The following is a 57,671-nucleotide window of genomic DNA, read 5'->3' on the forward strand; positions in this document are numbered from 1 at the left end:
GCGGTTTAAAGCGGTGAAGGGCTGTTGTCTGCGTGTTTTTTTATTTAGGTTTTTGTTGCTCTTTACGGTAACGTCAATGGTATAATTAATTTACTGATTATTCTGTTAAAAAGAGGTTTTCTTATGTTTACGATTTCTGAATTGGCTGAGGAGTTTGGGGTTACGACACGGACGATTCGATACTATGAAGAGCTTGGTCTGCTGAACCCTCGACGTTCTGAGGGTGGCCGCCGCATATACACTGGGAGGGAATATACCCAATTAAAACTCGTGCTGCGAGGGAAGCGCTTTGGTTTTTCGCTGGATGAAATCAAGGAGATGGTGCTTTTATTTGATGAGGACCGGACTGGAGAGAAACAGTTGAAACGTACGATTGAATACGGGAATGAGAAGCTGGCAGAGGTGAATGAAAGAATTGCAGAATTGGTTGAGATCAAGGTTGAAATAGAAAAACTGCTGTCAGATTTCAATGGGAAACTCGAAGGAATTCAAAGGGAGGTCAAGTAAATGAACTTTTACCAGGATGAACCGCAGTTTCGCGAGCTATTGCAGGAATTGCTGGATGAAGACTTTTTTCAGTATGCGGACAGGGCACTTCAAAGTTTTGGTGAGAAGTGTGCCAATGAAATTGACCAGCGTGCAAGGTTTACCGATCGTGAAGGCCAACCGAAGCTGAATAAATTCGATGCCTACGGTGAAGACATTTCCGAAGTGTGGGTGAATGATGGATACCGCCGAACCGTCAAGGAATCGTACAACACCGGTATTGTAGGCTATGTCCATAAAGAGATTCCTGAGCTCGGACGAAAGGGTAACTATATTTATTCCTACGCTCAGGGCTATCTGCTGTCGCAAACCGAGCCAGGCTTTTACTGCCCGGTGACACTGACAATGGCCACTGCTTATTTACTCGACCAGTATGCTTCTCCAGAACTCAAAGAAAAATTCCTGCCACACGTGCTATCTACTGGAGAGACCACACTATATGAAGGCGCAACCTTCCTCACTGAGCGGCAGGGCGGATCCGATGTCGGAGCCAATGACACAAAGGCAGTCCAGACAAAGAACGGTTACAAGCTTTACGGTGAAAAATACTTTGCCTCCAATGCCGGCATGTGCGGAGTCGCAATGGTTTTAGCAAGAAAAGAGGGAGCTCCATCCGGAACAAAAGGACTGACGCTGTTCGCAGTACCCTGGCGCAATGAAGACGGTTCGTTGAACGGCATCAAAATTCGCAGGCTCAAGGATAAGCTCGGCGTGAAGGCAGTTCCTTCTGCCGAGGTCGAATTCGATGGTGCGGACGCCTATGTTGTAGGCGATCCATCCAAAGGTTTTTATTACATGATGGAAGCCCTGAATCTCTCAAGGGTGTGCAACACAGTCGCATCTCTCGGAATCATGAGGCGCGCCTATAGTGAGGCAAGGCAGTATGCTTTAAAGAGAGATGCATTCGGCAAAAAGCTGGCAGACTTTCCTATGGTTAAAGACTCGCTGGTAAAAATGGCCGTGAAACTCGAGGTAGAAACTCGCACCGTGTTTAAATATCTGCCGCTTTTTGAAAAAGTAATGAGGAACGAAGAAGCAGTTTCAGAAAACGATGTCGTCCTAAACAGGCTGTACATCGCCCTTTTGAAAAAAGAAACCGCAGAGCAAGCCGTTCATTTTGCGCATGAAGCCATCGAAATGCATGGAGGTAACGGCTATATCGAAGACTTTGTCACACCGAGGTTATTGAGGGATGCACAGGTGCTTACTGTTTGGGAGGGGACCGCAAACATTCTTGGCCTGGAAGTATTGCGCTTGTTGGAGAAGTTCAATGCCGGAGAGCTTTTTTTACAGGAAATGAAAACGCGAATATCGAACATTCAAGGTGAATTTGCGGAACAAGTCCACACAGGAATGGAGCAGCTGGAAAAGCTATTAACTGCGCTTCACCAGGCCTCACCAGACCATAAGACCTTCCATTCCAAAAGAGTTGCCGAGCTGATGGTAAAAGTCTTCGAAAGTATTGCTGCACTTGAATATGAGGCTAGTGGGGATGAGCGGGCACGTAAGGTGATGGAAGTTTATATCGAGCATACTTGGGAGACACCATATCGGTTTAAACAAAATATGAAATCAGTAGACTATTTTACTGATATTGTTCAAGTCACCATCTTAGAAAAAATAGGACTTTCATAATAGTAAAAGGTTACATTTAGCAGGATCATTTTTATGATCCTGCTTATTTTAATTATCGACAAGTTTTGTATAGTTATTCTTAGAATCTCACGTGAACTTTGCTGAAATTGATAGAAAAAGAGATTTTGTTAATATACTGTGAAAAGTACCCCTGCTAAATTCCCTAAAAAATGATTTTGCCTGTCGGTAAATGAAATACGAATCTCCTTGTACCACTATTATTTTCCGAATAGTATGTAATTACGGCCGTAAATAAGAGAGTCAGGGAGTGGATAAATTGAAAAAAGTATTAAAAACAAGTCTATCATCTGTAGTACTTGCTGGTACATTGTTTGCTGGTTTTCCTGGTGCTTATGTACCGAAGGAGCTTGAAGTAGTACATAAGGCGGAAGCCCAAAAAAGTCACTCTCATGCTTCATTGGATTTAGCAATCATGAATGATGAAAAGTTAATTGAATCATTTATTAAAAGAGGACTTCTATCAAAAGATGCCTCAGATGCCGAAAAGCAAAAATTCCTAAAAAACTATTTAGCCTTAAAGGGAAAAACCACTGATAGCAAAGAGTCAGATCCTCTTGCTGCAAAGGTTAAGGCTTCCCAGGCTGAAAAACAAAAGAATTTTAAAGACTTCAACAATGGCTTGCTGAATGGCAAAGGGGAAAAGAAAGGCCATTTGAAAGGCAATCCTGATCCTGTTAGTGAAACCGCTTACAATGGTGATAAAAGAGAAGACAAAGTATTAGTCCTGGCTGTTGAATATTCAGATTTTGCTCATAATAACATTAAAGCGGGTGAATCAGACAATTACTATAAGGACTATCCTCTTTCACACTATGAAGATATGATTTTTGGAGAAAATGGAGTTAAAGGACCTAATGGTGAGAACCTCGTGTCCATGAAGCAATTTTATGAACAGCAATCAGGCGGAACCTATTCTGTAGATGGAAAAGCATATGGCTGGCTGAAAGTGCCGGGAACGGCTAAATTTTATGGTGCTGATAGGGCTACTGGGGGACATGACAATGTTACACCAGGTGGATCCAAGCAGTTGGTAGTTGACGCCTATAAAGCAGCGCTTGCTGCAGGAGTACCTGTAGAAGATTATGACTTAGAAGATCCGCATGACTTGGATGGAGACGGAAACTTGCTTGAAAAAGACGGCCTGGTCGATCACTTGATGATTATCCATGCAGGTATGGGGCAAGAAGCAGGTGGAGGATCACTTAGTGACGATGCAATCTGGTCTCATAGATCAGCAAAGTTTGTTGATTTAGACGGACTAGGATTAGGTAAACCTGGATTCTATGATTACACAATGATGCCTGAAGATGGAGCAACCGGTGTATTTGCCCATGAATACGGTCATGACCTAGGGTATCCAGATGAATATGATACAATTTATTCCGGAACTGGAGAAGCAGTAGCTTACTGGTCCATCATGGCAAGCGGATCCTGGGCTGGCAAGATTCCGGGAACAGAACCAACAGGTTTCTCACCAATGGCGAAATCTTATTTCCAATCACAATTAAAAGGAAACTGGACGAATGATACAGTTGAAATTGATTGGGAAGATGTATCTGCGAAGGGTACACAAGTATTGCTTGACCAAGCGAATTCGCCTAATGGGAAGAATGCAATTACAGCTAAAATAAATCTTCCACAAAAGAAAACATTCATCAATACACCTGCAACAGGCACCTATGAATACTGGGGAGGCCAGCAGGATGAAATTGATAGTAATATGGTCACAACAGTAGATCTGACAGGCAAATCATCAGCAACCTTAACATTCGATGCATGGTATGATATCGAAGAACAATGGGATTTTGCCTTTGTTCAGGTATCAGAAGATAATGGTGCTACATGGAAGTCTATAGGAAACGCTAATACACGTTCAGACGTTGTTCCTGAAGGGTATCCAACGATTCTAAATTCAATGCCAGGATTCACAGGGAAATCAGATGGCTGGAAAGCACAATCCTTTGATTTATCCGCTTATGCAGGCAAAAAAGTTCAGCTTCGTTTACGCTATGCAACAGACTGGGGAACATCAGAAAAAGGATTCTACGCTGATAATATTAAAGTCGTAGCGGATGGTAAAACGATTGTGGAAGATGGTGCAGAGGGTACAACATCTCCATTTACTTTAAAGGGATTTGAAAAGTCAGATGGTAACAAGTACTCTGACCATTACTACCTATTGGAATGGCGTAACCATAAGGGAGTCGACACAGGTCTTGCAAATATCAAACGTGGAAACTCTATTATGAGCTACGATGGCGGATTAGTAGTATGGTATGTTGATCCAACTTATACAGATAACTGGACAGGAATACATCCTGGTGAAGGATTCCTTGGAGTAGTTGATGCTCATCCGCAAACTGACCTGAATTGGAGCACAGGAGTGGCCGCTTCCACGCGCTACCATATTGCGGATGCTGCATTTGGCTTGAACCCAACTTCAGGTTTAGATTTAGTTTATCCGACTCAAACCTTAAACTTGGATTCACAAGAAAGAGTCACCCTATTCGACGACAGCAATAACTTCCTTAACACATTCATGCCAGACGCAGGCCGCAAGATCGGTAACTATGGCTTGAAAGTCCGTGTTAATGGCCAGGCTACAGACAAGTCTGTAGGATCGATAGTCATCTATAAATAATAAGCCGAACCTCCTGTTGTAACTGTGACGGAAACAGTTGCAAAGGAGGTTTTTTTGTTTGCGGTGGAACAGGAAAAAACGGGAGAAGGAACAAATGAACTGAATGTGTCCTCTCACGTGAATAATAGAGTATAAGCTCTTTGACTGTTAAAGTAACCGGATGGTATTGATCGTGTCTGTACCAGGCGGAGCAACCTCTAACGTCATGGAGTATGACTTGGATAATTGTCGTAAACAAGGCAACTGCTTTAACAGGCTCGGCTGTAATCAAAGTTAATTAAAAACTCCTACGTAGCCAACGTGGGAAATTTTTTTGTCGAGATTTAAGGAATCTTGTTTAATGAAATATTTTGAAAAATAATTCTTTAGAAGATGTTGACACCCTTTATAAGAGATGGTATTTTTATCATATGTTCTATATAAAGAACATAAAAATTCTTTATTAAGACTATAAACAGATACATAGAATTAGGCACTTAAAGCATGGCAGGAGGAAAAAATGAGCGCAATTGCAGGAATCATTCATTTAACAAAAGAGCCGGTTCCATTTGAGCATGGAAGAAACATAATGAAAGAACTAGAAAAGTTCCCGGCCGATGATATCCAAGTATGGCATAAACACAACGCCTTCATTGGAAACCATGCACAGTGGATCACCCCAGAATCAGTCGGCGAACAACAGCCATTCTACGATTCCGAAAGACAATGTGTCATCACAGCCGATGCCATCATCGATAATCGCGAAGAACTATTCGAAAAGCTGCAAGTCGAGCGTTCTAAGCAAAAAATCATGCCAGACAGCCAGCTCATTTTGCTAGCTTACTATAAATGGGGAGAAGAGTCTCCAAAACACTTAGTGGGCGACTTCGCCTATATGATTTGGGACGAACAAAACCAGAAACTATTTGGAGCTAGAGATTTCTCTGGATCACGAACTTTGTATTATTACAAAGATCATGAGAGGTTTGCGTTTTGTACTACTATTATGCCGCTGTTTACACTGCCGGGGATTAAGAAGGAATTGAATGAGCAGTGGATGGCGGAGTTTTTGGCGATACCTGTAAACTTCGAATCAGTTGACCCATCTTCTACTACATATAAACAAGTAGAACAATTGGCGCCATCTCATTCAATATCAGTTAACGAAGGAAGAGTTAGGTTATCAAGATATTGTTATCTATTGGAAGATAACAAGAAATTAAAGCTTAAATCCGACGAGGAATATGAAGAAGCTTTTCGAGATGTTTTCCAAAAGGCAGTCAAAGCAAGAATTAGAACCCATCTTAATGTAGGGGCACATTTAAGTGGAGGATTGGATTCTGGATCAGTAGTTAGCTTTGCATCGAAAGCCTTGAAACAAGAAAATAAAATGCTAAATACTTTTAGTTACGTTCCTGTTGATGGATTTGAAGATTGGACTCATAAAAGCAGAATAGCCGATGAAAGCCCGTATATAAAAGCTACTGTAAATCATGTTGGAAATATTAATGATCAATATTTAAGTTTTGCAGATAGAAGTCCATTTACTGAAATTGATGATTGGCTGGAAACAATGGAGACGCCTTATAAATTCTTTGAAAATACCTTTTGGCTAAGGGGAATGTATGAACAAGCTCAACAACAAAAAATAGGTGTTTTGCTAAATGGTCAGCGAGGCAATTGGACTATTTCGTGGGGGCCGATATTAGATTTTTATGGGACACTTATTAAAAATTTTAAATGGTTAATGTTGTTTCATGAAGTAAATCAATTAAGCAAAAACCTTGGTAGTAATAAATCAAGAATAATTTCAGCGGCCAGTAAAAAAGCATTTCCTTTACTCTTTCAAAAAAATAATCCAGATAATTCCTTTCATTTTCCTATTATTATCAACCAAGATTTAGCTAATAAGACGGGTGTTTTCTCTAAATTACAAAGCCATGGAATAGATATCTCTTTATCAAAAGATATAAGTGCTTATGAAGCAAGGAATAACCAATTCAATAACCTATACTATTGGAGTATAACTGGTACTTATGGTGCGAAATTTTCCTTAAAGCATTCTGTATGGGATAGGGACCCCACTAATGATTTGCGCCTGATTAAATTTTGTTTGTCGGTACCAGAGGAACAATTTGTACGTCAAGGTTTAGATCGATCACTGGTAAGAAGAGCTACAAAAGAATATTTGCCAGATGAAGTCAGACTAAATATGCGTTCAAGAGGAGTCCAAGGAGCTGATGGAGTACATCGAATGTCCAATTACTGGGGTGCGTTTATCGAGGAGTTGGAAAAAATGAGTGATGATTCTATAGTGGGATACTTCCTTAATCAGTCTGTAATTAAAGAAACAATTATAAAAATAAAGAATGAACCTCATCCAGAACTAGCTTTCGATTTCGATTTTAGAATTTTAATGCGAAGTTTGATAGCTTCTCGCTTTTTAAACAAATTTTCTTGAGAGGAGGTGAATAGTATGAAAAAGCAGTGGCAAGAACCAAAGTTAGAAGTTCTTAATATTAGCATGACAATGGCTGGACCAGGGATAAAAACTCCTGATGCTGTACAACCTGATCCAGATGCTCCTTTAAAAGACCAGGTTCACTATAGTTAATTTTTGATCTTGGAGTATTATTGCAAACCGCCCTTATACCTATATTTCAGTATGAGGGCTTTTTTAAAAATCTCTATAGAATCAATTGGAGTGAATCAAATGGTTATTACAGAAACAAGTTATGTCTACAATGCCTTCGGCCTGAAAATTAAAAGTAATATTGAATTACCAGAGTTATCTTTAATAAATAAACCTATAGAAAGTCCCGATATTTTTATCGAGGTAACTGAGTTAGAAGAGTATTGGGTGAGAAATGTTAGAAAGCAACAAGGGATGGTGATATTTGAAAATAATAATGTCGCATTTCATATAAAGGCCACTGCAACGTTTCTTATAAAAGATGGAAAGAAAATAATTGCATCTCTAATGCAAGGCTGTGACAAAAATAAGATTCGCCTTTATCTCCTCGGAACATGCATGGGTGTTATCTTAATGCAAAGAAAAGTATTGGCTTTACATGGTAGTGCCATAGCTGTTAATGGAAAGGCATATGCTTTTGTAGGGGACTCCGGTGCAGGCAAGTCTACACTCGCATCAGCATTTATGAATAGTGGCTACAAACTTTTAAGCGATGATTTAATTCCTGTAGCAATTATAAATGAGATTCCTTATATTATTCCTTCCTACCCACAGCAGAAGTTATGGGGGAAAAGCTTACAGTTATTAAAAATAGATTCCTCAAAATACAGTCCTCTATTTGATAGAGAGGACAAATTCGCTATTCCAGTTCATTCTAATTACTGTGATCAATCATTAGAGCTAGCAGGAATATTTGTGATTGAAAAAAATGATAGAAGCTTTATCAATATAGAAACTATTCAAAATCTAGAACGTTTTCGTTCACTTTTTAACCAGACTTTTAGATCTTTCTTAATTTCTCGTTTTCAGTTAATGGATTGGCATTTTTATGAATCTTCAAGAATCATAAATAAAACTAAAATGTATCGGGTACAACGCCCATCAGTAGGTTTTACTGCCCCGGAATTAGTCGAAAGAATATTAGAAATCATAAAAAAGGAGATGATCTAGATGTTAACAAAAGAAAATATTTTATTAGAAAGCAAGATTGTACAGATGCCAGGGAATATTGTTAGTGATATGGACGGAGAAAAAGTAATGCTAAATATTGAAAATGGAAATTACTATAATCTAGGTAAATTGGGTGGAGATATTTGGGAAATGGTGAAAAAACCTATTGAAGTTAGGTCCATTATTATTAAAATTTTATCTGAGTATGACGTGGACGAATCGGAATGTGAAAAGCAGGTGATTTCATTTGCTAACAAGTTATTTTCAGAAGGTTTAATAACAGTAGTAAATGGGTGAAAGCATTGATATCTCATAAATTGAGAACAGTTATAAAATTAAACAAACACCAAAAATTGCTTCTATTAGAAGCATTTATTTTCCTGGCATGGGCACGACTTATGAAAGTTATTCCATTTAAAAGATTGGCACCTATGTTAGGCAATCATATGAACGAATCTACTTATGAAGATACCCCTTCCATGACAGGTATCCTTCGTTATGTTTCCAGTGCATTACATATTATGAGCAAATATACATTCTGGGAAAGTGAATGTTTAGTTAAAGCAATTGCAGGCATGAAAATGCTACAAAGGCGGGGAATTGAAAGTACACTGTATCTAGGAACTGCAAAAGATGAACATGGGAAAATGATTGCCCATGCATGGCTGCGAAGTGGATCCTATTACGTTAGCGGCGCTGAAGAAATGAAACGGTTTACCGTAGTAAGCAAGTTTGCAAATAAATAAGTTATAGAATAAGAGGAAATTATCATGGAAATGATGGGCGAAAAAAAGCACTTTTCAAAAGAATTACAGCTACTGCTTTTTTTCTTGGATTCTAAATTTGAAGATAAGAATCTCTCAAAAGAGAAAGAGAGATTTAAAGATATTGATTGGAATCATTTTTTACAACTAACACTTCATCACCGTGTTTATCCAATTCTTTATAAAAGGATAAAGGAAATAAATGGTGACCTTGTCCCAGAAACGATAATAGGAAAGCTGCAGCAATATTATCAAAAAAACATTTTTCAAATGCTGATGCTAACGGGAGAATCTGAAAGCATATCCAGAATTTTTATTGACCAAAAAATTCGAACATTATTTTTAAAAGGTTCTATTCTTGGCGCGCATTTGTATGGAGATCTTTCTTTAAGGACCTCTTCTGATATTGATATTTTAATTCCAATTGAAGATTTAGAACGAGCTGAGTCGACGCTCTTAAACCTTGGTTATGTAAAAGATGATTATATACTGACTGTCTTGAATGATTGGAAATGGAGACATCACCATATCACTTTCATGCATCCGCAAAAGAAAATAAAGCTGGAAATACATTGGAGATTAAATCCAGGTCCATCATGGAATCAGTCATTTGAAGACTTATGGGAACGAAAGAAGGAAAGTTCGATCGCAGATTTTCCTTTGTATATGTTAGGCGAGGAAGATTTATTTTTATTTTTGGTTTCACATGGAGCACGCCATGGTTGGTCGCGTCTTCGCTGGCTAGTAGATATCGACAGGTTGGTTAGTCGAGATTTGGACTGGAGCTGTATTAAAAGGCTGCTAAAAAAATATCATCTTACTCAAGTAGGTGGGCAGGCTCTTTACCTTTCTTCAGAATTGTTGAATTCTTATAGTCCACCCGAACTAAAGGAAATATCTAATTCGAAAAAATCAAAAAGACTGGCTGAAGGTGCCTTATTTTACATTAAGCAATTGGTTAACCTTCATGTCAAACCTTTACCAGAAGAGATCGCAAACTACCATAAAAGCCATTTGTTTTTCTTAATGTCGTTTAAGCAAAAAGTATTATTTATTCTTAGTTTCTTATTTCCATATCCTGAAGATGCTCTAGCTTTACCATTGCCAAAGGTACTTCATTTTTTATATTTTCCTTTGAGGCCGTTTCTTTGGGCGATAAGAAGAAAAAAGAAGCAGGCAATGTTACAGGAGGATGTTACATGAACACCTTTTTGTATTATATAAAACAATTATTTAAATACTCAGGTAGCATTCTCTATTGGAATATCGTTGGAATGGCTTTGATCGGTTTTATAGAAGGTTTCAGTATACTGTTACTAGTCCCCTTACTTAGCTTAAGCGGGATAATGAATTTAGATTCCGGAGGCCATACACTAGCGAATTACCTCGGATTCTGGAATTTGATACCTGAAGCGTTAAGGTTACCATTCATCCTTCTTGCCTACGTATTATTAATCAGTGGCCAAAACTTAGTTGACAGAAACTTAAATATAAGAAATGTCAAAATTACGCATGGATTTATAGGTAAATTAAGAGTAGACACATATGAGGCATTATTAAGTTCTAATTGGGGTTTTTATACAAAGAAAAGAAAGTCCGATTTGATCAATATTATGACTATTGAATTGGCAAGAGTTTCGGGAGGAGTTTACCAATTTATTCAGCTATTAACCTCTATTATATTTAGTATAATCCAAATCGGGTTTGCACTTTGGTTATCTGCAAAAATGACGTTATGCGTTCTTTTGAGTGGTGTCATATTATCATTTTTTTCTCGGAAATTTATTAAACATTCAAAAGTACTTGGTAAAAAAACATCGATATTGTCGCAAGAGTACTTAGCAGGGATAACAGATCAATTGAATGGAATCAAGGATATAAAAAGCAACACGTTAGAAGAGTCTCAAATAAAGTGGCTTCAATCCATTGTTAATGGAATGAATTTTGAGCAAGTCGAGTATATAAAACTTAAGATTTCTTCTCAGCTATTTTATAAAATCTCCTCAGCTATTCTTATAGCCACTTTTATTTTTTTCTCTGTAAAAATGTTCAATTCACAGCCATCCCAGTTCCTATTAATTCTAGTGATTTTCTCTCGTCTCTGGCCTAGGATTACAGGAATCCAATCCACTCTAGAGCAATTAGCAGCAACAATGCCAGCATTTAAAGTATTAAACGATCTGCAAATAGAATGTAACACAGCAAGAGAAGTGTTATCGGATTTAAAAAAGACGAAAGTACTGCCAATCGTTTTGCATAAGGAGATCCAATGCAATGGTGTTTATTTTAGATACGATCATTCAATATCAACCTATGCTTTGCAAAATATTAATATAAGAATACCAGCAAATCAAATGACTGCAATTGTTGGTCGGTCAGGTGCTGGGAAAAGTACATTGGTTGATATATTAATGGGTCTTCATATGCCTGAACAGGGTAGGGTACTAATTGATAATAAGACTCTTACAGATGAATCGTTAATTTCATTAAGAAAAGCAATTAGTTATGTTCCACAGGAGCCCTTTTTGTTTAATACTAGTATAAAAGAGAACTTTAAAATGATTAACCCAGAAGTAACATCGCAACAAATATGGGAGTCATTAGAATTCTCAGCTGCAGCTGATTTTGTCAGAAAGTTGCCTAATGGGCTTGATACAGAAATAGGAGATAGAGGGATTAAGCTTTCTGGTGGAGAAAGGCAGCGGCTTGTACTTGCGCGAGCTATATTAAAAAAGCCCGCTATACTAATACTCGATGAAGCTACCAGTGCATTAGATACGGAAAATGAATCAAAAATTCAAAAAGCTTTAGAACAACTAAAAGGAAAGATGACAATAATAGTTATTGCCCACCGTTTGTCGACAATCCGGAATGCGGATCAAGTAATCGTACTGGAAGATGGAGAAGTCATCCAGAGCGGGAAGTTTGGTCAGCTTGCGAATGATTCCTCCGGAGTTTTTAGCGGACTATTAAAAAAACAGGCTGCAGTGATGTCTTCCTAAAAAGGAAAATAAAAACAAAAAACTTATTGACATGTTCTTTATACAGAACTAAAATAGGTATATATTATTAGTAATTGAGAACACATATTTTTTTTGCACCAAACGTTCTTTATCTAGAACAGATTAAAGTATAAGGTGGGTTTAATGAGCAATGAGTAATGCGAAAAAAGGGATTGCGAAAGAAATTAATCTTAAGGAAATCATTTCTGTCATAAAAAAGCGTCTTTGGATCATTGCCATTATTACTGCCTTGGCTTCAATTGCTGGATATGTTTATGGGGAGAAAAACACGACTCTCTTATACCAATCTTCTGCCCGGATTATTATAGGTGAAAATGCAGACATGAATACTCTACAGGTAATTTTGAAGGATCCTGTCGTGCTAGAAAAGGTTGTTAAAAAGCTGGATCTGAATCGAAGTCCTGAATCATTGGCTAACCAGATCAGTGTGGGAATTCTGGATAGTTCAAAGGTAGTAAACATTAATGTTATTGACATCAATGCCGTCAGAGCGGCTGATATTGCAAATACAACAGCTAAAGAGTTCAAAAATGAAATAAGTACACTGCTAAACTATAGTGATTTGAGAATCTATTCCCCGGCGAAAGTTAATCCCTATCCTATTAATGACAACGGAAATAAAACAGGTATTGTGGGGTTAGTGTTCGGTTTATTTGCAGGTATTGGATTGGTTTTCTTCCTGGATTCCTTAGATGACACTGTTCGATCCCAAAAGGATGTAGAGGATTATTTAGATCTTCCGGTATTAGGAAGAATCGCTAAGATGAATAAAAAGAATATTAAAAAGCAAAGTATCCATCAAATAGAATTCCCAGGAGGTGGTACCGGTGTTCCAAAGTAAACGTAGAGCTGCAAGGAATTCGCAAAAAAGGAATTTAATTGTATATTCCAATCCAGACTCCATCATATCTGAACAATTTAGAACCCTTCGAACCAATGTTCACTTTTTAACCGGAGGGAAGAAAAGCACTTTACTTTTGACATCTCCCAGTTCAGGTGAAGGGAAATCTACAGCGGCTGCAAATCTTGCTGTATCAATGGCACAGCAAAAGGAAAAAGTGCTTTTAATCGATGCGAATTTAAGGGATCCGGATGTTCATTTTATTTTTAAGATATCTAACAATACAGGGTTGGCCGATGTCCTAGCAGGACGTGTGGATTTGGAAGACACAGTATACCATACCGAGATAGGAAATTTAGACATTTTAACAAGTGGTCAGCTTGATTCTAATCCCGCTGAATTACTCGGTTCAGAGTCAATGCAGACTTTATTTCAAAAAGCCTTACAAGAATACGATTTGATTATTATTGATTCACCCCCTGTTCTGGAAGTAACAGATACGAAGTTACTGGCGAATAAGAGTGATGGTGTGATTCTAGTGATAAGTGAAGGAAGAACTGGATTAGAAAAGGCTACTGAAGCTAAAAAAGCACTTGAGTTTGCTAGAGCAAAGATTTTTGGGGTTATTTTAAATGAAATGTAGAAGCAGGGATTTTTTTTAACATGAATGTTCGTTATAAAGAATAATGTGTGCGTTGTAAAGTGGTGATGTCTCCTAGCCGTTATCCAAGGAGGCACTCGGTCATGCTGTGGGTTGAACCAACCTTAGACGCTCTGGTCGTCGATAGTGTGATGTGAGGAGGGGTTAAATGCCCCATTTTTTAATAAAGTTATTACTTATCTGTTTTTTAAAAAGAACAAATAAGTAAAAACTTTATTTTTAAGGAGTTGTTTAGGATGAAGGACATAGACAAATTTCCAAAATCAATAAAAAAAGCAGTCAGATATATCAAACAGGATGCAAGCAAGGAGCAGCTGGAAGAAATAAGGAAGCTTGTTGATTCTGCCATTAGATTACGAAGTGTGAGGCTTGACTAAAAAGAGAAAGGAGGAAAAGTATGACCTACAGGCAAAGGCTTTCATTATTCATCATTATTGATTCAGCTATCGTTTTAACGGCAATTATATTAAGTCATTTACTTGTTCGAGGCAGTATGGATCTTTCTTCATTGATATTCATGGTGAATTCACTCGCCATTTTATTAAGCCATCATTTATTTTCTTTTAAATTCAAACTTTATAAGAAGGCCTGGGAGTATGCGAGTGTTGGAGAGCTGATCATTATTTTAAAGACAGCTGCAGCCACAATTCTCACTGCGGCTTTATTTCAGGGAATCTTACTGAATGAATTGTTCTTTAGAAGGCTCTCAGTAACATGGCTTCTATTAGTCTTGTTAATAGGAGGCTCTCGATTTTGCTGGAGAATATATAGAGATTTGTATTTAACACGATACAGTCAAAACAAAAGAACTCTTATCATAGGTGCGGGTTCTGCCGGAACAATGGTTGCAAGGCAATTAATGAAAAGCAATGAGTCGGAACTTCAACCCGTTGGTTTTATCGATGATGATGTAAAAAAGCATCACCTTGATATTTTGGGCATACCAGTCATTGGTGGTGTCAATAAAATTGAAAGTATTGTACATGATCTTCAGATTGAAAACATAGTGATTGCTATTCCTTCTTTGAGCATGAGAGAGCTGAAAATCATTTTTCAGGAATGTGCAAAAACGAATGCGAAAACCCAAATTATTCCGATGCTTGAGGATTTAATGACGGGCAAGGTATCTGTGAATCAATTTCGCGATGTCCAGGTTGAAGATTTATTGGGAAGAGATCCGGTAGTCTTAAATAACGACATTATTTCAGAGGATATCACAAATAAAGTGGTGCTAGTTACTGGCGCTGGGGGTTCGATCGGTTCTGAAATCTGCCGTCAAATAGCCCAATTTAATCCTGGAAAATTAGTTTTATTGGGGCACGGCGAAAACAGCATCTACTCGATTGAGATGGAACTAAAGGAAAGATTCTGTAACTCAAATATAGAAATTATTCCTGTTATAGCGGAAATACAGGATGCCAAGAAAATGATGTCAGTGATGGAAACATTCCAGCCACATGTCGTCTACCATGCTGCAGCCCATAAGCATGTCCCATTAATGGAACAAAATCCTGAAGAAGCAGTTAAAAATAATATGATTGGGACGTTGAATGTTGCAAATGCGGCAAGCTGGCATGGAGTGAAAACATTTGTGATGATTTCTTCAGACAAAGCGGTCAATCCTACAAGCGTGATGGGCGCTACAAAGAGACTGGCGGAGATGATTGTTCAACATATGGATGCAAGCAGCAATACTAAATTTGTTGCTGTGAGATTTGGCAATGTCCTTGGCAGCCGTGGTAGTGTTATTCCACTCTTTAAAAAACAAATTGAAAAAGGTGGACCTGTTACAGTAACCCACCCAGAAATGGTGCGATATTTCATGACGATACCTGAGGCATCCAGACTGGTTATTCAAGCAGGCACTCTGGCCCAGGGAGGCGAAATTTTTGTCCTGGATATGGGCGAACCGGTAAAAATAGTTGACTTGGCTGAGAACTTGATAAAGTTGTCAGGCTTTTCAGTAGATGAAATCGGAATAGAATATACAGGAGCAAGACCGGGCGAAAAACTGTATGAAGAGCTTTTAAAGGATGATGAAGTTGGGGAACACCATGTTCATCCAAAGATATACGTAGGGAAGACGTCAGAATTATATATATCCGAGATAGAGGAGATCATTAGCACATTCTCTAGTATGGAAAAAGAAGAGCTGCGAGATAGATTGCTTGCTTTGGCCAATAATAGGGTTGCCAGTTCTCCATTAATATCAATTTCAGTTTAGGGGTGGAACTAATATGAAAGTGAAAAAAGCGATTATCCCAGCAGCGGGCCTTGGAACGAGATTCTTGCCAGCAACAAAGGCGATGCCGAAAGAAATGCTGCCGATTGTTGATAAACCTACAATTCAATATATAGTTGAAGAAGCAATTGAGTCAGGGATTGAAGATATCATCATTGTTACAGGAAAAGGAAAAAGGGCGATTGAGGATCACTTTGACCATTCTTTCGAGCTAGAACAGAATCTTTTTGAAAAAGGTAAGTTCGAACTATTGAATGAAGTTCAAAAGTCATCAAAACTCGTTGATATTCATTATATCCGCCAAAAGGAACCAAAGGGATTGGGCCATGCAATATGGTGTGCGCGTAAGTTTATTGGAAATGAGCCATTTGCAGTTCTTTTAGGAGATGACATCGTTCAAGCAGAAAAACCTTGTTTGCAGCAAATGATTGAGCAATATGAAAGATATAATGCTTCGATTTTAGGTGTGCAAAAGGTAAACCCTGAGGAAGTTTCCAGATATGGAATTGTAGATGGGAATTGTATAGGTGACCGATTCTATAGTGTTAACAGTTTAGTAGAAAAACCAGCTATAGAAGAAGCCCCTTCGAACTTGGCGATAATGGGGCGCTATATTCTTAATCCACGGATATTTGATGTACTTGATCAGCAAAAGCCGGGTGCCGGAGGAGAAATTCAGCTGACCGATGCCATTGCCGGATTGAATGAATATGAGGCGGTTTATGCCTATGACTTTGAAGGCAAGAGGTATGATGTCGGTGAAAAAATGGGCTTTATAAAAACTACAATAGAATTCGCTTTGCAACGAGAGGATTTACGTACTGATCTTCTAGATTATTTTTCTTCCATTCTAAATTTAGAAAAAACAAGGATGAGTTAGAACAATGGTATCCAGTAAGCGTGTTTTACTTTGTGCAACAGTTGATTATCATTTTAATGCTTTTCACTTACCTTACATGAGATGGTTTAAAGAACAAGGCTGGGAGGTGCACATTGCCGCAAAAGGTAATATGGATCTCCCTTTTGTTGACCGGAAATATGATCTACCGATTCAAAGGTCACCATTCAGCCCGCAAAACGTTAAGGCATACCAAGAATTAAAAACAATTATCGATCAAAATGAATATCAAATCCTCCACTGCCACACGCCTGTTGGTGGAGTGCTTGCCAGGCTGGCTTCAAGGGCAGCTCGAAAAAAAGGAACAAAAGTGCTTTACACTGCACATGGCTTTCACTTTTGCAAAGGATCATCAGTAATAAACTGGCTGATTTACTATCCGATTGAAAAATGGCTGGCAAGATATACGGACTGCTTAATTACGATTAATGAAGAAGACTTTAACAGGGCTGCCCAGCATCGTTTCAAGGCTCACCGAATTGAACATGTCCATGGAGTCGGAGTGAGTACGGAAAGATTCAAGCCAGCAGAAAAGGAATATAAAAAGGAATTAAGAATCGCCTACGGCTACAACGTTGGTGATTTTTTATTGTTTTATGCAGCGGAATTCAACAAGAACAAAAATCAGCAGCTTCTCATCAGGTCTCTTGCTTTAATAAAAGATGAGGTTCCAAACGCCAAGCTTTTATTAGCAGGTAACGGACCATTGCTGCAGGAATGCCGTAAGTTGACCCAATCTCTTGGTGTTGGGCATATGGTACAATTCCTTGGGTTTAGAAAGGATATCGAACAGTTACTGCAAATCTCTGATGTTGCAGTGGCATCCAGTAACCGGGAAGGACTGCCGGTAAATATTATGGAAGCAATGTCTTGCGGGCTCCCTATAATAGCAACGGAAAATAGAGGACACAGAGAATTAATTGCTGATGATCAGAATGGCTGGATCATCTCAGATATGGATTCTATGATGTTTGCTAAAAAGATGAAGGTACTAGCAAAGGATCCTGGCCTAAGAGCGGTCATGGGGTCTAATGGACGCAGAATGATTATGAACAAATACAGTACGAGTAAAATTATCGAAGAAAAGAGTGAGATTTACAAAACATATATGACCGAAGTGGAGGATGCACAGTGGGCGGTCCTATAAGAATTTTACATGTAGTTGTAAACATGAATCGCGGTGGTGCAGAGACACTGCTGATGAATCTATACCGGAACATTGATCGGACAAAAATCCAGTTCGACTTTTTGACCTGTAAAGAAGGAGTATTTGACAAGGAAATAAATGAACTGGGTGGAATGGTATACAAGATCCCTTATATTACAGAGGTGGGACATTCAAGATATATCAAGGCATTGAACGAATTTTATACTAAGTATCCACAATACCAGATCGTTCATTCACATATGGATAAAATGAGTGGGTTTGTATTACGTTCCGCTAAAAGAGCAGGAGTTCCTGTTAGAATAGCCCACAGCCATAGTACCAGGAGTGAAGGCGGGGCAGCGGCAAGATTATATAAATGGTTTGCCGGAACAATGATTTCAAAGTATGCTACAAAGTTTGTTTCATGTTCTAAAGAATCTGCAAACTGGCTTTTTGGGAATAAGGCAGATAGAGCAATTTTTTTTAAAAATGGAATTGAATTAGACAAATTTAGATTTTCTATGAAAATCAGGGAATCAATCAGGTCAGAATTAAAAATAAAAGAGGACCAGTTCATAGTCGGTCACGTAGGCAGATTTTCATTGCCGAAGAATCATTCCTATTTATTAGAGGTGTTTAATGAATTCCTGTCTTATAGAAAAGAGGCAATTCTATTGTTAGTTGGAGATGGCCCACTTCTTCCAGAAATAAAAAGGAAAGTAGAAGAAATGGGGTTATCTAAAAATGTTAAGTTTCTGGGAAGCAGATCAGATGTTGAACAAATCCTCCAGGCTTTTGATGTTTTTCTGTTTCCTTCTATTTTTGAGGGGTTTGGAGTTGCAGTACTTGAGGCTCAAGCTTCAGGGCTTCCTTGCCTTATTTCAGATTCAATAACCAAAGAGATAGATATGGGAATGGGATTAGTTCAATCTATGCCTCTCAACAATAAAAAACTATGGGTTGAAAGGATGCTGGACGTAAAGTATACAAACTATACGCGGAAAAGCAATCTAAACTCACTAATTTCAAAGAACGGCTACGATATATATAGTGCTTCAAATGATCTTCAAGAATTTTATTCTACTGCTTTGGGGGATGTGATTAATGAGGAAGTTAACGGTATTTACGCCAACATTCAATAGAGCATATTGTCTTACGAACTGCTATGAATCGTTAAAAAGGCAAACAAATAAAGACTTTATTTGGTTGATCGTTGATGATGGGTCTACTGACAATACGAAGGACTTAGTTAGTTATTGGCAGACTGAGAGCTTAATAGATATTCAGTATATCTGGCAAGAGAATCTGGGCATGCATGGGGCTCATAATACAGCTTATGAATTAATTGAAACTGAATTGAATGTTTGTATAGATTCAGACGATTATCTGACAAATGATGCAGTAGAAAAGATTCTAGGGAAGTGGGAAAGAGAAGGAAGCGAGAATGTAAGTGGTCTTATCGGATTGGACTCTTATCCAGATGGGACAGTTGTTGGAACTAGGTTGCCAGTTAATCTGAAAACTTCAACACTTTTCGATCTTTACTATAAACATGGAGTAACTGGAGATAAGAAGTTAGTTTATAGGACGGAATTAACAAAAAAGTTCCCATATCCAGTGTTCAAAAATGAAAAATATGTGGGGCTGGCATATAAGTATTACAAGCTTGATCAAGAATATGAAATGCTACTAATGGATGAAGTTTTATGCTGTGTGGAATATCTTCCAGATGGTTCATCGCTTAATATGGAAAAACAATATCGAAAAAACCCTAGAGGATTTGCCTTCTACAGGAAAGAAATGATGAAACTCCCCTTCGCTAGTAAAAAGTTTAAGTATCAACAGGCTATCCATTTGGTTTCCAGCAGCCTTCTAAGTAAAGATATAAATTTTATAAAAGAGGCACCTAATAAATTTTTAACGACATTGGCAGTACCTATAGGAGTCCTGTTATTTCTTTTTATTAAGACAAAAACAAGGCAGATTTAATTGAAAGGAATAGAAAATGGAAGTTCTTTGGTTAAATCTATTTATTGTCTTTTTATTTTCATTTTTTGCAAGGTATTTTGCTGTAACTGTAATCAATGCAGTCTCAATAACTAGTATTTCCTTAAATAAGATATACGTCTTTGGTTCACTTCTATCTTTAGCGTTAATATCAGGATTGCGATCCAATATTGGTGATACCTACTTTTACAAGCATGCATTTGAAGTGAATGACTTTTCATGGGAACATGTTAAGTCTCAAGAGAATATAGGCTTTTGGATTTTACAAATGTTTTTAAAGAGATTTTCAGATGACCCCCAAATCTTGATTTTTACTACTGCTATTATAACCAATATTCTTATCGTGTTTGTTTTCATGAAATATTCTAGACTCTATGAGTTAAGCACTTATGTTTATATCACCGGCGGTCTATATTTAGTCACAATGAACGGAATTCGGCAGAGTCTTACTGCAGCGATTATTTTTATGGGAACCAAATTTATCATAAACGGTAATTTCTTAGCCTATGCTATCATAGTTGTATTTGCTTCTACCTTACATGAAAGCGCGTTAATTCTTCTTCCTATATATTTCTTAGTACGATATAAAGCCTGGTCCAAAGCTACTTTAATGTTACTTGTAATATCAGTGGTAATTGTTGTAGGTTTCGATAAATTCTCATCAATCTTATATTCTAGCTTAGAAAATACTCAATATGGCCATTACAAAGATTTTCAGGAAGGTGGAGCAAATGTAATTAGAGTAGTAGTTTTTGGAACACCACTATTTATTGCTTTTTTAGGTCGAGACAAACTTAGAGAAATGTTTCCTGAGAGTGATTATATTGTGAATATGGCACTTCTAGGGTTAGTTTTTATGATTGTTTCAACACAGAATTGGATATTTGCCAGATTTTCAATTTACTTTTCTTTATACCAATTAATATTAATTGCTTGGATTGTTAAACTATTTAATCAAAAAGAACAGCGTTTCGTATATCTGGGAATTCTCGTTTTTTATTTTCTTTTTTATTATTACGAGAGTGTTATTAGTTTAAATGTTTTCTATAAAAGCGAATATTTTGATTTATAAAATTAGCTAAATCATTTTGCTGTTTTTTGACCGGGGGAGTGATAAATGAAGAAAAAGATCTTAATTGCTTCATTTGATCTGGCTATTGGCGGAGTGGAACGAAGTCTGATTGGGTTGTTGAATAGTATTGATTATCAAAGCTATGAAGTTGACCTTATGCTCTTTAAGCATGAAGGTGAATTCTTTTCACTTTTGCCAAAAGGTCCTAATTTACTTCCAGAAAACCCGATTTACAGTACATTCAGGAAATCAATTTCACAGATTTGTCAGGATGGCCAATATCCCATTGCAGTTTCAAGGATAGTTGCTAAATATATAAGCAATATTAAAGGAAAGTTGAAACGTGTGGAGGAACCAGGATACTTAACGATTCAGTATGGCTGGGAGTTCTCACGACCCTTTTTGCCTCGATTAACGAAGGAATATGATCTCGCTATTGGTTTTTTATGGCCGCATCATTTTATAGCAGAAAAAGTAAATGCAAAAAGAAAAGTAGGCTGGATTCATACAGATTATTCGAACATTTTTGTTGATAAGAGCACGGAGAATAAAATGTGGAAACAGTTGGATCAAATAGTCGCTGTTTCAGATGAATGTTCAAACACATTTTTAGAAATTTTCCCTGATTTAAAAAAGAAAACGATGGTCATCGAAAACATACTCTCACCTGAATTTGTAAAACAACAAGCTGAACTTGGAAGTGCTCTTGAAATGAAAAAACATCCTGAAAAAACTGTTATTGTTTCTGTTGGTCGGCTTTCTCATGCTAAAGGTTTTGATCAAGCCATTAGAGCATGTAGACAGTTAGTAGATAAAGAGTATGATATTGCCTGGTATATTGTAGGATACGGTCCACTAGAAACTGAATTGCAACAGCTTATAAAGGAGTTAAAACTTGAAAATCATTTCTTCCTTCTCGGTAAAAAAACGAATCCGTACCCCTACATAAAAGCATGTGATATTTATGTGCAGCCTTCAAGATATGAAGGGAAAGCGGTAACCATTCGAGAAGCGCAAATACTGGGGAAACCAGTGGTCATTACCAACTTTCCAACGGCAAAGAGTCAGGCGAATGATGGTAAGGATGCACTGATAACACCTCTTGGAGTAGATGGAATTGTAACTGGTATCCAAAGATTATTAGAGAATCCACTATTAAGAGAGACCTTGTCTAAAAACACAACAAAAATTGATTATGGAAATGAACAGGAAATCCACAAGTTATACAGATTAATCAACTGATAAATGGAGGTGTAAAACATGTCAATCTTAGTAACTGGCGGTGCAGGCTACATCGGCAGCCATACCTGTGTTGAATTATTAAATGCGGACTATGAAATTATAGTTCTAGATAATCTGTTGAATAGTAAGAGAGAGTCGCTGAACAGGATAAGCGAAATCACAGGAAAGAGCTTTCCATTCTATAAGGTTGACTTATTGAATGAGGGTGAAATTGAGCAACTTTTTATCGAAAATGATATCGAAGCAGTCATTCACTTCGCTGGTCTTAAAGCCGTTGGAGAGTCTGTTCGATTACCACTCAGGTATTATCACAATAACATCACAGGTACAATCAATCTTCTAAATATAATGAAGAAATACGATGTTAACAAATTGGTTTTTAGTTCATCAGCTACAGTATATGGAATGCCGGAGAGGGTTCCGATTTCAGAAGAGTTCCCTTTAAATGCGCTGAATCCTTATGGTCGGACAAAATTAATGATTGAGGAAATTTTAAAGGACCTATATGTATCTGACCAAAAGTGGAGCATTGCTTTGTTGCGCTATTTCAATCCAATTGGAGCCCATGAAAGTGGCACTATTGGTGAGGATCCAAATGGGATTCCCAATAACCTAATGCCTTTTATCACTCAAGTTGCGGTCGGTAAACTGCCAGAACTAAATGTTTTTGGCAACAATTATCAAACTGCTGATGGAACTGGTGTAAGAGATTACATCCACGTTGCGGACCTTGCGAAAGGACATCTGAAGGCTCTGGAAAAGGTGGCTTCCAGTCAGGGGATTGAAGCTTATAATCTTGGTACTGGGAAGGGATATAGTGTTCTTGAAATGGTGGAAGCATTTGAAGTAGCTACAGGAGTCCCCGTCCCATATAAAGTTGTCACCCCAAGACCTGGAGATGCTGCGATCTGCTTTGCCGATGCATCGAAGGCGAAAAAAGAATTAGATTGGTCAGCAGAAAAAAATCTCCGTGAAATGTGCGAGGATTCTTGGAGATGGCAGTCAAAAAATCCGAATGGATACGATGAAAATTTAATACAAACTGGAACAGGCAATCCGCACTTATCAAAAAGTGGGGATTTTTTTCATTCCAAAATTGATTGAAAGAGGAATAGAAAATGGATACGCAGGAAACGACACAACAAAGATTTAAGGAATTATTGCAGGACATTTACTTGATTGGTCAAAAAGCTGAACATGTAGAAACGAATGAGTTGATTCTGGAAATTAAAAGGAAGCTTTCAGTAGTTCTAGAAAAGAAACATTAATAATAGTTGTTGCTAGGGGTTGCAAAAATGAAAAGGCTCTTAGATTTAATTAGTTCTATTTTACTTCTTATTATGTTGTCACCAATCATCCTGTTTACCGCTATGTTTGTAAAAGTGAAGCTAGGTGCACCGGTGCTGTTTAAGCAGAAAAGACCGGGATTATATGGGAAGCCCTTTTACCTATATAAATTCAGGACTATGACAGATGGTCGAGATCGGAACGGAAATCTACTATCAGATAAGCTTCGTCTAACACCGGCTGGACAATTTTTAAGGAAATACAGCCTTGATGAATTGCCACAGCTGATTAACGTGTTAAAAGGTGAGCTTAGTCTAGTTGGTCCCAGACCACTGTTAATGGAATATCTTCCACTTTACACAAAGGAACAGGCAAAACGCCATCTTGTTAAGCCAGGTATTACCGGGCTATCCCAAATCAGCGGACGAAATACTTTATCCTGGGAAGAGAAGTTCAAGTTAGATGTTTGGTATGTCCAGAATCAATCATTTCTTCTCGATTTGAAAATATTATGGCGAACAGTATATAAGGTCATCCAGACAGAAGGGGTCACACAGCCTGGCAATGTGACGATGGAACCGTTCAAAGGCTCAAAATCTATCGTAAAAGAGGGGCACGGATGAAAATTGCCATTATAGGTCAGGGAGGACATAGTAAAGTCGTTCGAGACATCATTAGGGCAATGGGAGAAGCGGAAATTGTCGGCTGCTTGGATGATAAATTTAATACGGAATTTTATCATGAACAAATATTTTATGGACCAGTAGTTTCTGCAAGAAGGATCGCTGAAGATTTTCCTGGAGTTAGATTTTTTGTAGCAGTTGGTAATAACCGAGTTAGAAAGCAGATTGTAGAGCGACTAGGTATTTCCAATGAGTTCTATGCAACCTTGATTCACCCGACTGCTCAAATAAGCTCAGAGTCTTTAATAGGTCCAGGAAGTGTCGTGATGCCATGTGCTGTGATAAATACAGACGTCCATATTGGAGCTCACGCAATTATTAATACATGTGCAGTTGTCGAGCATGATAGCTTGGTTGAAAATTTTGCTCATGTCTCTCCAAATGCAACTTTGACTGGAAACGTAACTGTGAGAGAAGGAGCGCAAGTTGGAGCAAGTGCGACCATCATCCCGGGAATGGAAATTGGCGAATGGGCAATGGTTGGGGCAGGTGCTACAGTGATTCATCCTATTCCACCAAACAGTACCGCTGTTGGAGTTCCTGCTGTTGTGAAAATGAAAGAAGTAACTGGGGGTGTATAAATGATTAATACAACCGTTCAAAAAAGGATTTTCCTCTCCTCACCGCATATGAGTGGAAATGAACAGAAATATATTAATGAAGCTTTTGAAACAAATTGGATTGCCCCTCTTGGTCCCAATGTGGATGCATTTGAAAAGGAAATAGCCGCCTATACAGGAGTCAATGAAGCTGCAGCCGTCAGTTCTGGAACGGCAGCGATTCATCTGGCTCTTTCTTTATTAGGAGTAGAAAAAGGAGATACAGTATTTTGTTCCACCTTAACCTTTATCGCAAGTGCAAATCCCATTTTATATCTAGGTGCTGTACCGGTGTTTATCGACTCTGAACCAGAAACATGGAATATGTCCCCGCAAGCGCTTGAAAAGGCATTTAGGAAGGCCGCTTCAAATGGAAAACTTCCTAAAGCTGTTATTGTTGTTAATTTATATGGGCAAAGTGCAAAGATGGATGAGTTGACAGCATTATGCGATCAGTATGAAGTACCAATGATAGAAGATGCCGCAGAATCCCTTGGTTCTTCTTATAAAGGGAAACCAAGTGGTTCGTTCGGCAGTTTCGGAATTTTTTCTTTTAACGGCAATAAAATCATTACCACTTCAGGTGGCGGAATGCTAGTGTCGAACGATGCATCGGCAATCCATAAAGCCCGATTCCTAGCGACACAGGCGAGAGACCCAGCACCGCATTATCAGCATAGCAAAGTCGGCTATAACTACCGATTGAGTAATGTTTTAGCCGGAATTGGAAGAGCGCAGTTGGAGGTTTTAGAGGATAGAGTCGAAGCAAGAAGGTCTATTTTTGTAAGGTATCAGCAAGAACTTTCTGGATTACCAGGCATTCAATTTATGCCGGAATTAAAGGGAACTTATTCAAATCGCTGGCTGACAGCAATGATGATTGATGAAAAAGAAGCGGGTATTTCAGTAAACCAACTAATAGATTTTTTAGCTGCAGAAAACATTGAAGCAAGACCAGTCTGGAAGCCACTTCATATGCAGCCATTATTCAAGGCTGTTAAGTATTATTCGCATTACGAAAAGGAAAGTGTTTCAGAGGGATTATTCGCCAATGGAATTTGCTTGCCTTCCGGTTCAAATATGGAGGAAATTGACCAAATTAGAGTAATCAATTGTATTAAAAATTTTTCAAAGGTAAAAGTGGTTGAAAGCAAAATATTCTAATATCCAAAGGATAATGAGGTAACCTAAATGATTGGAAAAAATTTAGCTGAACTTAGAAGGAGAAAGGGGTTGAGCCTTTCTGAACTATCTGATCGATCCGGGATTTCCAAGTCGTATTTAAGCAATATAGAGCGGGATGTACATAAAAATCCCTCCATTCAGATCCTCGAGAAGATATCGGATGTATTAGATGTTGACCTTAAAGCATTGTTGATAAATGGTCATAGTACAGAAAAGGGACTCCAGGACAAAGAACTTTACGAATTTGTAGAAGAGCTGAAAAAGACAGGGATTAAAAAGGATAATATTCAAGAGTATAAGCAGCTAATTGAGTTTATTAAATGGCAGAATAAAAATGTAGGAGTCAAAAAGTAAAATGGCCAAAAAACAAGAAATTCCTAAAATCATCCATTACTGTTGGTTTGGAAAAGGAGAAAAGCCCGAAATCGTTCATAGATGTATGAATAGCTGGAAACAACATTTGCATGATTATCAATTTGTTGAATGGAATGAAGACACTTTTGATAATAATGCGAACGATTATGTGAAAGAAGCGTACCAAGCTGGGAAATACGCTTTTGTTAGCGATTATGCAAGAGTTTATGGGTTATATCGATATGGCGGAATTTACCTGGATACAGACGTGGAAGTCTTTAAAAGCTTTAATGATTTACTGCATCATGAGTCGTTTTGGGGTTTTGAACAAGAAAATTATATCGCCACTAGCACGATTGGAGCAGCAAAAGGAAATCCACTCGTAGAGATTTTCTTAGATTCATATAGAGGCAAAAATTTTATTAAAAAAGATGGTAGCTATGATGATCTTACGAATGTAGCAATTGTAACGGATATTTTAATGAAGCAAGGATTGGTTATGAATGGAGAGTATCAAGAGTTCGCTGGCTTAGCGGCTTTTTACCCTCAAACCTATTTCTCTCCGTACGACTATATTAATTGTAGAAATTTTATTTCTGAAAACACTTATGCCATGCATCATTTTTATAAGAGTTGGTTATCTCCGAAAATTAGATTGAAGAGTAACTTGAAATCCATAGCTGCAAAGCTAATTGGAGGAGAGAATGTCGCAAAACTAAGAAAAGTTGTATCAAGGAATTAGGTGAAAAAATTTGCGCTGTCACGAAAAAGAGACTAAATTACCTAAGGTTACAGTAATTATACCAGTCTATAATTCTGCAGAATTTATATCTGATTGTTTAGAAAGTGTGTTACAACAATCCTATAAAAACCTTGAAATAATAATTATTAATGATGGATCAACAGATAATAGCGAAAAGATAATTGAAAATTATTTGAAAGATAAAAGAATAAAGTACTTATCGCAATCTAATAGGGGTCCTGCTGAAGCCAGGAATGCTGGTATTAAGTTTGCTAGTGGTGAATATTTAGTATTTATTGATGCAGACGATACAATTGAACAACATTATATTGAATCCCTTTTAGTGAAAATTTATATTTCAAAATCTGATTTAGTTTGTAGTGGGTATATTGATTTATCAGAATATGGAATAAAAAAACATATAGACTTTGAAATTGGTGAACAAACATCTGTTCATGATTTTGCGGAAATGGTGTGCCAGGGAACAGGTGGAGTACTTTGGAGTAAAATTTTTAAGAAAGAAATCATCATAAAACACAATCTTCAGTTAGATAAAGATTTATATATGTCAGAGGATTTAGTGTTCGTACTTAGATACGCTTCGCATTGTGAATCCTTTAGTATGATTAATGAATTTCTTTATAAATATAATAGACTTAACCAGAATAGTATTAGTTCAAATGTATCTATTCATTATCTAGAAAATTACATAAACGTTTGTTCTAGAATAGAAAAAATACTAACAGAAATTAAATTAAGTGATGAAAAAATAACTGGGATAATTAACAAGCGAATGCAAGAAACATTATTACAACTTGTAATTGGAGAAAGTATAAATTTAGATAAAACAGGATTGGATATACCCGTACAAAACATAAAAAGAATTTATAACAATCAAGTAATACAAATGCACATAGAGAGTTTTAGAACCCAAAAGATCATTTATAAGCCATTAATTATGTTAATAAAAAGACAAAACTTTAAATTAGGTATATTTTATAGTTTTAGTTTGAATAAAATTATTAAATTTAAAAAAAATCTTTTAAATGGGTGGATATCTTATGAAACGAAAACTACTCTTCGTAATTGATTCATTAAACATAGGTGGAGCAGAAAAGAGTCTCGTTTCGCTGTTGAATTTATTAGATTATAAAAAATTCGATGTTGATTTGTTAATGTTTAGTAACGGTGGGGACCTAGTCCCCTATTTGCCACAGCAAGTGAATATTTTACCTGTACCGAATTATTTTTGTTATGTTACAAAAGGAAGGAATTATAAAAATGAAAAAATAAAATTACTCTATCCAAAAATAAAAACTTCGTTTTTATTAAGAATAAATAGTTGTAAGAAAATACCTTTACATACAGAACAGGTGGTCTTTAAAAGTATATATAACATTATTTCTCCTCTTACTAATATTTATGATGTCGCAATTGCATACAGTCAAGGAATGCCTACCTACTTTGTTGCAAATAAGGTAACAGCCTATAAGAAAATCGCATGGATAAATACAGATTATGAAAAGACTCAATATAATAAAGATTTAGATTATGAATCATACAAAAAAATCGATTCAATTGTTGCTGTTTCTCAAAATACCAAGGACTCAATTACTAATGTTAAATCTGAATACTTAAATAAGATTCAAATTATTTTAGATGTGGTAAATCCTAAAATGATAGAAAGAATGGCCGAAGAAATTCAAGTAAATGAATTTAGTGAAGGTCAAATAAACATTTTAACTGTTGGTAGGCTAGTACCAGTAAAATCTTATGATTTAGCAATTGAAGTTGCCAAGCTATTAAAAAATAGTAATTATAAATTTAAATGGTTTATTATCGGGGAAGGGCCAGAGAGAAAAACTTTGGAAAAGTTAATATCTTCGTATGACTTGAACGAACATATAGTTTTACTTGGGAAAAAGCTTAATCCGTATCCCTATATGAAAAATTGTGACATATACGTTCAGACATCTATTAAAGAAGGTTTTGGATTGACTGTATGTGAAGCAAAGATTTTAAAGAAACCTATAGTATGTACAAATTTCCCTACAGCAAATGAAATTATTAGTCATAATAAAGATGGATTAATAGTGCAACACGATGCTGAGTCTATTTATAATGGAATAAAAAAATTCATAGATGATTTCAATTACAAACAAAAGGTGTTAAGTAGACTCAAATTAGAACTTCCGTACAATTCGGTGGACCAAATTAAAAACTTTCATAATATAGTTGAATTATAAGGATGGAACTAGATATGAAAAAAATTTTTGTTGAAATTTATCTGCAGTTTAACCTTGGTGATGATTTATTCTTAGATACAATTGCAAAACAGTTTCCTGAATGCGATTTTACTATTAATTATTTGGGATCGCATTATGATAAATTTCTTAAGAATTATCCGAATGTAAAAAAGAGAAAATATAATATTATTAATAAACTTGGGCAGAGATTAAAATTAACAGATTCGATAACAAACTATAATGAAGTAGCGAAAGAACATGATGCCTTATTATTTATTGGGGGCTCCATATTTAGAGAGGAAGAGTATCATAAACCTTTGTATAACGATAGGCTGAAATTGATTATGGAATTCAAGAAAAGTAATAAACCAGTTTATATACTGGGTGCGAATTTTGGACCGGTAAAAACTGAGGCCTTTATTAATGACTACAGAAACCTATTTCAGCTTTGTACAGACGTATGCTTTAGGGATTTATATTCTTATGAATTATTTAAGGATCTCAAACAGGTTCGATATGCACCTGATATAATCTTTCAAGTGGATTTAACAAAATATAAGGACAAAACAGTGGAAAACCATGTTGGATTTTCAATAATAGATGTTAGACATAAACATGGTTTATCTAATTACTATGAGGAGTATATAAATAGTACAGTAAAGTCTATAACACTTTTAGTTAATAAAGGTTATAATTGTTCATTGATGTCATTCTGTGAAAAAGAGGGAGATCTTGATATTATATATACTATTTTGGATAGATTACATCCTAATATTTCAAGATGCGTAACTATATACAACTATGACGGGAATTTAAAAGAAGCTATTAACTTAATAGCTTCTTTTAATTTGTTTATAGCTGCAAGATTTCACGCAAATATACTCTCACTATTATTAGGGATCAAATTATTGCCGATAATTTACAGTTCAAAGACTAGTAATATGTTAAGAGATATTAATTTCAATAATTGTAATGTCAAAATGGATAATCTGGAACTTCAATACGATGAAAGTGTTCTTAGTAATTTAGATCAAAAAGTGATAAACATTGGTGACATTATTAAAAATGCAGAGAAACAATTTACTAGATTGAAAGAATTTACCAAAAATGAAACCGGATATAGAGGGATAGTATGAAAAAAAAGATACTATTTATGGTAATAAACATGAATGTAGGCGGAACAGAAAAAGCTTTATTAAATATGATTGATGTAATGCCAGAGGAGCAGTACGATATTACAATTTTGATGCTGGAACCCTATGGAGGGTTTTTAAATTCTATTCCTAATCGGGTTAAAGTAGAATATGTAAATGGTTATTCAAAAATGAAAGATATTCTTAATAACCCCCCAAAAACAGTGGTTATGAATTTTCTTAAGCAATGGAAACTATTTCAAGCATTCTATTATCTTATTTTATTTCTAGTTACCTCAATCAGTAAGGAGAGGAGTTTGCTTTTTGCTTCGTTATTACGGCATTACCCTATTAATCAAAATGAATACGATGTTGCAGTAGCTTATGCAGGCCCAATGGACTTCATAAGCTTTTTTATTTTAAGAAAAGTTAACGCTAAAAAAAGGATACAATGGGTTCATTTTGATATTACAAAAATTGGTTTTAATATGGATTTTGCATCAAAAATATATACTGAATTCGATAATATTTACTCGGTTTCCAAAGAGGCAAACTCTAAATTAGTTAATAAAATACCGTTTTTGGAAGAAAAAACTGAAGTATTTCATAATTTGGTTTCATCACACAAAGTGCAGGAGCAAGCTAAAGATGGAATAGGTTTTACAGACGATTTTAATGGGATAAGAATATTATCAGTGGGGCGGCTTTCACCAGAAAAAGGTCACGATTTAGCCATAAAAGCAATGTCAAAATTAATCTCTGAAGGTTATAACGTTAGATGGTACTGCATCGGTGAAGGGGGGGCGGAATTTGAATTAAATAGATTAATCGATGAATTGAATATTAAACAACATTTTAAATTATTAGGCGCATACTCAAATCCGTATACATATATGTCTCAATGTGATATATATGTTCAGCCTTCTAGATATGAAGGCTATTGTATTACATTATTAGAAGCAAAGAGTTTATTTAAACCTATAGTTGCTACTAATGTGAATGGTGTAAAGGAACAAATTAAAAATGGAGAAACTGGATTAATTGTTGATATAAATGAACACTCATTGTTTGAAGCTATTAAAACTATAATTGATGACCAAACATTACAAAAGACCTTTGTGGATAATTTACAACGAGAAATTAAGGGGAATATTTTAGGTAGAGAAAAAATATTAGAGATTATTTAAGACCATGACAAAATATATGCTGGAAGGTTATGAATGTGATAAATCAACTTAAAGCTGGAGCACTACTTTCTTATGTCGTATTGCTTACTAATAGTGTAATATCCATACTATATACCCCTATAATGTTAAATCTGCTGGGGCAGTCTGAATATGGTTTATATAGCTTAGCTAATTCCGCGACAGGCTATATTGGAGTTTTGAATTTCGGATTAGGTAATGCAGTTATTAGATATACAGCCAAGTATAAAGCGTTAAATGATGAAGAAAGTTGTTCGAAAATTTATGGAATGTTTTTTATAATGTATGCCGTTCTAGGTGTAATAGCGATACTGGCGGGATCAATACTTACTTTTAATTCTGGTAGTATCTTTACAAATTCCCTATCGGGTTATGAACTAAATAAACTAAAAATATTAATGTTGATAGTTACTTTAAATTTATCTTTAGGTATAGGTTTAGGATTATTTAGTGTAATTGTATTAGCACATGAAAAATTTATTTTTCAAAAATTAATTGTAATATTAGGGTCGATTATTAGTCCTCTAATAATGTTGCCCTTGTTATTAATGGGTTACGGCACTATAGCAATGGTGATACTAACCACAATAATAAATCTTGTTACCATTCTTTTTAATGCGTTGTATTGCTTTAGAATCCTAAAGATAAAGATAAAGTTTAAAAAGATTGAGGGTCCATTATTAAAAGAAGTTATCGTTTTTTCATCCTATATTTTTGTAAACCTAATTATTAGCAAGCTCTATGATACAACGGATCAAGTTATTTTGGGGATATACAGTGGGACAGTGGCTATTTCAATTTATGCCATCGGAACGATGTTTACAGGCTATTTTTCAGGATTTGCTTCGGCAATATCTAATGTTTTTTTAAGTAAAGTTACTAGAATGACAACGAAAGAGGCTTCGGTTGAAGAACTTTCGAATTTGTTTATTCGCGTTGGCAGAGTTCAATACATTATTCTCTCTCTTGCATTAACTGGATTCATTATTTTTGGGAAGGAATTTATAAATTTATGGATTGGAACGGAATATGAGCATTCTTATTTTATAGCCCTAATAATCCTCGTTCCAATGATTGTTACCTTAATTCAAGGGATGGGTGGTGTTATTTTACAAGCAAAAAATATGCAAAGATTTAAGACATTCATAAATGCAACTGTTGCCGTTGGAAATGTATTTTTGAGTATTCTCTTTGTCCAGTGGTGGGGGGCTCTTGGTGCAGCAATTGGAACCGCTATTGCATTTTTTATAGGAAACATTTTAATAATCAATATCTATTATTGGAAAGTAATCCAGATTGATATCCCTAGATTTTGGAAGAATATCATTTTAATGAGTTTCCCTTTTGCCATAAGCCTATTATTTGGATTAACAGTGAATGAGTTTGTTTTAGCAAATTCATGGTTACTATTCTTTATCAAAATAGCTTTGTTTACATTAGGGTTCCTGCTGTTAATGTGGAGTACTGCGATGAATAGGTATGAAAAAAATCTATTTATTTTACCGATAAATCATTACTTGAAAAAACGGCTCCAAGGAACAAGTATATAGTTGGGTATAAATTATCTGTATGAGGAGAAGAGCAATTGATATCAAAGTTAAAGGTGTTATTTTCATTTTTATCTGGAACACTGTTGGCTAGGTCCTTTTTAACTCCTAGGATTCTAGGTTCTATTTTTATAGACTATCTGGAATGAGAACAAAAACGAGTAATATAAGGGCTCGATGTACATTTCGTGGTAAAAGTATAGTAATAGAAAAGGGGGCCTTTCTTAATCACAACGTTTTTATAGACAGCTGGGAATCAGTAATAATCAAAGAGAATGCTGCAATTGCTTTTGATGTATTAATATGCACACCAAGTCATAAAATTGGTGAACCAAGAAACAGAGCAGGAGTATCAGACAGAAAGCCAGTTATAATTGGGAAAAGGTGCTGGATTGGTGCCAGATCTACTATACTACCTGGAGTTATCCTCGGTGATGGTTGTGTAATAGCAGCAGGTTCGGTGGTTAATAAAGATTGTAAACCAAATACTCTTTACGCAGGAGTTCCGGCAAAAGAAGTGAAATCTTTATTTGTTGGTTCCAAAGATATTGAGTTAGTTAATTTTTCGTAGAAATGGAGCAATCAGTTATGAGAATTGCTTTTTTATCGGACATACATGGAAATGCCAAAGCACTAGATGCTGTTTTAGAAGATATCAAACATAGAAAAGTTGATAGAGTAGTAATATTGGGTGATTTATGTTACAGAGGGCCTGAACCTAAACGTGCCTTGGAGTTAGTTAAAGAGCTTAATACTGAAGTAATTAAAGGAAATGCAGATGAATGGATTGTCAAAGGGGTTCAACATGGTGAAGTGCCTGAACATGTATTATAAATAATGAATAAAGAACGTGAATGGACATTAGCGAAGTTGGATGATGAAAGTATTAATTATCTTAAAAATTTACCTCAGTAACTAAATATTGAGATTGAAGGTCTCAAAATCCATGCTTATCATGCTACACCGCATAGTTTGTTTGAAGTAGTATCACCCAATGAAACAGAATACAATATTTTAAAGAATATGATGATTGAAGAAGCAGAAATCTATGTATATGCTCATATCCATAAATCTTATATAAGATTTATAGATGGTAAATGCATAATTAATACAGGGAGTGTCGGACTTCCTTTTGACCGTAGTAATAAAGCTGCTTATGTAATAGTTGAAATCGACGATTACAATAATGTTCAAACCTCGATAATTAGAGTTAATTATGACATGGAGAAGGTAATAAAACAATTTCAATTATCCGATTATCCCAATAAGGAGTTAATGATTAATCTATTACGAAATGCAAAGGTTTAACAAATTGATTATGAGTTTAATATTGTTAAAGGCTCTAGATGGTTGTCTTTCTTTATAATACAAAGGTAGGATATATTATGCTGCTTAAAAGAGGATTTCTTATATTTCTTACACTAAGCTACATGAGTTTTGTGTGGATCCAATCAAGTCTCTTCAATCCAGAAAGTTTATCTCCCATATCAAGCACTTTCAACAAGACTGTATATTTACTAATAGGAGCAAGCCTGGAATTTGCCCACCTATTTCAGTTTGGGCTCTTATACTTGTTTATCATACTAGTCTTTCTAAGCTTTGGAACACTAAGGAGATGGCAAGAAGTCATCGCCGCAATCATAGCGCTATCTTACGGCATAGTCGATGAAATACATCAGCTATATGTACCTTTTCGGTCATTTTCAGTTATTGATCTTTTGAAGGATAGCATCGGTGTGTTTGCCTTCTGGTGGGTAATAAACCGCAGCTATTTCTATAAAAAGAATTCACGAGTAGGACAATGGTTAAGAAGTGTGAATAAAGTGTCGCGATAAAATATTTGTCGAATAAATATTCTTTAAAAAGAACGGTGGGTACTTTATAATTCAAAGGGAATAGTAGTTTGAATTGTGCATTGAATGCACTATTATTTTGGTTTTGTTGTTCTATATAATGAACGAGAGAGGGATAATAGATGAAAGAGAAAAATGTTAATAGACGTCCAACCGTGTTAAGCCATCAGCCTATTCAGTTTGAAACTTCACAAAGTTGGAACAAAGGCCATGGACCGGTATCAGGTGATCCCGGAAAAAGTGATGGAGATAAATACCCTCATGAACCTTATCCAGATAAGAAGGATCATAAAAATAAACCATAATAAACTAATAACGTCTAAATAAAAATCACTTATTTTGGAGTCTGTAATGAAAAAATATTTATCACTATCGATAGCTGAACATGTAATTGAGATTTGTTGCCGGTCTGAAAGGATTCTTAGTTATGTTGAAAAGTTTTTTTTATCTGAATATCAGCAGAATGTTGATAAGATTATAAGAGTAGATATTTTAGATAATTGGGATTCTCCTTTTACCAGCTACCACGTATCAATAAAAAAACAAGAAGACAAAATCACCTTCCAAAGATCAGACTACCTAATAGAATCCACCCCGGACTACACATCAGCCACAATTCAAGTTCACGACGAACTGGCCTTAAAGCATGCACTAATGAATCTCTACAGTTCCTACATCGTCCACCACAACTGGGGTTTATTGATTCATTCATCCTGCGCAATCGAGAATGGCAGAGCTCATATCTTTGCAGGCCAATCAGGTGCAGGCAAATCCACTGCTGCAAAGCTGTCCCAACCGCGTGAATTACTATCAGATGAAGCAACAATAGTAAAAATCACGCAAGATGAAGTGACAGTGTTCGATTCACCTTTCCGTAGTGAGCTACAATACACAGCTTATCAACAACCTTGTCCCTTAGCAGGCATCCATCTTCTGTATCAGGCAGACCGAAATAGACGAGAAAAGCTGCGCAAACCAGAAGCCCTATTATCACTGATGGATAAAGTTTTTTACTGGCACCATGACTCGACAGAAACCCAGCGAATCATGGGGTTATTGCGGACGCTGGTGGAAAAGGTCCCGGCGTATGAACTGCATTTCCGTAAAGATCCTACATTTTGGGAGCTGATTTCATAATGGTCCATTTTATTCAAAAAAGTAGCTTTGAGGCGACCCATATAGAGGATGAGTGGATCATTCTGGATACTGATCAATTTACGGTCACGAGACTGAATGATCTTGGCGGCTTTTGTTGGCTGAAGCTTCGTGAAGCTCAAACTGTGGATTCTCTCAGCGAGGCGATTGATCAGGAATATGGTTCCACTTGTGAAAAAACATCTATTGATAAGTTTTTATCCGATTTAATGAAGTGTGGGCTGATTGACCATGCTATTTGACGAGGCAACGATCCGTTTTTTGAAAAGTGCAGTTGAAAAGGATGGGTTTCTTGAGCTGCCGGCACAAGGGAATAGCATGTTTCCTTTAATCCAGAGAGGGGATGTCTGTAGGTTCGTTCTATCCAGTCCTGACTCTTTGGAAAAAGGAGACATTGTTTTATTCCATACCGAGCACGGCCAGCTGATTGCCCACCGATTTTTACATAGGCAAATGATTGATGGCAGCCTCCACTATATTTTAAAAGGGGATTCCAATCTAGGCTGCGACGTTCCCGTTAAGGAAGGGAAGCTGATTGGAAAGCTTTCTTCTATTAAAAAGAAAGACCGTGAATTATCTATTGAGCGCTCCACAGCGAAACTCTGGGGAAAGCTCATCCTGTCTTTGCCATTCCTGTCGGGGATGCTGAGAAAGTATTTGAACTTGAAAAATCATAATTTATGGAGCACCCTATGGCGAAAATTTACCAGCTATTAACCACAGCTAACCAGTATTTTTCAATGAAGGATATCCGCAAGACCTTTTCAATGCTGAAACCATTTTTTCTAAAGCATTGGAAGGCGTATTCGGTACTCCTTTTTTTATTAGGGTTCGATATCTTTTTTACGCTGGCTTTTGCCTGGTTTTTCGGGAATATTACCGATGCGGCGATACGCGGGGATTTCGCTGAACTGAAAAAGCTGATTCCGATTGGGATTGGGCTTACCATCCTGAATATCATTTCAAACTTCTGTGATATATATTTTGAAACGATTGCCTCCAACGGTCTGAAAAAGGATTTGAAGGAGCATTTATTCAAGCATATACTCCGCCTGAGAGCAGGCGATGCCTCTAACATTCGTTCTGGCGACCTTCTTTCGTATTTTACCAACGATATTCATAGTATCGATGGAGTTACGGGAAGCAGTTTGATTAGTTTAATCCGACTGCCAGTCACCTATATTGCGGTCCTCATCTATCTATTTCAAATTAATTGGGTTTTATGTATGATCAGCGTTCTGATTGCACCAATTGCGATTATGGCTGGCGCTGGTTTTGGTTTGCTTCTGAAGCGCAATGGTCGGAAGCTTCACCGTTTAATTGCCGATATTAACAACACGTTGAATGAGACGTTCCAGGGTTTTCAAGTCATCCGCTCCTTCACACTCGAAAAGAAGATTTTTGAAAAATTCTCGGGACAAAATGATGACTATTTTAAATTAGAGCTTGAAAATGCCAAGCTTCAGGGCTGGTATTATTCAGGAGGATATCTAATCAGTTCTGTCGTTTTTCTGACCTGCCTTTCACTTGGTGCGTATTTTGTCTATGAAAAAGAAATGACAATCGGTTCTTTGCTGATTTTTACAAATTTAGTAGGTTACCTTGTCAACCCTTTGACTGGTCTCGCGGGGCAGTGGGCCGGCTTTCAAAGGTCGATAACGGCGATTGAGAGAATGATTAATTTGTTCGAAAAGCCTTTAGTCTCAACTGAACTGTCAACCTTCTCGCCTGTAAAATCGAACGTAAAATCAATCGAATTTAATAATGTAACCTTTAGTTACGATGAAAACAAAACGATTTTTTCTAACTTAAATTTGCCAATACCTCCTGGCAAAATGATTGCTTTAGTTGGACCAAGCGGAGCAGGAAAAACGACGTTGTTCAACCTGCTGCAAGGTTTCTATCAGCCGCAGTCGGGAGAGATTTTAATAGATGGATTGTCATCAGGTGAAATGACGCTATCAGAATTAAGAAGCGCGATTGCCCATGTTCCTCAGGAAACATTCTTGTTTGCAGGAAGCATCCGAGACAATCTGTTAATGGCCCGGCCAGGGATTACAGAGCTTGAAATGATCGAAGCGGCAAAGCAGGCGTGCATTCATGATTTTATTATCGGGCTGCCTGAAGGATATGATTCTGAGATTGGCGAACGAGGGATTAAATTATCTGGCGGGCAGAAGCAGCGAATCGCGATTGCCAGGGCTATTTTAAAGGATGCGCCGATCCTTTTGCTGGACGAAGCGACTTCTGCATTGGATAGCAGTACGGAATCCATGGTGAAACAAGCGCTCGAGCATTTGATGAAAGGCAAAACGACCATCGTAATTGCCCACAGGTTATCCACAATTCAGAATGCTGACGTAATTGTCGTTCTGGATGAAGGGGAAATTGTTCAGACAGGTACCCATGAACAACTGATTGCAGAGGATGGCTTATACAGGAATTTGAATACCATCAAGCCAAAAAAAGCAGAACATTTATATGTTGTATCAAAGTGATTGGAGTTTTGAGGAATGCCAAATCAATTGCTGGAAGCACTGTACTTGAAAGAAACGGCTTTGCCTATTGATGAATACTATTATAAAAAACTCATAGATAATAAGGATTTCGTTTCCATTGCACCTCAGATCTACCATTTGTTAAAAGAACAAGGAATGCTCGGTGAAGTAACAGACGATTTCTATCTATATTTGAAAAAGCACTACCTTCAAACGCTGCAGCTTAACTTATTTGTAAAACACCAGATGACTCAGATTCTTCATTCATTTGAAGAGTATGGTTTAGAAGTCATTCCGCTTAAAGGAGTTTGTCTTGCTGAATCGTATTTTGGAAATATTGGTGCCCGTAGGACTTCGGATATCGATCTGCTGATCAAGTACCGTGATCTTGAGCAGGCTATAGATATGATCAAGCAGCTTGGTTTCACAACAGAAGAGGAGAAAATCCCAGGCCATTTTCATTGCAGCTACAGTAAGAAGCTGCCTGGATCGGAAATTCCTTTGGTTGTTGAACTGCATTGGGATTTGCTGAAGGAGTCAACTGCCAATTTTAATATTAAGGATTTTTGGAGCGAAGCCAAACCCTATGGGAAAACGAGTTTCATCAAAGAGTTGAGCAGTTTTCATGTGTTTTACATGATTGTCCTTCACGGCTGGCGGCACAACCTCGACTCCTATAAATACTATTTGGATATTATCCATTTAATTCATTTTTTTAAAGATGAACTAGATTTTGCTAAATTAATGGAAACAGCTAAGGCTCATAAAACTCAAAGAAGAATAATCCGAACACTTACAGCAGTCTATCAGGAGTTCCCGTTTTTGGATAAAATAAAGCCTTTTCCATTTAAAGCGAATAAGCAATATTTATATTTAAGCGAAAAGAAGGATGGGAATTCTTTTTACAAAAAATACGCCGATTATATCGACTACCAATATTTTAGCTACGATTTATCTGGTCATATTGTTAAGGAAATCCTGTCAACCATCCTTCCAGCAAAGAAATAGTATGACCAGACCAGGGGAAAGGGAAAGTAATATTAAAAGGAAGGTGATCCATTTGGTCCTGTTATTCTATTATTTATCCCTCCTCAATCTTGCCGATGCATTCCTGACCGTGGTCGGAATCGAAAACTCGCTCATAACAGAGGCAAATCCGCTGATGGAGAGATTATATTCTCTGGACCTGAGCCATTTTATAGTGATTAAGCTTAGTCTATCTCTTGCTTTATTGATGTTTATCTTTTATAAAAAAGTGCCGGAATCTTTGATAGTAAAGACTCTCACGCTGTTTGCTTCCATATGTTATACCTTAGTATTTGGTCTCCATGGCTTCTGGCTGATTCAGTTAATCTGAACAGCCGGGGGCTAAATTCTTCTCCTCTAATATTCTCCTCGAAAAGTTCACTTTTTTTACCTATTTCCATAATAAATATCCCATTTAACAGGATTATAATTTCCTAATCTTTTATTTCCCCCTCGAAGTGAAACTATTCTCTCTAAATCCTTTAGTTATCCAAAGTAATAGCCACCTGTATTAGCAAAGAAATATTAGGCATGAATAAAAAAATCATTTGTTCTCATTAAAGAACATGTTAAAATTATATATAGAACAATTAAGGTTGTGCTGAATTATTCTAAAAGGTAGGGGAGAGCGTTTGAAAAGATTATTATTAAATTTTTCTAAAGCAAATGATTTATTAGAAGGTAATGTCTCGATTTATTTAGATTTAATAAGGGGAATATCTGCAGTTCTCGTGGTAATGGAACACTTAAGCTCAAGGTTATTTGTAGGGTATGGTAATGTTGAACACCAAAACATATTTGTGATAGTCTTGTATCTATTAAATATTTTAGGTGGACCTTCTGTAATAATATTCTTTGTTCTGAGTGGATTGTTTATTTCCAGATCAGTCTTAAAAGCTATTAAAGAAAATAAGTGGTCATGGAAGTCATATCTGGTTAACCGGTTATCAAGATTATATGTTGTACTAATACCTGCCTTGATCCTTACATTTGTTTTAGATAGTATTTCAGTAAATTACTTCGGATACAAAGGATATAATTCTGGTTCGGAAAACCTATTGAACTTTATAGGAAATGTATTTTACCTACAAAATATTTTCGTTGGCGTTTACGGGTCTAATGCACCGTTATGGAGTCTTAATTATGAGTTTTGGTATTATATGTTATTTCCTGCCTTGTTTCTATTTTTATTCACAAAACGTAATTTGAAGATAAAAATTATTTATTTCTTAAGCATTGTACTGTTTATATCGATAATGAACTCTCGTATGGATTCATATTTTGCTGTGTGGTTAGTAGGTACTTGTGTGCTTCTTGTACCTAGAAAAAGTTACTTAATAAATAGATTTACACCCTTTTTAGCAATTGGCATGCTATTGATTATTATTCCTATTCGCCCTCTTATTATGACAGGAAGGTTATTTACGAATCAATGGACAGAAGATTTGTTAGTAGTAGATTTATTGATAGGATTAGCTTTTGGTTTCTTTATTTATACTATGCTGCATATTGTTTCAGACAAGATTAAGCATGTAGATTATAAACGGTTGGGGAAGGTTGCGAAACTGCTTGCAGGATTTTCTTTTAGTCTCTATTTGATACATTATCCAATCATCAACACAGTTTATTATTGGAGTGCACATAAGGGTTTCACTGGTTTACAACCAAGTTTCACCTCTGTTTTAATTGAAATACTTCTGGTTATTTTAATTTGTTTTATTGCTTATTTGTTTTCCAAGATTACAGAGGGACAAACTCATAAAGTTCGAAGTCTTTTCTTAGGTAGAAAAAGGGCTTTTATTATTCCTAGAAGTGAAAAAGTGGTCAGTAAGGAAATTATTTAAATTTATTTGAAATTATTTTAAGCATATTATAAAACAGTTCATTAATAACCGATCTGTAGGTGATTTTAGCTGTAAGCCTACAACAACGAAGAGCAACAATAGATTAAAAATTAACGGACGTATATTCGGGGCAGAGATATTGCCCCGAAACATATCGAGAAATATATTGCCATTATTTTCTTATTCAGTTACAATATGAAAGTACTTAATCAAAGGAGGCAGTCGAGATGATTGACATTATTGTAAAAGCTCAAACAATTTCATATGTTTCACCTTCGGCCTGCCTGTATTGTGTGTAGTTAAGCTTATTATGTAAAATAGCTGCGTCAACCACAGACTGCATGTCTGTGGTTTTTTTGTGCCTAAAAATCGAATGTATGTTCTAGGATGAAGGGAATGATTAAATAGATGATTACGGTTGAAAATTTGAAAAAGGAATACAAGTTAGTTAAACGGGATCCTGGACTTAAAGGAGCGATCAAGTCGCTTTTTAACAGGAAGTATGAAACGAAGCATGCGGTGAAGGGGATTAATTTCTCCATCGAGCAGGGTGAGACGGTTGGCTATATTGGTGCGAATGGTGCTGGGAAGTCAACAACAATCAAAATGCTTACGGGAATTCTGACACCGACATCAGGCAAGGTGACGGTGAATGGTCTTGTTCCCTACGAAAACCGTCAGAAAAACGCAATAAACATTGGAGCGGTCTTTGGACAGCGGACGCAGCTGTTCTGGGATATTCCGGTCCGAGAATCTTACAATCTACTGAAGCATATTTACGAGATTCCGGAACATGAGTATCAGGAAACGATTGGGATGTTCACAGAGGTATTGAACCTTGAGCCGTTGCTCGGCATCCCAGTAAGACAGCTTTCTCTTGGGCAAAAAATGCGCTGTGAACTGGCTGCGGCTTTTCTTCACAGGCCGTCCGTTGTCTATCTGGATGAGCCGACAATTGGGCTTGATATTGCGGTAAAAGTGAAAATCCGTAAGTTTATTAAAGAAATGAATCAGCGCTGGGGCACAACAGTGCTGTTGACTACACATGACATGCAGGACATTGAGGAAATCTGCGACAGGATCATCATCATTGACGGCGGCACTATTTTGTATGATGGCGGACTGGATGAGATTAAAAAGCAGTTCGGGCAAAAGCGGGTCATTCATTTTGAACTGGCTTATGCAGAAAAATTTGTACTGCCAGCAACACTCGAAGGAGTGGCTTCCATTTTACCGACTGAAGAAGAAACGAAGGTCAGCCTTTCATTCGACCATGAAACGGTGAAAAGCTCGTTTGTCATTTCCGAAATGATGAGTGTATATGAAATTGGTGATTTGAATATTGCCGATCCTAAGATTGAGACGATTGTTGAGGAACTTTACAACAAGCAGGAACAGGGGGGAAAGCATGAGGAAGTATTGGCAAATAGCTAAGGGAAGAATGCAGGAGAGTACTGCCTATTCGGCCTGGTACTGGGCCGGTACGCTGTCATCTGTGATGCGGCTGCTGATCATTTACTTCTTTTGGCAGGCGGTTTACGCGAACCAGTCCACGATTGAAAACATAAATTTAGAAACGATGGTGACATATATCGTCATTGCGATGCTGCTGCAAGGATTTGTCGGCGGTGTTGGAAATGAACTTGCAGAAAATATTAAGGACGGCCAGGTTGCCATTGAATTGATGCGTCCTTACGATATGATTTTTAAGATGTTTGCGGTCGATGTAGGCAGTAAAATTATGTACTTAATTCAGGGAACGATCCCGATGATTTTGATTGCCTATTTCTTTATGGATCTATCGTTCCCTAAATCGCCGGAGACAATCATTTTATTTGTGCTCAGTGCGCTTGCTGGTATTTGGATTGGGACATTTTTTGATTTCCTTGTTGGGGTGCTTGCGTTCTGGACGGTCAATGTGTGGGGAGTTCGTGTGCTGAAGGAATCGTTGATCACGTTTTTCTCAGGGGCACTCGTGCCAATCACATTATTCCCGGACTGGCTGCGTACGATAACTGAATTTCTACCGTTCCAGGCGATGGTGTATCTGCCTGTTTCGATATATACAGGGATGATCACAGGAACTGATGCTTATATTGCACTGGGAATCCAATGTTTCTGGCTAGTTTCGTTATACGTTTTAGTAAGAGTAATCTGGTCACAGGCAATTAAGCAGATTACGATTTTTGGAGGTTAGGAGGGATTTTATGCGTCGTTATACGAGATTATATTGGGAATTTGCGAAGAGCCATATGAAGGTGATGATGGAGTACCGGATCGACTTTTTGATTGGTGTCGCCTCCGTCATGCTCGAGCAGTTCGCTTCTATCTTTTTTGTAAAAGTAGTCTTTGACCACATTGAGCAGATCAATGGATGGAACTTTTACGAAATTCTGTTCATCTACGGAATCGCGGCAACCGGGCGTTCGATTCACCAGATTTTCTTCGATAATTTATGGACTCTGGGCTGGCAGTATATCCGGCCAGGGAAGCTCGACCGCCTGCTGATTAGGCCGGTGAATCCATTATTCCATGTTGTGGCAGACCGCCTGCACCAGGATGGATTCGGCCAGCTGATTATCGGGTTGATCATTCTGGGCACAGCCATACCACAGCTTGACCTAGTTTGGGGAGCTGCAGAAATTGTGATGCTCGTTGTGATGATCATTTCATCAGGTCTGATATTTGTAGCAATCAACTTGTTCTTCGCTACATTCAGCTTTTGGATGATCGACAGCCTGCCAATTGTTTGGGCAGTGTTCAACATGAGTGACTTTGCGAGATACCCGCTGACAATCTATCACAAAGGTATCCGTATGTTCCTTACATGGATCATCCCATACGGATTTACCGCATTTTATCCAGCAGCCTATTTCATCGATAAATCAGGCTACAAAGAATTCGCCCTATGGACACCAGTCGCAGCCATCGTCTGCTGCGTCATCGCCTACGCCTTCTGGAACAAAGGCCTAAAAGCCTTCGCCAGCACAGGCAGCTAGAAAAGGGAGTGCTTTAGCACACCACCGCGCCGGGGGTCAGACCCCCACTCCTTTACGGTGTTAAAGCTGACCCTTTGTTTGTCGGGTTCTAGATATAAATACGGCTTATATCGGATTGATGTTGGATTTTCTAATAGATATGATGTAGATATATTCTGAGTTTGATAGGGGTGTTCTGGATGTTGGAAAGTAAATCGGTTAGGGAAGTGTGGCAGGCGATTGAACGGGTTATGAAAGATAATCCGGAGCCAATTCGCAGATTAAATGTAATTTATCAGTATGAAATCACTGGTGAGGACAGTGGCACTTTTCAGCTGATAATTGAGGATGGCTCTACAAGGGTAGTAGAAGGATCAACGGAATCTGCAGATTGCACCCTAAGACTCTCAGATAAAAACTTCAAGAAGATGATTATGGGCAAGCTGAACGGAACCGCAGCCTTCATGACAGGGAAGCTGAGGGTCCAGGGAAGCATGGGACTTGCGTTGAAGCTTGATGGTGTTCTTAATGAATATAATATGAGTGAAACGGTATAAAAACAATGGATCAGGCCATTAAGGACCTGGTACATTGTTTTATTTTGTATGGCATAAAAAATTTCTATGAATCTATAAAGAACTTCTATTGAAAAAACTTTTCATTTTATGACAAATAGTAACAAAATATGACACACCCTGATATAATAAGGCTTAGAAAAAAATGTTACTATTTTACTTAAGGAGATTATGAATGAAGCAATTCAAAAGAAATACAGCCTTGATTTATGAGGAAGTAAAAGCTGTTAAGTTTTTTTTATGGACTTTTTATATAATTTTATTACCTTATGACTTGGCCTACTATTATATCTTTCCACATTTTAATCATGAGACAACCGGATTGCCTTCAGGCGGAATGGGATTTTTCTTTCACTTTCTTCTTTTTTCTCTACTACCGGTGGCCATTTATATGGTTAACAAAGGAATGCCCGAAAAAATAAAATACATGTATTTCTTTTCTTTCGTTCTCTTGGATATTATAAACAATATTATGATTTACTGGGGTACTAATAAGGAATTTAACAGTGGTCATATATTAGAAGTTTATTTTATATTATTCTCACCAATTTTTGTGAATAAGCGTTTCTTTTGGGTTATTACCCTTGGATTTTTCTTTAAGTACTTAATCACCGGCCTAATTTTCCAATCGGCTAAAGTACTTTTTGCCTTAGGATTAATATTTTTTATTGCAGTGATTGCTTGGATTTTGTTAACTCGTTTTCAATCCTATGTAAATGCCATCAATGAGATTAATGAGGATATGAGGCAAAAAGATAAACTAGCTATTATTGGGCAAATGGCAACTGCTATTGCACATGAGATAAAAAATCCGTTATCTTCTTTGAAAGGTTTCACTCAGTTGCAGCAGGAGAAAGATAAAGGCGATGATCAATATTATCCAATCATGCTTAATGAAATCGACAGGATTAATGCAATCGTTACAGACCTTTTAATCCTGGGAAAGCCCAATACAGCATTAAAGAGCCCAAGTAATTTGTTGGACATTATTCAATATGTTATAAAAATAATGGAGCCTCACGCTCAAAGAAAAGATATAAATATCCAACTTGATGTAAGTGATGCTTGCGTTCTTTTGTGTGATCAAAATCAATTGAAGCAGGTTTTTATTAATCTCATTAAGAATGCTATCGAAGCGATGCCCGGGGCAGGGACAGTAATCATACGTTCTGAAACCAAAATCGGTTTTGTTGAGGTTTCAATAATAGATGAGGGATGTGGAATCGAGACGGACAAGCTAGCTAAGCTCGGAGAACCTTTCTATACAACCAAGCAAAATGGCACTGGGCTAGGTTTGATGGTTACTAAAAAAATTATTGAAGAGCATAATGGAGTTTTCAATATAGAAAGTGAGCTTGGGAAAGGGACTGTTATTACTATATCTCTACCTTTATCAGTATAGAGGGAAAATGTGTACTAAATAATAATGAAATATTTATTACCAAATAAACCAAAAGGACTATTCTTTGAATAGTCCTTTTGGTTTATAATTAAGAAAAATGTCGATAAATGACGAAATAAACTAGTTAAAAAGGATTATTTTATTTTAATTTAAATTAAAACTATTAAACCAATTTTCTTTTGGGCGATATGAAGGTAAACGGCTGCTATGTAATCGAAAGAAATCGAGGTATTGAAATGCAAACTCTTATCCAAGATCAATCTTTAAACCACGAGGAAAAAAGAGCTGTAAAATGGCTGTTAACATTATTTTATGTTTTACTTTTTTCTTTCGATGTTTTTTATTACTATATTTTTCCCACCTATGTCACGCAACAATCTGTTGCATCACCAGGGCAACATAGATACTACTACTATTTTTTAATTTTACTCTTATTCCCAATAGTTATGATGCTCGTTAAAAAAGGTTATCTCTTTTTCGTAAAGTACTTTTTCTTCATCAGTTATTCAATTTTAACTATTTTAAATGATTCCTTTACTTATTATGGAACTAGTCTTGAATATAAAAACGGTAATATTGTAGAAGTTTTCCTAATACTTTTTGCTCCAATCTTTGTTAATTCATTTTTCTTCTGGACTGTGTCAATAGGAACGATTATTAAATATTCATTTATTGGTTTTTTATTACAAACTACAGAAGTATTGTTTCCTATTGCTGTAATAGCAATTTTATCAATCTTAGGTTTTTTTATATTGAAAAGATTTCAAGGATATGTAGAAGCCATTAAAACATCCTATGATAAACAACTTTCAGGAATTGTAAAAGGAGTTATTGCAACTATTGAATTGAAGGATCCATATACGAAAGGCCATAGTGAAAGGGTAGCATTTTACGCTAACTCATTGGCAGCATCCACGGGTAAGTTTACTACTGAAGAACTTAGATCTTTTACATACGCCTGTTTATTACATGATATCGGGAAAGTCAGTATACCAGATTCCATATTAATGAAACCTGGTAAATTATCAAAGGAAGAATACGAAATTATTAAAACCCACCCTGAGGTAGGAGCAGAAGCAATTATTAAAGTTAATGGGCTTGGAGAAAGTATAGATGTAATTAAGTCGCATCATGAAAGATGGGATGGAAAAGGGTACCCAGAGCAACTAAAGGAAATGGAAATACCTTATTTAGCACGTATTGTTTCAATTGCAGATGCATTTGATGCCATGACATCCTCTCGATCCTATCGCTCGGCGATGCCGGTTGAAGAGGCATATAAACGAATTTTAGAAGGACAAGGTACGCAATTTGACCCGGAACTAGTTGGGGAATTCAAGAAAGTATTCCCTGAATGGATTACTTATCATGTGAGATATGAATGGTCTAAGGATTCTCCTGTTCAAAACAAAATTTGTTGAGAGGAGGTGACATCATGAAAATTCGCAGGTTAAGAAAAGTCAAAACAACTTGCTGGTGGTGTGCATTTTTACCATATTAATTTTGGGAGGGATGCCGAAAATGAAGCATCCCTTTAATTTATCTCATAAATAGGGTGATAGTTTGGTTCTTTCATATAAAACTAGAGTTGTCCTATGGCCAGTAGCGGTTCATAAAGGTAAACTTAACTTCATTGTTGAAGATTCAGAAACAGGCGAATTCTACGAAATGCCCAAACCCTGCATAGATGCAATTGAGCTGATCAATCAATCCATCTCTCTTGAAACGATTGAGAATCACCTTAAGGCTACATACCCAGAGGAAGAAATCGACATCCTCGACTTCGTTAATCAGCTTCTAGAACTTGATTTGGTTAGTGAGATTGATGGGGTTGAAATCACTAGAAATATTGAGCCAAAGTATGATACTGGTTATACTTGGATTCCTTCAGGTGTCGGCAGATTTTTCTTTAATAAAATTAGTGTGAAACTCTATTTGGGTTTGCTTATGGCTAGTGTTGGTTTGTTAATCATAAATCCAAATTTATTCCCACAATACAAAGATCTATTTGTCTTCGACCTCATGATTGAAAACGTTGCAGCGTGGCTGATCGTTACATTCCTTCTTGTTTTGCTTCATGAATTCGGGCATGTTCTGGCGGTCAGGTCGGAGGGTTTGCCTGCGAGGATTGAATTGGGGCATCGGCTGTTCTTTGTTGTCCTTGAAACGGACATGTCGCAGGTGTGGAAACTGCCTGCGGAAAAGCGAAACAAGCTGTACCTTGCTGGTATGTATTTTGATATGGTCGTATTGTTCATAGCTATAACAGCGCAGTTTTTCACAAGTGAAGAATCAATCCTGACAGGGCTGTTAAAATTAGTAGTATTGGATACTTTCATCCGCCTGGTGTACCAGGCAGCGGTGTTTATGAAAACGGATTTATATTATGTTTTTGAAAACTGGACCGGCTGTTATAACTTGATGGAAAATGGACGGAACTTTCTGAGGAAATGGCTGCCATTCCTTAAAGTCAGCCATACAGAAACCTTTGCAGGAGAAGAAAAGGTTGTTCGCGGCTATGCTATTTTCTATCTGACCGGCGTCCTCCTAACTATAGCTATTGCTGCTAAATACTACGTCCCGCAAATGATATTTGCGATGAAGGAATTTATGTTGCCTGGTCTAACAGAACCGATCAATAGCCTGAGTTTTTGGGATTCGGTTGTCTTTTTGCTGCAAATTGTCCTGGTTGCTGGCTTGCTGATTTACTCATGGTCAAAAAAATATCGTTAAGCAGTTAAAAAGACAGCCGGAGGGCTGTCTTTTGTATTAACTAAGATTCTCCACATAATCAATCAAAATATCCTTATAAGTCTCAATCGACTCAAGCTCCACAAACTCCTCGTCCCCATGCCAGTTTCCCCCGCTAGGGCCAAATTCAATTGCAGGAATTCCATGAGCAGAGAAGTGCTGGGTATCGGCAGCCCCATGCTGGCCAAACAGAACGGCTTCTCCACCAATATGCTTCTCCAGCACAGGTCTCAGCTGAGTAATAAATCGATTATTCTTCTCTGTTGCAACCGGAATGCCATGGAGTCCAACACGGACTTCGCCGCCTGAGATATTTTTGATTTGCTGAATAATGACATCCGGGTTTTGTCCGGGAAGATACCTTATATCCAGGGACATGACGCAGCGGTCTGGTACTTTATTAAAAACCTCTCCACCAGAGATGATGGCAAGGTTAACAGAAGGGAAAGGGTAAAACTCCGAGTTTTCTTTTGTAAAAGGCAGGTCCAGGAGCTTTTCATAAACCTTATAAGCCTTTACAATCGCATTTTCGCCTTCCCAGGGCCGGCTTCCGTGAGCGGATTTCCCGCTTATCTCCACTTCAAGTCTAAGGACACCTTTAGCCTGTAGGGCAATCCCTAGCTGCGTCGGCTCTGAGCAAATGACAAAATCTCCACGATAGCCATTTTCGACTAAATAACCCGAGCAATTAAAACCGCCGATTTCTTCATCCGAAACAATTTGAAGCTGGATCTTCACTCCAAGCTTGCGATCTCTCAATTCCTTCATCGCGACCATCATAGCTGCGACGCCTGCCTTCATATCCGCTGCCCCTCGAGCATATAGACGCCCATCTTTTTCAACAGGGATGAACTGATCCTTTTTACCACTGACGACATCAACATGTCCGTTAAAGACTATTGTAGTTTCCCCAGCGCCAATCTCGCACACTAGCATTTTATATCCGTTATTTTCGATTAGATTAGGTTGTAACTCATGCTCAACAAGCCACTGTTTGCAAAATTCCACCGCCTGATTGGCACCCTCCTTGGTGGAGCTGTCAATCAGAAGCAATTCTTTTAACAATTCTTTCATCGTGTTAACACTCCTCATAAACGGTTCTATCACTACATTACCACTAGAGACTATTTTAAACCTTATAAATAAATGGTAGGACTTTATGAGGAAAATCAAAAATATATAATTCGCAGATATTGACATCATTCGGGGGGTTCTTACAAATATTAGGAAGTTTGTCCTAATCCTTTACGTGAATTTTACAAAAAAATAAGAAAATTAAGGTCTATCAGTCCATACTCCACATCTATGTATCCTACTATAATTAGAGTCGTGTGCTACCAATTTAATCAATAAGGAGATGGATTTCTTGAAGAAGCCTATGCGCAAGCTAGGAAAATCCGTTGTTGCTACAACAATGGCATTATCCGTTTTGGCAGGACCAGTTTCATGGAAAACAGTTGCAGCTGCTAAGCCCGATCAAGCAGGAAAGCATGAAGTACAGCTACGAATTCTCGGAACAACAGATATTCATACACATTTATATAATTATGATTATTATAAAGATGGCTTTACGGATGAATTTGGCCTGGCAAAAACAGCGACTTTGATTAAAAATGCAAGAGGAGAAAAAGAAGGTAAGAACAACCTTCTTTTTGACAACGGAGATCTAATCCAGGGCAACCCGCTGGGCGATTATAAAGCAAAAGTGGACAAGCTTGAAGATGGTGAAGTACACCCTGTCTTCAAAGCTATGGAACTATTAGACTATGATGGCGGCACAGTTGGAAACCATGAATTTAATTATGGTTTGGATTATCTAGACGAGGTTCTTGATGACGCTCCAATGCCATATGTGAATGCGAACGTTTTCAAATATGACGGGGATGATAATCCAGATAATGATGTTAACTATTTTAAGCCTTATAAAGTTTTTAATAAAAAAGTAGCGGACGAAAGCGGCAAAACACAGGTGATTAAGATCGGTGTAGTTGGCGCTGTTACGCCACAAATCGTCCAATGGGACAAAGCAAATCTTGATGGAAAAGTTATTACGAAAGATATTGTTAAATCAGTAGAGGCACAGATTCCTAAAATGAAGGAAGAAGGCGCTGATATCATTATCGCACTTGCTCACTCAGGAATTGGCGATGAAAAGGTCGTTGAAATGGAAGAAAACGCAGCGTACGACCTTACAAAGGTTGAGGGAATCGATGCTATCATTTCAGGGCATAACCATTTGAATTTCCCTGGTGCATTTGTTGGATTACCAGGCGTTGACCAGGAAAACGGGACAATCAACGGTGTGCCAGTTGTAATGCCAGGAAACTGGGGCAACCAGCTAGGTGTCATGGACTTGACAATTGCCAAAGAAAAAGGGAAATGGAATGTCAAAAGTTCAAAATCTCAATTGAGAGCGATTTATGATAAAGCGACTAAGACTCCTTTAGTTAAAGCGGATGAAAAGATTCTAAAGGCTGTAAAAGAAGACCATGAAGGAACTGTAAAATATGTCAACCAGCCTGTTGGAAAAACAACAGCTGACATCCACAGCTATTTTGCTTTAGTACAGGACGACCCATCAATCCAAATCGTAACGAATGCACAGAAATGGTATGTAGAAAAGCAGGTAAAAGGAACTCCTGATGAAAATCTGCCAATCCTTTCTGCAGGTGCACCTTTTAAGGCTGGCGGAAGGAATGGCGCTAGTTACTATACGTATGTACCAGAAGGAACGATTGCGATTAAAAACGTTGCAGACCTTTACCTTTACCCAAACACAGTTTCAACAATCAAAATCAAAGGTGCAGATGTAAAGGAATGGCTTGAAATGTCTGCTGGACAGTTCAACCAAATTAATGAGTCAGTTAGTGGGGAGCAAAATATCGTTAACAATGATTTCCCTACTTACAACTATGATGTCATTGATGGCGTGACTTATGAAATCGATGTAACAGAACCGGCAAAATATGATAAAGATGGCAACCTTAAAAATGCCGATGCTAACCGTATCAAGAATCTACAGTATAATGGTGAACCGATTAATCTGGATCAGGAATTTCTGGTTGTTACTAACAACTACCGTGCAAGTGGAAATTTCCCTGGTGTGAGAAATAAGTCAGCTGTAGAAATGTACCCAGATGAAAACCGTCAGGCAATCATCGATTATATCCGTGAAGTTGGAACAATCGATCCTTCTGCAGATGGAAACTGGAAATTCTCTTCAGTATTGAATGATGTGAACGTTACTTTCGATTCTGCTATGGAAGCAGTAAGTGCTATTGATGAGGGCAGCAACATTGAATACGTTGGACCAAGCGAAAACAATTTTGGCAAGTATTCTATAAAACTGCCAGTTACTAAGCCTTTTGAATTGCAGCTTTTAGGAATCAATGACTTCCACGGACAGCTTGATACATACAATTCAAAAATCAATGCTGGTGGAATTGAATATCTTGCAGCCTATTTGAAGCAGCGTGAAGCCCAAAACCCTAACACATTGATGGTACATGCTGGGGATGCAGTTGGGGCAAGTTCACCTGTGTCAGCGTTATTGCAGGATGAACCGACAATTGACATCTTAAATAAACTTGGCTTTGATGTTGGTACTGTTGGAAACCATGAGTTTGATGAGGGTGTAGATGAAATGATGCGCCTAATCAATGGAGGCAGCCACCCGAAAACAGTTGAAAAGTATGGTGTATTTGAAGGTGCCGACTTCCCTTATATTGCTGCTAACCTAGTTGATGCAGCTACAAACAAAAATATTCTGCAGCCATATCACATTGAAGAGGTAAATGGAGTACCGATTGGATTCATTGGGATTGCTTTGTCCGATACGCCAAGTATCGTGATTCCAAGTGCAGTTAAAGATGTGAGATTTACAGATGAAACTGAAGCAATCAATAAATACGCGGCGGAATTAAAAGCAAAGGGCGTTGAAACCATTATCGTTTTAGCTCACAACCCTTCTTCATCAGCAGCTGACGGATCTAATGCTGCAGATGAACTTGTTGACATTGCCAAAAATGTAGATGATGAAGTTGACGTACTATTTGGCGGGCATAACCATGCATACACAAACACTACTGTAGACGGCAAATTGGTTGTACAATCTTATTCTTATGGTACTGCATTTTCTGATGTAGATCTTTTGATTAATCCAAAAACAAAGGATGTAATGACGAAGAAAGCGGAGATTGTCACTACTTATCGTGACAAAATTACACCTGATGCTGAAATTAAAGCATTGCTTGATAGCTATGTAGCTGATGTAGCTCCAATTCTGAATGAAGTAATTGGATCAACTCCTTCGTATATCAGCCGTGAAACAAACGCTGCTGGTGAATCGGCAATGGGGAACCTAGTTGCAGACGCAATGCGTGCGCAAACAGGCACTGACTTTGCCTTTATGAACTCTGGCGGAGTTCGTGCTGATATCGAAGCAGGTCAAATCACGTGGAAGGAAGCTTTCACAGTACAGCCTTTCGGCAATGATCTTGTAAAAATGAATGTTACTGGAGCGCAAATTAAGACTTTGCTAGAACAACAATGGGGCAGCAAAGTTCGGATTATGCCTATTTCTGGCTTGAAGGTTTCATATGATGATTCAAGAGCTGCTGGAGACCGAATCGTATCAATCTTGAAAAATGACGGAACTCCTGTTGAAATGGATCAAACTTACTCTATTACAGTCAATAACTATATGGCTGGCGGCGGAGATGGCTATGCAATCCTTGCAACGATCACTGACAAGACTATCGATGTAGTGGATTTGGAAGCATTTGTGAACTATATCAAGGCAAAAGGTACTGTTGATCCTCAGATCGAAGGTCGTGTAACGAAGTTAAATTAATAGATTAACAGGAAGGGCGCTCTTGCGCTCTTCTTTTTTTTTTCAAAATAATGTGCTCCTCAAGGACAAATTTATAAAAAAAACATCGTTCCATTAATTTCCTTATAGTACATTTGAATCAAATTTAGCAATCCGAAAGAAAATTTCCCAATATCAAAATGTATTAAAATAGTTTAATTTACACTTATTTCAAATCCGAAATTAGGTAAAAAGAGTCATTTAATAGTAAAGAACAGCATTTTGAAATAAGAAATACCAGATTTTATAGGTAAATATCATTATTTTTAAAAAATTTACAATATTACAAAACCTTGCTAAAATTGCAATCAGATTCTTCAGAAAATATGAAAAATCAAAACTATTGAAATAGCAGGGGGTATTCTCTTGAAGAAAAATTCATTAAAGGTTCTCTCCAGCATGGCGGCAAGCGCTGTTTTCGCTTCCACTTTATTTGCTGGTACGTTTGCAGGAACGACTGCAGCTCCAAAACATGCAGCTGCATCAACAACGCCTGTATCCGCGCCGATAGATTTAAATATTGTCGACCAGGATCGTTTAGCAAAAGCATTGCAGGAAAGAGGGTTAATTGCTAAAGGTGCTTCTCAAGAAGAAGTGACTAAAGCAGTACAAAAGTATATCAAGCAGAAGCAAGGTGAAAAGCCAGGGCAAGCTGACAAGGCTTTAACGAAGGAGCAAAAAGAGTTTGATAATAAGGCAAAGGATTTCGTAACAAAGCAAAAGGACAAGCTTTCCAAGCAGCTTAATAAGGGACATGAAAACTTTAAAATAGGCAAGCCGACTGGTGCAGCAAAAGTAGATTCTGCAAAGCAGGCGCCTTATAACGGAGATGTACGTGAGGATGAGGTTCTTGTCCTTCTTGTAGAATATGCAGACTTCAAGCATAACAACATCGAGCAGGAACCAGGATATATGTTCTCTGATGATTTCAACAAAGAACATTATGAAAAAATGTTGTTTGGAAACGAGGATTTCACTCTTTTCAATGGTGAGAAAGTAAAAACCTTCAAACAATATTATGAAGAGCAATCTGGCGGAAGCTATACAGTGGATGGAAAGGTTTCTGACTGGCTGACAGTACCTGGAAACTACAAAGATTATGGCAGTGATAATCCTGAAAGTGGCCATGATAATAACCCAGGTACAAAAGGACCTCGTGGCTTAGTAAAGGATGCTTTGAATGCAGCTGTAGCTTCTGGTATTAACTTGGCAGACTACGATAAGTTTGATCAGTATGACCTTGATGGTGACGGAGATCAAAACGAACCGGACGGCTTGGTCGACCACTTGATGATTCTGCACGCAGGTGTTGGACAAGAAGCTGGCGGAGGAGCACTTGGTGATGATGCAATCTGGTCACACCGCTGGAATTTGGGCGGCGTTTATTCTGTACCAAATACAAAGGCAAATGTTGACTATTGGAAAGAAGGAAGAATGGCTGCATTCGATTACACAATCGAGCCTGAAGACGGTGCAGTCGGCGTATTCGCTCACGAATTTGGACATGACTTAGGCCTTCCGGATGAGTATGACACTCAATACACTGGTAATGGCGACCCTGTTGCATCATGGTCCATCATGAGCGGCGGAAGCTGGAACGGCAATATCGCAGGAACGGAAGCACCTAGCTTCTCTCCACAAAATAAAGAATTCTTCCAAAAAACAATTGGCGGCAACTGGGCCAACATTACGGAAGTAAACTACGAAGACATTGATAAAAATGGCATGGCAGCAGTCATTGACCAGAGTGTTACTAAATCCAAAAATGCAGGTATTGTAAAAGTAAATCTTCCTAAGAAGGAAGTGAAAGGGATCCAGCCTGAGTTTGGCAGCAAGTACTACTACAGCCAAAAAGGTGATGATCTTCATACTGCATTGGAAACTCCTGAGTTCGATTTAACAAATGCTGCAAACGCTGAATTTACTTACAAAGCTAACTATGAAGTTGAATTCGATTATGATTATGTTTATGTAACTGCAGTTACTGCTGATGGCGAAGAAGTTGAGCTTGATAAAATCGGCGATACAAACGTTGCAGATGGAATGGATACTACTAACGATGAGTGGGCAGATGTAAAGTATGATTTAAGCCAATTTGCCGGCAAGAAAGTAAAACTTGTGTTTGAATATGTAACAGATGGCGGTTTGGCTCCTCAAGGCTTTGCAATGGATGAGTTGAAGCTGACAGTTGACGGAGTAGAAGTATTCGCGGATGGCGCTGAAGGCGATGCGGTTGTTGCTCTTGATGGGTTTGTTCAGTCAAACGGTATTTTCTTAAAAGACCACTACTACTACCTAGAGTGGAGAAACTATGCCGGTTCTGATAAGGCACTTCTAGCTGGTCGCGGTGTTAAGTACAATACAGGAATGGTAGTCTGGTATGCGGACGATTCATTCACTGATAACTGGGTTGGCGTCCACCCTGGTGAAGGTTTCCTTGGACCAGTCGATTCACACCCAGAGGCGATTGTTGGAACGCTTAATGGCAAGCCATCAATCACTCAAAGTACACGTTATCAGGTAGCGGACGCAGCATTCTCAATGGATCAGACTCCAGCATGGTACATCAATTCTCCATCTCGCGGAATCTTTGATTACAAAGGACTTCCAGGGGTAACGGGATTCGATGATTCAAAATCTTACATGAACGACCTGATTCCAGATGCAGGACGCAAGGTTCCACAATTAGGCCTTAAGTTCCAGGTAATCGGTGAAGCGAAAGACAACTCTGCTGGCGCTGTCTGGATCCACAAATAAGAATTTACAATGAAGGACATCGGGCTTTTGCCTGGTGTCCTTTTTCACGTTACAAGGAGCTTATAACATCAAATAGCTTTTCCTTCAAAGAGCTTTTAATTGCAAAACCTCAAGGCAATACTGGACTTATTAATCCGTTTTAGCTAGTATCATTACTATGAATGCTTAAAGTTGAAGGAGAAAATTATGTCAGAGACTCAACAAATTATTGCGCAATTGAAACCGTTCCTGCAGCAGGCCTGGGAAAAAGCGGGCTTCCAAACGTTAACTTCTGTCCAGTCCACAACGATTCCTTTAATAATAGAAGGAAAAGATGTGATCGCGGAATCGCCGACTGGTACTGGTAAAACGCTAGCCTACTTGCTTCCGGTTTTAAATAAAATCGATCCGAAGATGCAGAATACACAGGCCGTCATATTAGCTTCCTCACAGGAGCTAGTTATGCAGATCCTTGCTGAAATCCAGAAGTGGGGAGAGGGCACCGAGATAAAAGCGGCTACCCTGATTGGCGGAGCCAACCTGAAAAGGCAGATTGATAAGCTGAAGAAAAGTCCGCACATCATTGTGGGAACACCTGGCAGGACGAATGAACTGATCAAGCAGAAAAAGTTAAAGATGC

The 57,671-nt window shown here is 37.5% G+C and carries 53 protein-coding genes and 1 pseudogene (1 of these 54 only partly in view); 53 read left to right on the plus strand and 1 reads right to left on the minus strand.

The window, feature by feature from the left end:
* The first annotated feature begins 123 nt into the window (after window positions 1-123).
* From V7654_RS06735 to V7654_RS06980, 50 genes and pseudogenes are all read left to right on the plus strand, one after another.
* Window positions 124-507 (plus strand): MerR family transcriptional regulator, encoded by a 384-nt coding sequence (locus tag V7654_RS06735; protein ID WP_438825257.1) that lies wholly within the window; start codon window positions 124-126, stop codon window positions 505-507.
* The gene (locus V7654_RS06740; RefSeq protein ID WP_335429432.1) at window positions 508-2,181 is read left to right on the plus strand and encodes an acyl-CoA dehydrogenase family protein; all 1,674 of its coding nucleotides are present in this window, start codon (window positions 508-510) and stop codon (window positions 2,179-2,181) included.
* Between the two features lie 268 nt (window positions 2,182-2,449).
* Window positions 2,450-4,843 (plus strand): immune inhibitor A domain-containing protein, encoded by a 2,394-nt coding sequence (locus tag V7654_RS06745; RefSeq protein ID WP_335429433.1) that lies wholly within the window; start codon window positions 2,450-2,452, stop codon window positions 4,841-4,843.
* A gap of 499 nt (window positions 4,844-5,342) precedes the next feature.
* Window positions 5,343-7,283, plus strand: a complete 1,941-nt coding sequence (locus tag V7654_RS06750; protein WP_335429435.1) for an asparagine synthase-related protein — start codon at window positions 5,343-5,345, stop codon at window positions 7,281-7,283.
* 15 nt (window positions 7,284-7,298) lie between these two features.
* Complete coding sequence (locus V7654_RS06755; protein ID WP_335429436.1) at window positions 7,299-7,436, plus strand: paeninodin family lasso peptide; 138 nt, start codon at window positions 7,299-7,301, stop codon at window positions 7,434-7,436.
* Window positions 7,437-7,535: 99 nt separating this feature from the next.
* Window positions 7,536-8,465, plus strand: a complete 930-nt coding sequence (locus V7654_RS06760) for an aldolase (protein ID WP_335429437.1) — start codon at window positions 7,536-7,538, stop codon at window positions 8,463-8,465.
* Window positions 8,466-8,762 carry a lasso peptide biosynthesis PqqD family chaperone gene (locus V7654_RS06765; protein ID WP_335429438.1) on the plus strand — a complete coding sequence of 99 codons (297 nt, stop codon included), beginning with the start codon at window positions 8,466-8,468 and terminating at the stop codon, window positions 8,760-8,762.
* A gap of 5 nt (window positions 8,763-8,767) precedes the next feature.
* A complete protein-coding gene (locus V7654_RS06770; protein WP_438825266.1) occupies window positions 8,768-9,211 on the plus strand; it encodes a lasso peptide biosynthesis B2 protein in 444 nt (147 codons plus the stop codon).
* A 24-nt stretch (window positions 9,212-9,235) separates the two neighbouring features.
* Window positions 9,236-10,432, plus strand: coding sequence for a nucleotidyltransferase domain-containing protein (locus V7654_RS06775; RefSeq protein ID WP_335429439.1), 1,197 nt, complete (start codon window positions 9,236-9,238; stop codon window positions 10,430-10,432).
* The gene (locus V7654_RS06780) at window positions 10,429-12,231 is read left to right on the plus strand and encodes an ABC transporter ATP-binding protein (RefSeq protein WP_335429687.1); all 1,803 of its coding nucleotides are present in this window, start codon (window positions 10,429-10,431) and stop codon (window positions 12,229-12,231) included. The genes V7654_RS06775 and V7654_RS06780 overlap by 4 nt, the downstream gene beginning before the upstream one ends.
* 151 nt (window positions 12,232-12,382) lie before the next feature.
* A complete protein-coding gene (locus V7654_RS06785; RefSeq protein WP_335429440.1) occupies window positions 12,383-13,093 on the plus strand; it encodes a YveK family protein in 711 nt (236 codons plus the stop codon).
* The gene (locus V7654_RS06790) at window positions 13,080-13,736 is read left to right on the plus strand and encodes a CpsD/CapB family tyrosine-protein kinase (protein WP_335429442.1); all 657 of its coding nucleotides are present in this window, start codon (window positions 13,080-13,082) and stop codon (window positions 13,734-13,736) included. The genes V7654_RS06785 and V7654_RS06790 overlap by 14 nt, the downstream gene beginning before the upstream one ends.
* Before the next feature lie 254 nt (window positions 13,737-13,990).
* Window positions 13,991-14,131 (plus strand): hypothetical protein, encoded by a 141-nt coding sequence (locus V7654_RS06795; RefSeq protein WP_335429443.1) that lies wholly within the window; start codon window positions 13,991-13,993, stop codon window positions 14,129-14,131.
* Between the two features lie 20 nt (window positions 14,132-14,151).
* Entirely contained in the window at window positions 14,152-15,978 is a 1,827-nt protein-coding gene (locus V7654_RS06800; protein ID WP_335429444.1) for a polysaccharide biosynthesis protein, read from the plus strand.
* Window positions 15,979-15,991: 13 nt separating this feature from the next.
* Window positions 15,992-16,876, plus strand: coding sequence for a UTP--glucose-1-phosphate uridylyltransferase GalU (gene galU / locus V7654_RS06805; protein ID WP_335429445.1), 885 nt, complete (start codon window positions 15,992-15,994; stop codon window positions 16,874-16,876).
* Window positions 16,877-16,880: 4 nt separating this feature from the next.
* On the plus strand, window positions 16,881-18,041 hold the full coding sequence (locus V7654_RS06810; RefSeq protein WP_335429446.1) for a glycosyltransferase family 4 protein: 1,161 nt from the start codon (window positions 16,881-16,883) through the stop codon (window positions 18,039-18,041).
* Window positions 18,026-19,183, plus strand: a complete 1,158-nt coding sequence (locus tag V7654_RS06815; RefSeq protein WP_335429448.1) for a glycosyltransferase family 1 protein — start codon at window positions 18,026-18,028, stop codon at window positions 19,181-19,183. Before V7654_RS06810 ends, V7654_RS06815 begins: the two co-directional genes overlap by 16 nt.
* On the plus strand, window positions 19,146-20,030 hold the full coding sequence (locus V7654_RS06820; protein ID WP_335429449.1) for a glycosyltransferase family 2 protein: 885 nt from the start codon (window positions 19,146-19,148) through the stop codon (window positions 20,028-20,030). The genes V7654_RS06815 and V7654_RS06820 overlap by 38 nt, the downstream gene beginning before the upstream one ends.
* 16 nt (window positions 20,031-20,046) lie before the next feature.
* Window positions 20,047-21,120 carry an EpsG family protein gene (locus V7654_RS06825; RefSeq protein WP_335429451.1) on the plus strand — a complete coding sequence of 358 codons (1,074 nt, stop codon included), beginning with the start codon at window positions 20,047-20,049 and terminating at the stop codon, window positions 21,118-21,120.
* A 45-nt stretch (window positions 21,121-21,165) separates the two neighbouring features.
* On the plus strand, window positions 21,166-22,362 hold the full coding sequence (locus V7654_RS06830) for a glycosyltransferase (RefSeq protein WP_335429452.1): 1,197 nt from the start codon (window positions 21,166-21,168) through the stop codon (window positions 22,360-22,362).
* A gap of 18 nt (window positions 22,363-22,380) precedes the next feature.
* Entirely contained in the window at window positions 22,381-23,466 is a 1,086-nt protein-coding gene (gene galE, locus V7654_RS06835; RefSeq protein WP_335429453.1) for a UDP-glucose 4-epimerase GalE, read from the plus strand.
* 14 nt (window positions 23,467-23,480) lie between these two features.
* Window positions 23,481-23,630, plus strand: a complete 150-nt coding sequence (locus tag V7654_RS06840) for a hypothetical protein (RefSeq protein WP_335429454.1) — start codon at window positions 23,481-23,483, stop codon at window positions 23,628-23,630.
* A gap of 27 nt (window positions 23,631-23,657) precedes the next feature.
* Entirely contained in the window at window positions 23,658-24,272 is a 615-nt protein-coding gene (locus V7654_RS06845) for a sugar transferase (RefSeq protein WP_335429456.1), read from the plus strand.
* Entirely contained in the window at window positions 24,269-24,913 is a 645-nt protein-coding gene (locus tag V7654_RS06850; protein WP_335429457.1) for an acetyltransferase, read from the plus strand. The genes V7654_RS06845 and V7654_RS06850 overlap by 4 nt, the downstream gene beginning before the upstream one ends.
* Complete coding sequence (locus V7654_RS06855; protein WP_335429458.1) at window positions 24,914-26,095, plus strand: aminotransferase class I/II-fold pyridoxal phosphate-dependent enzyme; 1,182 nt, start codon at window positions 24,914-24,916, stop codon at window positions 26,093-26,095.
* 27 nt (window positions 26,096-26,122) lie between these two features.
* Window positions 26,123-26,470 (plus strand): helix-turn-helix domain-containing protein, encoded by a 348-nt coding sequence (locus V7654_RS06860; protein ID WP_335429459.1) that lies wholly within the window; start codon window positions 26,123-26,125, stop codon window positions 26,468-26,470.
* Between the two features lies 1 nt (window position 26,471).
* Complete coding sequence (locus tag V7654_RS06865; RefSeq protein WP_335429460.1) at window positions 26,472-27,212, plus strand: glycosyltransferase family 32 protein; 741 nt, start codon at window positions 26,472-26,474, stop codon at window positions 27,210-27,212.
* A 10-nt stretch (window positions 27,213-27,222) separates the two neighbouring features.
* Entirely contained in the window at window positions 27,223-28,302 is a 1,080-nt protein-coding gene (locus V7654_RS06870) for a glycosyltransferase family 2 protein (protein WP_335429461.1), read from the plus strand.
* Entirely contained in the window at window positions 28,274-29,458 is a 1,185-nt protein-coding gene (locus tag V7654_RS06875; protein WP_335429462.1) for a glycosyltransferase, read from the plus strand. The genes V7654_RS06870 and V7654_RS06875 overlap by 29 nt, the downstream gene beginning before the upstream one ends.
* A 14-nt stretch (window positions 29,459-29,472) precedes the next feature.
* Window positions 29,473-30,594, plus strand: coding sequence for a polysaccharide pyruvyl transferase family protein (locus V7654_RS06880; protein ID WP_335429463.1), 1,122 nt, complete (start codon window positions 29,473-29,475; stop codon window positions 30,592-30,594).
* On the plus strand, window positions 30,591-31,778 hold the full coding sequence (locus V7654_RS06885) for a glycosyltransferase (RefSeq protein WP_335429466.1): 1,188 nt from the start codon (window positions 30,591-30,593) through the stop codon (window positions 31,776-31,778). Before V7654_RS06880 ends, V7654_RS06885 begins: the two co-directional genes overlap by 4 nt.
* 35 nt (window positions 31,779-31,813) lie before the next feature.
* Complete coding sequence (locus V7654_RS06890) at window positions 31,814-33,346, plus strand: oligosaccharide flippase family protein (protein ID WP_335429468.1); 1,533 nt, start codon at window positions 31,814-31,816, stop codon at window positions 33,344-33,346.
* A gap of 142 nt (window positions 33,347-33,488) precedes the next feature.
* Window positions 33,489-33,914: an acyltransferase gene (locus V7654_RS06895; RefSeq protein WP_335429469.1), complete on the plus strand. Its 426-nt coding sequence runs from the start codon at window positions 33,489-33,491 to the stop codon at window positions 33,912-33,914.
* 17 nt (window positions 33,915-33,931) lie between these two features.
* Window positions 33,932-34,651 (plus strand): annotated as a pseudogene (locus V7654_RS06900) (metallophosphoesterase family protein).
* A 77-nt stretch (window positions 34,652-34,728) separates the two neighbouring features.
* Window positions 34,729-35,178 (plus strand): VanZ family protein, encoded by a 450-nt coding sequence (locus V7654_RS06905; protein ID WP_335429470.1) that lies wholly within the window; start codon window positions 34,729-34,731, stop codon window positions 35,176-35,178.
* A 140-nt stretch (window positions 35,179-35,318) separates the two neighbouring features.
* Window positions 35,319-35,501 (plus strand): hypothetical protein, encoded by a 183-nt coding sequence (locus V7654_RS06910; protein WP_335429472.1) that lies wholly within the window; start codon window positions 35,319-35,321, stop codon window positions 35,499-35,501.
* A gap of 46 nt (window positions 35,502-35,547) precedes the next feature.
* Window positions 35,548-36,333 (plus strand): hypothetical protein, encoded by a 786-nt coding sequence (locus V7654_RS06915; protein WP_335429473.1) that lies wholly within the window; start codon window positions 35,548-35,550, stop codon window positions 36,331-36,333.
* A complete protein-coding gene (locus V7654_RS06920) occupies window positions 36,333-36,593 on the plus strand; it encodes a PqqD family protein (RefSeq protein WP_335429474.1) in 261 nt (86 codons plus the stop codon). The genes V7654_RS06915 and V7654_RS06920 overlap by 1 nt, the downstream gene beginning before the upstream one ends.
* On the plus strand, window positions 36,583-37,068 hold the full coding sequence (locus V7654_RS06925) for a signal peptidase I (protein ID WP_335429475.1): 486 nt from the start codon (window positions 36,583-36,585) through the stop codon (window positions 37,066-37,068). Before V7654_RS06920 ends, V7654_RS06925 begins: the two co-directional genes overlap by 11 nt.
* Entirely contained in the window at window positions 37,032-38,849 is a 1,818-nt protein-coding gene (locus V7654_RS06930) for an ABC transporter ATP-binding protein (RefSeq protein ID WP_335429477.1), read from the plus strand. The genes V7654_RS06925 and V7654_RS06930 overlap by 37 nt, the downstream gene beginning before the upstream one ends.
* Window positions 38,850-38,864: 15 nt before the next feature.
* On the plus strand, window positions 38,865-39,857 hold the full coding sequence (locus V7654_RS06935; RefSeq protein WP_335429478.1) for a nucleotidyltransferase family protein: 993 nt from the start codon (window positions 38,865-38,867) through the stop codon (window positions 39,855-39,857).
* Between the two features lie 52 nt (window positions 39,858-39,909).
* A complete protein-coding gene (locus tag V7654_RS06940; RefSeq protein WP_335429480.1) occupies window positions 39,910-40,206 on the plus strand; it encodes a DUF5658 family protein in 297 nt (98 codons plus the stop codon).
* A 301-nt stretch (window positions 40,207-40,507) separates the two neighbouring features.
* Window positions 40,508-41,719 carry an acyltransferase family protein gene (locus V7654_RS06945; RefSeq protein ID WP_335429481.1) on the plus strand — a complete coding sequence of 404 codons (1,212 nt, stop codon included), beginning with the start codon at window positions 40,508-40,510 and terminating at the stop codon, window positions 41,717-41,719.
* Between the two features lie 408 nt (window positions 41,720-42,127).
* Window positions 42,128-43,153, plus strand: a complete 1,026-nt coding sequence (locus V7654_RS06950) for an ABC transporter ATP-binding protein (RefSeq protein WP_335429482.1) — start codon at window positions 42,128-42,130, stop codon at window positions 43,151-43,153.
* Window positions 43,128-43,916, plus strand: a complete 789-nt coding sequence (locus V7654_RS06955; RefSeq protein WP_335429484.1) for an ABC transporter permease — start codon at window positions 43,128-43,130, stop codon at window positions 43,914-43,916. The genes V7654_RS06950 and V7654_RS06955 overlap by 26 nt, the downstream gene beginning before the upstream one ends.
* A 10-nt stretch (window positions 43,917-43,926) precedes the next feature.
* Window positions 43,927-44,718, plus strand: a complete 792-nt coding sequence (locus V7654_RS06960) for an ABC transporter permease (protein WP_335429486.1) — start codon at window positions 43,927-43,929, stop codon at window positions 44,716-44,718.
* Between the two features lie 179 nt (window positions 44,719-44,897).
* The gene (locus tag V7654_RS06965) at window positions 44,898-45,254 is read left to right on the plus strand and encodes an SCP2 sterol-binding domain-containing protein (RefSeq protein WP_335429488.1); all 357 of its coding nucleotides are present in this window, start codon (window positions 44,898-44,900) and stop codon (window positions 45,252-45,254) included.
* Window positions 45,255-45,447: 193 nt separating this feature from the next.
* The gene (locus tag V7654_RS06970; RefSeq protein ID WP_335429490.1) at window positions 45,448-46,674 is read left to right on the plus strand and encodes an ATP-binding protein; all 1,227 of its coding nucleotides are present in this window, start codon (window positions 45,448-45,450) and stop codon (window positions 46,672-46,674) included.
* 236 nt (window positions 46,675-46,910) lie between these two features.
* Entirely contained in the window at window positions 46,911-48,095 is a 1,185-nt protein-coding gene (locus V7654_RS06975; RefSeq protein ID WP_335429492.1) for an HD-GYP domain-containing protein, read from the plus strand.
* A 142-nt stretch (window positions 48,096-48,237) separates the two neighbouring features.
* Entirely contained in the window at window positions 48,238-49,407 is a 1,170-nt protein-coding gene (locus V7654_RS06980; protein ID WP_335429493.1) for a hypothetical protein, read from the plus strand.
* Between the two features lie 36 nt (window positions 49,408-49,443).
* Here V7654_RS06980 and V7654_RS06985 read toward each other — a convergent pair whose 3' ends face one another.
* On the minus strand, window positions 49,444-50,499 hold the full coding sequence (locus V7654_RS06985; protein WP_335429495.1) for a M20 family metallopeptidase: 1,056 nt from the start codon (window positions 50,497-50,499) through the stop codon (window positions 49,444-49,446).
* 283 nt (window positions 50,500-50,782) lie between these two features.
* On the opposite strand from V7654_RS06985, the gene V7654_RS06990 reads away from it, so the two are divergent.
* The 3 genes from V7654_RS06990 to V7654_RS07000 form a co-directional block, all read left to right on the plus strand.
* The gene (locus V7654_RS06990; RefSeq protein WP_335429497.1) at window positions 50,783-54,277 is read left to right on the plus strand and encodes a bifunctional 2',3'-cyclic-nucleotide 2'-phosphodiesterase/3'-nucleotidase; all 3,495 of its coding nucleotides are present in this window, start codon (window positions 50,783-50,785) and stop codon (window positions 54,275-54,277) included.
* A gap of 384 nt (window positions 54,278-54,661) precedes the next feature.
* Window positions 54,662-57,052 carry an immune inhibitor A domain-containing protein gene (locus tag V7654_RS06995; RefSeq protein ID WP_335429498.1) on the plus strand — a complete coding sequence of 797 codons (2,391 nt, stop codon included), beginning with the start codon at window positions 54,662-54,664 and terminating at the stop codon, window positions 57,050-57,052.
* 186 nt (window positions 57,053-57,238) lie between these two features.
* Window positions 57,239-57,671: the 5' portion of a DEAD/DEAH box helicase gene (locus V7654_RS07000; RefSeq protein ID WP_335429499.1), read on the plus strand. It continues 713 nt past the right edge of the window; the window shows 433 of its 1,146 coding nt (coding positions 1-433); it begins with the start codon at window positions 57,239-57,241; its stop codon lies off the right edge, out of view.

Origin of the sequence: Bacillus sp. JJ1609 (genome assembly GCF_036967045.1) — a bacterium.
GTDB lineage: Bacteria > Bacillota > Bacilli > Bacillales > Cytobacillaceae > Mesobacillus.

Coding starts and splice junctions, on each gene's coding strand:
- V7654_RS06735 (WP_438825257.1), top strand. CDS start 124: ATGTTTACGATTTCTGAATTGGCTGAGGAGTTTGGGGTTACGACACGG.
- V7654_RS06740 (WP_335429432.1), top strand. CDS start 508: ATGAACTTTTACCAGGATGAACCGCAGTTTCGCGAGCTATTGCAGGAA.
- V7654_RS06750 (WP_335429435.1), top strand. CDS start 5,343: ATGAGCGCAATTGCAGGAATCATTCATTTAACAAAAGAGCCGGTTCCA.
- V7654_RS06755 (WP_335429436.1), top strand. CDS start 7,299: ATGAAAAAGCAGTGGCAAGAACCAAAGTTAGAAGTTCTTAATATTAGC.
- V7654_RS06760 (WP_335429437.1), top strand. CDS start 7,536: ATGGTTATTACAGAAACAAGTTATGTCTACAATGCCTTCGGCCTGAAA.
- V7654_RS06765 (WP_335429438.1), top strand. CDS start 8,466: ATGTTAACAAAAGAAAATATTTTATTAGAAAGCAAGATTGTACAGATG.
- V7654_RS06775 (WP_335429439.1), top strand. CDS start 9,236: ATGGAAATGATGGGCGAAAAAAAGCACTTTTCAAAAGAATTACAGCTA.
- V7654_RS06780 (WP_335429687.1), top strand. CDS start 10,429: ATGAACACCTTTTTGTATTATATAAAACAATTATTTAAATACTCAGGT.
- V7654_RS06785 (WP_335429440.1), top strand. CDS start 12,383: ATGAGTAATGCGAAAAAAGGGATTGCGAAAGAAATTAATCTTAAGGAA.
- V7654_RS06795 (WP_335429443.1), top strand. CDS start 13,991: ATGAAGGACATAGACAAATTTCCAAAATCAATAAAAAAAGCAGTCAGA.
- V7654_RS06800 (WP_335429444.1), top strand. CDS start 14,152: ATGACCTACAGGCAAAGGCTTTCATTATTCATCATTATTGATTCAGCT.
- galU (WP_335429445.1), top strand. CDS start 15,992: ATGAAAGTGAAAAAAGCGATTATCCCAGCAGCGGGCCTTGGAACGAGA.
- V7654_RS06810 (WP_335429446.1), top strand. CDS start 16,881: ATGGTATCCAGTAAGCGTGTTTTACTTTGTGCAACAGTTGATTATCAT.
- V7654_RS06820 (WP_335429449.1), top strand. CDS start 19,146: ATGAGGAAGTTAACGGTATTTACGCCAACATTCAATAGAGCATATTGT.
- V7654_RS06825 (WP_335429451.1), top strand. CDS start 20,047: ATGGAAGTTCTTTGGTTAAATCTATTTATTGTCTTTTTATTTTCATTT.
- V7654_RS06830 (WP_335429452.1), top strand. CDS start 21,166: ATGAAGAAAAAGATCTTAATTGCTTCATTTGATCTGGCTATTGGCGGA.
- galE (WP_335429453.1), top strand. CDS start 22,381: ATGTCAATCTTAGTAACTGGCGGTGCAGGCTACATCGGCAGCCATACC.
- V7654_RS06840 (WP_335429454.1), top strand. CDS start 23,481: ATGGATACGCAGGAAACGACACAACAAAGATTTAAGGAATTATTGCAG.
- V7654_RS06845 (WP_335429456.1), top strand. CDS start 23,658: ATGAAAAGGCTCTTAGATTTAATTAGTTCTATTTTACTTCTTATTATG.
- V7654_RS06850 (WP_335429457.1), top strand. CDS start 24,269: ATGAAAATTGCCATTATAGGTCAGGGAGGACATAGTAAAGTCGTTCGA.
- V7654_RS06855 (WP_335429458.1), top strand. CDS start 24,914: ATGATTAATACAACCGTTCAAAAAAGGATTTTCCTCTCCTCACCGCAT.
- V7654_RS06860 (WP_335429459.1), top strand. CDS start 26,123: ATGATTGGAAAAAATTTAGCTGAACTTAGAAGGAGAAAGGGGTTGAGC.
- V7654_RS06865 (WP_335429460.1), top strand. CDS start 26,472: ATGGCCAAAAAACAAGAAATTCCTAAAATCATCCATTACTGTTGGTTT.
- V7654_RS06875 (WP_335429462.1), top strand. CDS start 28,274: ATGAAACGAAAACTACTCTTCGTAATTGATTCATTAAACATAGGTGGA.
- V7654_RS06880 (WP_335429463.1), top strand. CDS start 29,473: ATGAAAAAAATTTTTGTTGAAATTTATCTGCAGTTTAACCTTGGTGAT.
- V7654_RS06885 (WP_335429466.1), top strand. CDS start 30,591: ATGAAAAAAAAGATACTATTTATGGTAATAAACATGAATGTAGGCGGA.
- V7654_RS06895 (WP_335429469.1), top strand. CDS start 33,489: ATGAGAACAAAAACGAGTAATATAAGGGCTCGATGTACATTTCGTGGT.
- V7654_RS06905 (WP_335429470.1), top strand. CDS start 34,729: ATGCTGCTTAAAAGAGGATTTCTTATATTTCTTACACTAAGCTACATG.
- V7654_RS06910 (WP_335429472.1), top strand. CDS start 35,319: ATGAAAGAGAAAAATGTTAATAGACGTCCAACCGTGTTAAGCCATCAG.
- V7654_RS06915 (WP_335429473.1), top strand. CDS start 35,548: ATGAAAAAATATTTATCACTATCGATAGCTGAACATGTAATTGAGATT.
- V7654_RS06920 (WP_335429474.1), top strand. CDS start 36,333: ATGGTCCATTTTATTCAAAAAAGTAGCTTTGAGGCGACCCATATAGAG.
- V7654_RS06925 (WP_335429475.1), top strand. CDS start 36,583: ATGCTATTTGACGAGGCAACGATCCGTTTTTTGAAAAGTGCAGTTGAA.
- V7654_RS06930 (WP_335429477.1), top strand. CDS start 37,032: ATGGAGCACCCTATGGCGAAAATTTACCAGCTATTAACCACAGCTAAC.
- V7654_RS06935 (WP_335429478.1), top strand. CDS start 38,865: ATGCCAAATCAATTGCTGGAAGCACTGTACTTGAAAGAAACGGCTTTG.
- V7654_RS06950 (WP_335429482.1), top strand. CDS start 42,128: ATGATTACGGTTGAAAATTTGAAAAAGGAATACAAGTTAGTTAAACGG.
- V7654_RS06955 (WP_335429484.1), top strand. CDS start 43,128: ATGAGGAAGTATTGGCAAATAGCTAAGGGAAGAATGCAGGAGAGTACT.
- V7654_RS06960 (WP_335429486.1), top strand. CDS start 43,927: ATGCGTCGTTATACGAGATTATATTGGGAATTTGCGAAGAGCCATATG.
- V7654_RS06965 (WP_335429488.1), top strand. CDS start 44,898: ATGTTGGAAAGTAAATCGGTTAGGGAAGTGTGGCAGGCGATTGAACGG.
- V7654_RS06970 (WP_335429490.1), top strand. CDS start 45,448: ATGAAGCAATTCAAAAGAAATACAGCCTTGATTTATGAGGAAGTAAAA.
- V7654_RS06975 (WP_335429492.1), top strand. CDS start 46,911: ATGCAAACTCTTATCCAAGATCAATCTTTAAACCACGAGGAAAAAAGA.
- V7654_RS06985 (WP_335429495.1), bottom strand. CDS start 50,499: ATGAAAGAATTGTTAAAAGAATTGCTTCTGATTGACAGCTCCACCAAG.
- V7654_RS06990 (WP_335429497.1), top strand. CDS start 50,783: ATGGATTTCTTGAAGAAGCCTATGCGCAAGCTAGGAAAATCCGTTGTT.